The organism is Burkholderia sp. MSMB1498 (assembly GCF_001526245.1).
In the GTDB taxonomy this organism is placed as follows: Bacteria; Pseudomonadota; Gammaproteobacteria; order Burkholderiales; family Burkholderiaceae; genus Burkholderia; species Burkholderia savannae.
The window spans coordinates 170,688-228,358 of record NZ_LOYJ01000066.1; the positions used below are offsets into that span (position 1 = coordinate 170,688).

The 57,671-nt window shown below is 68.8% G+C and carries 51 protein-coding genes (2 of these 51 cut by a window edge); 41 read left to right on the forward strand and 10 right to left on the reverse strand.

Translation table 11 applies throughout. From position 1 onward, the window contains the following. The 3 genes from dusA to WS91_RS13035 form a co-directional block, all read right to left on the reverse strand. On the reverse strand, positions 1-562 hold the 5' portion of the coding sequence (dusA, locus tag WS91_RS13025) for a tRNA dihydrouridine(20/20a) synthase DusA (protein WP_059670377.1). Its footprint begins 458 nt before the window's first position; the window shows 562 of its 1,020 coding nt (coding positions 1-562); its start codon is at positions 560-562; its stop codon lies off the left edge, out of view. 622 nt (positions 563-1,184) lie between these two features. Further along, a complete protein-coding gene (locus WS91_RS13030; protein WP_038743131.1) occupies positions 1,185-2,492 on the reverse strand; it encodes a dicarboxylate/amino acid:cation symporter in 1,308 nt (435 codons plus the stop codon). A gap of 746 nt (positions 2,493-3,238) precedes the next feature. Then, on the reverse strand, positions 3,239-3,715 hold the full coding sequence (locus WS91_RS13035) for a winged helix-turn-helix transcriptional regulator (protein ID WP_038743129.1): 477 nt from the start codon (positions 3,713-3,715) through the stop codon (positions 3,239-3,241). A 187-nt stretch (positions 3,716-3,902) separates the two neighbouring features. On the opposite strand from WS91_RS13035, the gene WS91_RS13040 reads away from it, so the two are divergent. The 4 genes from WS91_RS13040 to WS91_RS13055 all read left to right on the forward strand — a co-directional run bounded on the left by WS91_RS13040 (position 3,903) and on the right by WS91_RS13055 (position 7,772). After that, positions 3,903-4,340 (forward strand): PaaI family thioesterase, encoded by a 438-nt coding sequence (locus WS91_RS13040; protein ID WP_038743331.1) that lies wholly within the window; start codon positions 3,903-3,905, stop codon positions 4,338-4,340. 265 nt (positions 4,341-4,605) lie between these two features. Continuing rightward, a complete protein-coding gene (locus WS91_RS13045) occupies positions 4,606-5,658 on the forward strand; it encodes an NADP(H)-dependent aldo-keto reductase (RefSeq protein ID WP_059670378.1) in 1,053 nt (350 codons plus the stop codon). Between the two features lie 301 nt (positions 5,659-5,959). After that, positions 5,960-7,021, forward strand: coding sequence for a permease (locus WS91_RS13050; RefSeq protein ID WP_059575151.1), 1,062 nt, complete (start codon positions 5,960-5,962; stop codon positions 7,019-7,021). 328 nt (positions 7,022-7,349) lie between these two features. Further along, on the forward strand, positions 7,350-7,772 hold the full coding sequence (locus tag WS91_RS13055; RefSeq protein WP_059670379.1) for a hypothetical protein: 423 nt from the start codon (positions 7,350-7,352) through the stop codon (positions 7,770-7,772). Positions 7,773-7,909: 137 nt separating this feature from the next. Here WS91_RS13055 and WS91_RS13060 read toward each other — a convergent pair whose 3' ends face one another. Further along, positions 7,910-8,746, reverse strand: coding sequence for an ABC transporter permease (locus WS91_RS13060; protein ID WP_038743124.1), 837 nt, complete (start codon positions 8,744-8,746; stop codon positions 7,910-7,912). Positions 8,747-8,751: 5 nt separating this feature from the next. Then, positions 8,752-9,666: a nodulation factor ABC transporter ATP-binding protein NodI gene (nodI, locus tag WS91_RS13065; RefSeq protein WP_038743123.1), complete on the reverse strand. Its 915-nt coding sequence runs from the start codon at positions 9,664-9,666 to the stop codon at positions 8,752-8,754. A 231-nt stretch (positions 9,667-9,897) separates the two neighbouring features. On the opposite strand from nodI, the gene WS91_RS13070 reads away from it, so the two are divergent. Beyond that, the gene (locus WS91_RS13070) at positions 9,898-10,392 is read left to right on the forward strand and encodes a universal stress protein (RefSeq protein ID WP_038743122.1); all 495 of its coding nucleotides are present in this window, start codon (positions 9,898-9,900) and stop codon (positions 10,390-10,392) included. 301 nt (positions 10,393-10,693) lie between these two features. Here WS91_RS13070 and WS91_RS13075 read toward each other — a convergent pair whose 3' ends face one another. From WS91_RS13075 to lexA, 3 genes are all read right to left on the reverse strand, one after another. Continuing rightward, positions 10,694-11,434, reverse strand: a complete 741-nt coding sequence (locus WS91_RS13075) for a DUF2939 domain-containing protein (RefSeq protein ID WP_059670380.1) — start codon at positions 11,432-11,434, stop codon at positions 10,694-10,696. 35 nt (positions 11,435-11,469) lie between these two features. Further along, on the reverse strand, positions 11,470-11,793 hold the full coding sequence (locus tag WS91_RS13080; RefSeq protein WP_059575095.1) for a hypothetical protein: 324 nt from the start codon (positions 11,791-11,793) through the stop codon (positions 11,470-11,472). A 64-nt stretch (positions 11,794-11,857) separates the two neighbouring features. Continuing rightward, positions 11,858-12,505, reverse strand: coding sequence for a transcriptional repressor LexA (gene lexA, locus WS91_RS13085; RefSeq protein WP_038743119.1), 648 nt, complete (start codon positions 12,503-12,505; stop codon positions 11,858-11,860). Positions 12,506-12,508: 3 nt separating this feature from the next. On the opposite strand from lexA, the gene WS91_RS33085 reads away from it, so the two are divergent. The 34 genes from WS91_RS33085 to WS91_RS13250 all read left to right on the forward strand — a co-directional run bounded on the left by WS91_RS33085 (position 12,509) and on the right by WS91_RS13250 (position 51,771). Further along, a complete protein-coding gene (locus WS91_RS33085) occupies positions 12,509-12,682 on the forward strand; it encodes a sodium:proton symporter (RefSeq protein WP_082717394.1) in 174 nt (57 codons plus the stop codon). Positions 12,683-12,774: 92 nt separating this feature from the next. Next, positions 12,775-13,812: a sulfate ABC transporter substrate-binding protein gene (locus tag WS91_RS13090; protein WP_059575093.1), complete on the forward strand. Its 1,038-nt coding sequence runs from the start codon at positions 12,775-12,777 to the stop codon at positions 13,810-13,812. A gap of 132 nt (positions 13,813-13,944) precedes the next feature. Beyond that, positions 13,945-14,838: a sulfate ABC transporter permease subunit CysT gene (cysT, locus tag WS91_RS13095; protein ID WP_038743117.1), complete on the forward strand. Its 894-nt coding sequence runs from the start codon at positions 13,945-13,947 to the stop codon at positions 14,836-14,838. Continuing rightward, complete coding sequence (gene cysW / locus WS91_RS13100) at positions 14,835-15,815, forward strand: sulfate ABC transporter permease subunit CysW (protein WP_038743116.1); 981 nt, start codon at positions 14,835-14,837, stop codon at positions 15,813-15,815. The genes cysT and cysW overlap by 4 nt, the downstream gene beginning before the upstream one ends. Before the next feature lie 13 nt (positions 15,816-15,828). Further along, the gene (locus tag WS91_RS13105; protein ID WP_038743115.1) at positions 15,829-16,884 is read left to right on the forward strand and encodes a sulfate/molybdate ABC transporter ATP-binding protein; all 1,056 of its coding nucleotides are present in this window, start codon (positions 15,829-15,831) and stop codon (positions 16,882-16,884) included. 70 nt (positions 16,885-16,954) lie between these two features. Beyond that, positions 16,955-17,881 carry a CysB family HTH-type transcriptional regulator gene (locus tag WS91_RS13110; RefSeq protein ID WP_038743114.1) on the forward strand — a complete coding sequence of 309 codons (927 nt, stop codon included), beginning with the start codon at positions 16,955-16,957 and terminating at the stop codon, positions 17,879-17,881. Positions 17,882-18,674: 793 nt separating this feature from the next. Beyond that, a complete protein-coding gene (locus WS91_RS13115) occupies positions 18,675-19,637 on the forward strand; it encodes a sugar ABC transporter substrate-binding protein (protein ID WP_059670381.1) in 963 nt (320 codons plus the stop codon). 139 nt (positions 19,638-19,776) lie between these two features. Next, positions 19,777-21,348, forward strand: coding sequence for a sugar ABC transporter ATP-binding protein (locus WS91_RS13120; protein WP_038743112.1), 1,572 nt, complete (start codon positions 19,777-19,779; stop codon positions 21,346-21,348). 82 nt (positions 21,349-21,430) lie between these two features. Beyond that, a complete protein-coding gene (locus WS91_RS13125; RefSeq protein ID WP_038743111.1) occupies positions 21,431-22,444 on the forward strand; it encodes an ABC transporter permease in 1,014 nt (337 codons plus the stop codon). A gap of 28 nt (positions 22,445-22,472) precedes the next feature. Next, positions 22,473-23,504, forward strand: coding sequence for a LacI family DNA-binding transcriptional regulator (locus tag WS91_RS13130; protein ID WP_038743110.1), 1,032 nt, complete (start codon positions 22,473-22,475; stop codon positions 23,502-23,504). Then, the gene (gene rbsK, locus WS91_RS13135; RefSeq protein WP_059670382.1) at positions 23,501-24,463 is read left to right on the forward strand and encodes a ribokinase; all 963 of its coding nucleotides are present in this window, start codon (positions 23,501-23,503) and stop codon (positions 24,461-24,463) included. The genes WS91_RS13130 and rbsK overlap by 4 nt, the downstream gene beginning before the upstream one ends. A gap of 214 nt (positions 24,464-24,677) precedes the next feature. Continuing rightward, positions 24,678-26,528: a methyl-accepting chemotaxis protein gene (locus WS91_RS13140; RefSeq protein WP_059575084.1), complete on the forward strand. Its 1,851-nt coding sequence runs from the start codon at positions 24,678-24,680 to the stop codon at positions 26,526-26,528. Positions 26,529-27,400: 872 nt separating this feature from the next. Beyond that, a complete protein-coding gene (locus WS91_RS13145; RefSeq protein ID WP_038743107.1) occupies positions 27,401-29,323 on the forward strand; it encodes a PrkA family serine protein kinase in 1,923 nt (640 codons plus the stop codon). A 123-nt stretch (positions 29,324-29,446) separates the two neighbouring features. After that, positions 29,447-30,712 carry a YeaH/YhbH family protein gene (locus tag WS91_RS13150; protein ID WP_038743106.1) on the forward strand — a complete coding sequence of 422 codons (1,266 nt, stop codon included), beginning with the start codon at positions 29,447-29,449 and terminating at the stop codon, positions 30,710-30,712. After that, on the forward strand, positions 30,712-32,391 hold the full coding sequence (locus tag WS91_RS13155) for a SpoVR family protein (protein WP_038743105.1): 1,680 nt from the start codon (positions 30,712-30,714) through the stop codon (positions 32,389-32,391). Before WS91_RS13150 ends, WS91_RS13155 begins: the two co-directional genes overlap by 1 nt. A 324-nt stretch (positions 32,392-32,715) precedes the next feature. Then, positions 32,716-34,020: an MFS family transporter gene (locus WS91_RS13160; protein WP_038743104.1), complete on the forward strand. Its 1,305-nt coding sequence runs from the start codon at positions 32,716-32,718 to the stop codon at positions 34,018-34,020. Between the two features lie 272 nt (positions 34,021-34,292). Beyond that, on the forward strand, positions 34,293-35,324 hold the full coding sequence (locus WS91_RS13165; protein WP_059670383.1) for an ABC transporter substrate-binding protein: 1,032 nt from the start codon (positions 34,293-34,295) through the stop codon (positions 35,322-35,324). Positions 35,325-35,635: 311 nt separating this feature from the next. After that, entirely contained in the window at positions 35,636-36,469 is an 834-nt protein-coding gene (locus WS91_RS13170; protein ID WP_038743102.1) for an ABC transporter ATP-binding protein, read from the forward strand. Beyond that, positions 36,466-37,407 carry an ABC transporter permease gene (locus WS91_RS13175; protein WP_059670384.1) on the forward strand — a complete coding sequence of 314 codons (942 nt, stop codon included), beginning with the start codon at positions 36,466-36,468 and terminating at the stop codon, positions 37,405-37,407. Before WS91_RS13170 ends, WS91_RS13175 begins: the two co-directional genes overlap by 4 nt. 481 nt (positions 37,408-37,888) lie before the next feature. Then, on the forward strand, positions 37,889-38,080 hold the full coding sequence (locus WS91_RS13180; RefSeq protein WP_038743100.1) for a Flp family type IVb pilin: 192 nt from the start codon (positions 37,889-37,891) through the stop codon (positions 38,078-38,080). A gap of 64 nt (positions 38,081-38,144) precedes the next feature. Next, positions 38,145-38,624, forward strand: coding sequence for a prepilin peptidase (locus tag WS91_RS13185; protein ID WP_038743099.1), 480 nt, complete (start codon positions 38,145-38,147; stop codon positions 38,622-38,624). A 12-nt stretch (positions 38,625-38,636) separates the two neighbouring features. Beyond that, a complete protein-coding gene (cpaB, locus tag WS91_RS13190) occupies positions 38,637-39,677 on the forward strand; it encodes a Flp pilus assembly protein CpaB (protein ID WP_059670424.1) in 1,041 nt (346 codons plus the stop codon). Positions 39,678-39,708: 31 nt separating this feature from the next. Then, positions 39,709-41,166: a type II and III secretion system protein family protein gene (locus WS91_RS13195; protein ID WP_059670385.1), complete on the forward strand. Its 1,458-nt coding sequence runs from the start codon at positions 39,709-39,711 to the stop codon at positions 41,164-41,166. A gap of 32 nt (positions 41,167-41,198) precedes the next feature. Further along, positions 41,199-41,645 carry a CpaD family pilus assembly lipoprotein gene (locus WS91_RS13200; protein ID WP_059575074.1) on the forward strand — a complete coding sequence of 149 codons (447 nt, stop codon included), beginning with the start codon at positions 41,199-41,201 and terminating at the stop codon, positions 41,643-41,645. A gap of 10 nt (positions 41,646-41,655) precedes the next feature. Further along, positions 41,656-42,891 (forward strand): AAA family ATPase, encoded by a 1,236-nt coding sequence (locus WS91_RS13205; protein ID WP_038743095.1) that lies wholly within the window; start codon positions 41,656-41,658, stop codon positions 42,889-42,891. Further along, a complete protein-coding gene (locus WS91_RS13210) occupies positions 42,891-44,474 on the forward strand; it encodes a CpaF family protein (protein ID WP_059670425.1) in 1,584 nt (527 codons plus the stop codon). The genes WS91_RS13205 and WS91_RS13210 overlap by 1 nt, the downstream gene beginning before the upstream one ends. Beyond that, on the forward strand, positions 44,471-45,457 hold the full coding sequence (locus tag WS91_RS13215) for a type II secretion system F family protein (protein WP_038743094.1): 987 nt from the start codon (positions 44,471-44,473) through the stop codon (positions 45,455-45,457). The genes WS91_RS13210 and WS91_RS13215 overlap by 4 nt, the downstream gene beginning before the upstream one ends. Next, positions 45,454-46,401, forward strand: coding sequence for a type II secretion system F family protein (locus tag WS91_RS13220; RefSeq protein WP_038743093.1), 948 nt, complete (start codon positions 45,454-45,456; stop codon positions 46,399-46,401). Before WS91_RS13215 ends, WS91_RS13220 begins: the two co-directional genes overlap by 4 nt. After that, positions 46,398-47,501, forward strand: coding sequence for a tetratricopeptide repeat protein (locus WS91_RS13225; RefSeq protein ID WP_059670386.1), 1,104 nt, complete (start codon positions 46,398-46,400; stop codon positions 47,499-47,501). Before WS91_RS13220 ends, WS91_RS13225 begins: the two co-directional genes overlap by 4 nt. Then, on the forward strand, positions 47,498-47,926 hold the full coding sequence (locus WS91_RS13230; protein WP_038743091.1) for a TadE/TadG family type IV pilus assembly protein: 429 nt from the start codon (positions 47,498-47,500) through the stop codon (positions 47,924-47,926). Before WS91_RS13225 ends, WS91_RS13230 begins: the two co-directional genes overlap by 4 nt. Beyond that, positions 47,919-48,947, forward strand: a complete 1,029-nt coding sequence (locus tag WS91_RS13235; protein ID WP_038743090.1) for a pilus assembly protein TadG-related protein — start codon at positions 47,919-47,921, stop codon at positions 48,945-48,947. Before WS91_RS13230 ends, WS91_RS13235 begins: the two co-directional genes overlap by 8 nt. Positions 48,948-49,233: 286 nt before the next feature. Beyond that, a complete protein-coding gene (locus tag WS91_RS13240; RefSeq protein ID WP_038743089.1) occupies positions 49,234-50,049 on the forward strand; it encodes an ABC transporter substrate-binding protein in 816 nt (271 codons plus the stop codon). A 250-nt stretch (positions 50,050-50,299) separates the two neighbouring features. Further along, entirely contained in the window at positions 50,300-51,025 is a 726-nt protein-coding gene (locus WS91_RS13245; protein ID WP_059575147.1) for an amino acid ABC transporter permease, read from the forward strand. 2 nt (positions 51,026-51,027) lie between these two features. Next, on the forward strand, positions 51,028-51,771 hold the full coding sequence (locus WS91_RS13250; RefSeq protein ID WP_038743088.1) for an amino acid ABC transporter permease: 744 nt from the start codon (positions 51,028-51,030) through the stop codon (positions 51,769-51,771). A gap of 358 nt (positions 51,772-52,129) precedes the next feature. Here WS91_RS13250 and WS91_RS13255 read toward each other — a convergent pair whose 3' ends face one another. Together WS91_RS13255 and WS91_RS13260 are read right to left on the reverse strand one after the other, a co-directional pair. Continuing rightward, on the reverse strand, positions 52,130-53,488 hold the full coding sequence (locus WS91_RS13255) for a M23 family metallopeptidase (RefSeq protein ID WP_059575066.1): 1,359 nt from the start codon (positions 53,486-53,488) through the stop codon (positions 52,130-52,132). A 320-nt stretch (positions 53,489-53,808) separates the two neighbouring features. Then, on the reverse strand, positions 53,809-54,468 hold the full coding sequence (locus tag WS91_RS13260) for a TetR family transcriptional regulator (RefSeq protein ID WP_038743086.1): 660 nt from the start codon (positions 54,466-54,468) through the stop codon (positions 53,809-53,811). Positions 54,469-54,617: 149 nt separating this feature from the next. Here WS91_RS13260 and WS91_RS13265 point away from each other — a divergent pair, with 149 nt between their 5' ends. Continuing rightward, on the forward strand, positions 54,618-55,817 hold the full coding sequence (locus WS91_RS13265) for a MexX/AxyX family multidrug efflux RND transporter periplasmic adaptor subunit (RefSeq protein ID WP_038743085.1): 1,200 nt from the start codon (positions 54,618-54,620) through the stop codon (positions 55,815-55,817). Positions 55,818-55,833: 16 nt separating this feature from the next. After that, positions 55,834-57,671 carry the 5' portion of a multidrug efflux RND transporter permease subunit gene (locus tag WS91_RS13270; protein ID WP_059670387.1) on the forward strand. It continues 1,294 nt past the right edge of the window, so only the first 1,838 of its 3,132 coding nucleotides appear in the window; it begins with the start codon at positions 55,834-55,836; the stop codon falls past the right edge of the window.

Consider the following 57,671-nt stretch of genomic DNA (forward strand, 5'->3'; position numbering starts at 1 on the left):
GAATCTCGCGGTTTTCCTTCGGCGACAAGCCCTTCAGGATCGCGTTGCGCGCGTGCACGACGAATACGCCGCAGCCGGCCGCGGCAACCGTGCCGACGAAGTCGCGCACGAACGCATAGTCGTCGATTGCGTCGACGCCGATCCGGTGCTTGACCGTCACGGGGATCGACACTGCATCGCGCATCGCCTTCACGCAATCCGCGACGAGTTGCGGCTCGTTCATCAGGCACGCGCCGAATGCGCCGCGCTGCACGCGCTCGGACGGGCAGCCGCAATTCAGGTTGATTTCGTCGTAGCCCCAGCGTTCGCCGAGCTTCGCGGAATGCGCGAGGTCGGCGGGCTCGCTGCCGCCCAGTTGCAGCGCGACGGGCGCTTCGTCGGGCGTGAATGCGAGATGGCGCGCGACGTCGCCGTGGATCAGCGCGCCCGTCGTCACCATTTCCGTGTAGAGCCACGTGTGGCGCGAGATCGTTCGGTGAAACGAACGGCAATGGCGATCGGTCCAGTCCATCATCGGGGCGACGGACACCCGGCGTGGGCTGAGGGCAGGCGAGGCGGACATAGGCGGGACGGAAATGGCGCGGCGGCGCGTGAACAACCCGGTATTTTACTTCAATGCGGCCGACGAGCTGGCGTGCCGTGTGGCGCGTCCTCCATCCGCGGCTAATGTGCCGGCGGAGCGCGCATGTGGGTGCGCATATGAACGCCGCTTGCGGCGAGACGAGTCTTCACTCGTTCCTCGCGCACGTCTGGCTTTTCGTTTCCGGAGCAATTCGCAAGACGCTGCGATGCGTGGCTCGGCGGACGCGCTGCTCGCCCGCGATGCCGCGGCAAGCCGGCGCGCTGCGAGCAAGGGCGGCTGTCCGCATTGGACGTCGGCGCGACGAGACGGCAAAGGGCCGCTATGCGTCGTCGCCGAATGAGATGCGGAAGTGTGCCGATGCTGCGTTTGCCGCATTCGGCTACGTGGGCGGGGGCAACGGTTCCTGCGCCTGCGCCGATCGCGATCCCGTGGATCTGAAGCCGTGACGCGCGTTTTCAGGGCGGCCAACGGTGATCGGCGCGAACCTGGCGAGCTTGCGGCGGTGCCGCCGCATTGGCTCGCCGGGCCGCCGCCCGGGAGCGTCGCATTGCACGGACGGCCGGCCTGGCGACGCCGGGCCGGCCCGCGCAAGCGGCCACCGCTATACGCGCTCCGTGATTCGCGGCGGCTCGCTCGACGCCATGCCGCCATCCGAGCCGGAGTCGGCGTCGTCGCGCGGGTCGCCGAGCTGGCCTTCCCACTTCGCGACCACGGCGGCCGCGATCGAATTGCCGACCGCGTTGGTCGCGGAGCGGCCCATGTCGAGGAACATGTCGACGCCCATGATCAGCAGCAGCCCCGCTTCGGGCAGGTGGAACTGGTTGAGCGTCGCCGCGATCACGACGAGCGACGCGCGCGGCACGCCCGCCATGCCCTTCGACGTCAGCATCAGCAGAAGCAGCATCGTGATCTGCGTGCCGAGCGGCAGATGGACGCCGTACACCTGCGCGATGAACAGCACCGCGAACGTGCAGTACATCATCGAGCCGTCGAGGTTGAACGAATAGCCGATCGGCAGCACGAAGCTCGAGATCTTGCGGTTCACGCCGAAGCGGTCGAGCGCGTCGAGCAGTTTCGGATACGCGGCTTCCGAGCTCGCGGTCGCGAACGACAGCAGGAACGGCTCGCGGATCAGGCGGATCAGCGTGAACGTGCGCTTGCCGAGGAACACGATGCCCGCGAGCGTGAGCACGCCCCACAACAGCGCGAGCGCGATGTAGAAGCTGCCCATGAACTTCGCGAACGTGAGCAGGATGCCGAGTCCTTCCGTCGTGATCGTCGACGCGAGCGCTGCGAACACCGCGACGGGCGCAAACCACATCACCGCGCCCGTGACCTTCAGCATGACCTGCGCGAGATCCTCGATCACGCCGGTCAGGCGCTTGCCGGTGTCGCCGAGCGCGGACAGCGCGGTGCCGAAGAAGATCGAGAACACGACGATCTGCAGGATCTCGTTGTTCGCCATCGCCTCGGCGATCGATTTCGGCACCAGGTGGATCACGAAATCCTTCAGCGTGAACGAGTTCGTTTTCAGGTTGACGGCGGCATCGGTGGCGGGCAGCGGCAGGCTCAGATGGCTGCCGGGCTGCAGGATCGTCGCGGCCATGAGGCCGAGCAGCAGCGACGTGAACGACGCGATGACGAACCAGCCCAGCGCCTTCACGCCGACCCGGCCGACCGCTCCCGTGTCGCCCATGTGCGCGATGCCGACCGTCAGCGTCGCGAACACGAGCGGTGCGATGATCATCTTGATGAGACGCAGGAACACGTCGGACAGCAGCGAGACGTAACCGGCGATTTCCTTCGCGATCAGCGGGTCCGGAAACGCGCTATGGCAGCCATAGCCGACGGCGATGCCGAGGATCATCGCAATCACGATGTACGAGGTGATGTTGCGTCTATTCTTCATGAGGAATCCAAATTGCACGGCGGATGTTGCAAATGACGGCGCCGCCGCCGGCGTGCAATCAGTGGACTTGGAATCTGAGCTGTTCGCGCGCCTTCCGGTACGGCACGCACCAGGCAATTCTTGCGGGACGCGCTCGGCAGGAAGCGGTCGCTGTGTGCAAGAGGCGATATGTTACCTCAATCGCCCGGATTGCTTTCAAAAGCGAAAGAGTTTGCTCGGGGTTTCGCTTGTCGCGCGGGCGGCGCGGCTGCTTCGACGGGCGCGCGGTGCGGCGCGGCGGCGGCGATGCAGGGGGCTTGTTTGGGCGGTTGGCGGTCGCGGTTGGGCCGAAACGCGGCTTGGACGAAGCGGCATCGGTGGCAAATGCTCGTTTGCGTGTGCGCGGCGACGTTTCCATGCGTGTCGCGTCCCGTCGTTTCGGTGCGCAGGGCGTGCCTGAAATCGTGGCCGGCGTGTGCGTGCGCGCTCCGTGACGAACCGGTTCGCTCGGCGGGCTGTGGTGCGGCTACTGGATACGGCAGGAAGGCCTGCAATTGACGCACATCGCGCGCGTCGTCTGGTCGATCGCCGCCTATCTGCTGTTCCAGTTTGCGCGGTCCCGGGCAGGCGCGCTTCGCGCACGTTCCGCGTCGCGAAGCGTGCGCATGCGCGTCGAGCGCATCGCACGCGCTCGCTTTCGCTCACGCAAGCGACAGGCGACAGGCGACATCATCGTCGACGCAGCGGCGTCCGTCCGCCGCCCGCCGTCACTCGACTTCGTCCGTTTGCCGCGCGATCCAGCCCGGCCCCGGCAGCGGCTCGACTTCCCGCGGATCGATCGGCTCGCCGCATTCGGAGCACACCATCACCGGCTGCATCACGTGCCCGCATTTGCGGTGCCGCAGCACGACGGGGGGGCCGTTGCCGTCGTCCTTCCAGCGGTCTCCCCACGCGGTGAGCGCGAGCAGCACCGGATAGAGATCGAGGCCTTTCTGCGACAGCCGATATTCGAAGCGCGGCGGCCTGTCCTGATATGCGCACTTCGCGAAGATGCCTTCGTCGACGAGCCGTGCGAGCCGCTCGGCGAGCACGTGGCGCGTGAGTCCCAACTGCGTCTGGAACGCCTCGAAGCGGCGATGGCCGAGAAACGCGTTGCGCAGGATCAGCATCGTCCAGCGGTCGCCGAGCACGGCAAGCGTGCGCGCGACCGAACACGGCATCGAGCCGACGTCGTCCCATTTCATGATCGGATTCCGTATAGGCAGGGAAAGTGCGTTCGATTATAGAACGCACGCTCGAACCGGCGGCGCCTTCGTGTGTTGACAGCGGTTGAGCGTCTGCGAATAATGGGCGCCATTATAAGTTCTTTTTCGGAACGTTATGGTGCGCGATACGCGCGCCGCGTTCCGCATCCCAGCGAGGAGTGTGTCGATGAATCCGCTTTCCATGTCCGGTCTTGAACTGTTGCGCGCCGCAGCGGCGGGCGATTTGCCCGCCGCGTCGATCGCCGAGACGATCCCGATGCGGCCCGAGAGCATCGAGCTCGGCTACGTGAAAATGACCGCGCGCGCCGACGGCCGACATCTGAACCCGCTCGGCGGCGTGCACGGCGGCTTCGCCGCGACGGTGCTCGATTCGGTCACGGGGTGCGCGGTGCATACGATGCTCGATCCGGGCGTCGGTTACGGCACCGTCGATCTGCACGTGAAAATGCTGCGCCCGGTGCCGCGCGACGTCGATCTCATCGCCGAAGGGCGCGTGATCCATCTGTCCAAGAGTCTTGGCGTCGCCGAAGGGACGCTGAAGACGCCGGACGACAAGGTGGTCGCGCATGCGTCGGCGACGTGCTTCATTCAGCGGCCGGCGTGAGCGGTGCGCCGGCGCGCGGCTCGCGGCGCGCGATGCGTTGCGTGAGGTGCCGGCGCTAGTGCCGGTGTCGGTGTCGGTGTCGGTGTCGGTGTCGGCCGAGCGTCGGTCGCCGGGCGGCCGCGCGGGAGGGCCGAGCGCATGCGCGTCGCCGACGCGTCGACGCCGTAAGCGCAGCCTCGGCGTCGCTTCGCCGCGCGCGTCCTGAAGCAATCGCGCCGATGTGTTAGCTTCGAATTTTTGCACGCGAAGCGACAGGAACCTCAGCATGGAATACCGCACACTCGGCGATTCGGACGTCAAAGTCAGCTTGATCGGTCTCGGCACGATGACCTGGGGCGAGCAGAACACCGAAAGCGACGCGCACGCGCAGCTCGACTATGCGATCGACCAGGGCGTCACGTTGATCGACACCGCCGAGATGTATCCGGTGCCGCCGATGGCGCAGACGCAGGGGCGCACCGAGGCGTATCTCGGCACGTGGCTCGCGAAGCGGCCGACGCTGCGCGACAAGCTGACGATCGCGACGAAGATCGCCGGCCCCGCGCGCCAGCCGCACAACCCGACGCACATTCGCGGCGCGGGCAACCAGTTCGACCGCAAGAACCTGACCGAGGCGCTCGACGGCAGCCTCAAGCGCCTGCGCACCGACTATGTCGACCTGTACCAGCTGCACTGGCCGGACCGCAGCACGACGACGTTCGGCCGCCCCGCGTATCCGTGGATCGACGATTCGTACACGGTGCCGATCGAGGAGACGCTGGCCGTCCTCGGCGACTTCGTGAAGGCGGGGAAGGTGCGCCATGTCGGCGTGTCGAACGAAACGCCGTGGGGCGTCGCGCGGTTCCTGCGCGCGGCCGAGAAGCTCGGCCTGCCGCGCATCGTCAGCATCCAGAATCCGTACAGCCTGCTGAACCGCACGTTCGAGAACGGCTTGTCGGAATTCAGCCATCGCGAGCGCATCGGGCTGCTCGCGTATTCGCCGCTCGCGTTCGGCTGGCTGTCGGGCAAATACGAAGAGGGCGCGCGTCCCGCCGGCGCGCGCATCACGCTGTTCGAGCGCTTTCAGCGCTACAGCAAGCCGCACGCGGTGCAGGCGACGTCGCGTTACGTCGCGCTCGCCAAGCGGCACGGGCTGTCGCCCGCGCAGTTCGCGCTCGCGTTCGTCAACAGCCGGCCGTTCGTGACGAGCAATCTGATCGGCGCGACATCGCTCGAGCAATTGCGCGAAAACATCGCGAGCGCAGACGTGAAGCTCTCGCCCGACATCCTCGCCGAAATCGACGCGCTCCACGAGCAGCAGCCGAACCCCGCGCCGTGACGGCCTTCGGGCGGCGGCCCGCAGGCGCGCGTCGCGTGCCGCCGCCCGGCCTCGTGCTGCCGGGCGACGCACGCCGCAGCAGCGAATGCCCCAATCGGAGAATCGCGCGGCACGTGCGATAATCGCCGCTTTCCGTCGGCTGTCCGGCTCGCCCGACCCGGACATGAAATTCCGCATTCGAAATCGAGGCGCCGATGAGCCGCCGTCCGCCGCGCCGTGGCGCGATGCGGCGTTCGTCCGTTTCCGGCATTTCGCAACGATGCGCAACGACGCACAACCACACGCATTCACGGCGACCAGCATGAACAGTTCCCGTTCCTACACCCCGCACCCGGCGCTCGGCCTCGCGACGTTCGTCGTGCTGGCGGTCGCGGGCCTTTTTTACGTCAAGTGGTTTCCTTACTATCACAAGGCGTTCGTCGCGGCCGAGCATCATTCGATCGGCCAGTCGATCCTGATGGGAACCGCGGCGCACGCGCCCGAGCCGTCGCTGCAGGCGGCGCTCGACTACGCGTGGGCGTACGGCAAGGCGATCTGGCAGGCGATGGTGCTCGGCCTGCTGCTCGGCTCGGCGGTGCAGGCGCTGCTGCCCGCGCACTGGGTCGCGCGCGCGCTCGGCGGGACGGGCTTCGGCAGCGTCGCGGCGGGCGGCCTGCTCGCGCTGCCGGGCATGATGTGCACGTGCTGTGCGGCGCCCGTCGTCGCGGGCCTGCGCGAGCGCGACGCGTCGCCGGGCGGCGCGGTCGCGTTCTGGCTCGGCAACACGGTGCTCAATCCGGCCGCGCTCGTGTTCATGGGTTTCGTGCTCGGCTGGCACTGGAGCGCGCTGCGGCTCGTGCTCGGCGTCGCGATGGTGTTCGGCGTCGGCTATCTGATCAACCGCCTCGCGGGCGCGAAGACGCAGGATATCGACGATACGCTGCGCGCGAAGCTCGTCGCGGAGCAGGCAGCGGCCGGCAACGCGTTCGTGCGCTGGATGAAGATCTTCGCGCGGATGACCGTGCGCCTCGTTCCCGAATATCTGCTGCTCGTCCTGCTGCTCGGCGCGGCGCGCGCATGGTTGTTCCCGCACATCGGGCCGGACATCGGCAACGGGATCGGCTGGATCGTCGCGTTCGCGGTGGCGGGCATGCTGTTCGTGATTCCGACTGCGGGCGAGGTGCCGATCATTCAGGCGATGTTGTCGCTCGGCATGGGCGTCGGTCCGGCGGGGGCGCTGCTGATGACGCTGCCGCCCGTCAGCGTGCCGTCGCTCGCGATGCTCGCGCGCTCGTTCAAGCCGACGACGCTTACGCTCGTGGCGGCGCTCGTCGTTGCGTTCGGGGTGGTCGGCGGGCTGGCGGCGGTCGCGCTCGGATTCTGAGCGCGACGCGGACGGCGACTGTCGCGGCGGCGGTCGGGCTGTTCGCTCGGCGGGCGCTCAGGCGGTGCGTCCTCCGTTGCGGGCGCGTCTGCGGGCAAGCCGGGCGAAATGCTGGATCGGCTTCGGGAGGCGGGCCGCGGGCGATCGCCGATCACGCGCCGGCGAGCCGCAGTCGACATGTGCCGCGCGGCGCACGCCGTTGCGGATGCGGCGGGCAGGGCACCGCACGCGCGCCGATCGCCCTCGTGTCGCGCACATAAGCAATCGGGCCGGTTTCGGAATCGAGGCCGGCCGTCATTTTCAGAAGCAGAAGCAATCAGGAAAACGCATGACGAAACACAAGGTACATCCCCGCCTCGAACAGGCGCTCACGCGCGGCGATCTCGCGATTCGCCAGGCCAACTCCGCGCGCGCGACCGCCGTGCTGAACGCGCTGGGCAAGATGATCGTCGAGGCGTCGGCGACGATCGGCGTCGAGGCGAGCATCGACATTCCGCAGGGCGAGCGCGTCTACGATCCGCTCAACGGCGTGTGGCCGCAAAAGATGCTCGTTTCGTTCGACGGCCCGGTCGAGGACGCCGATCCGGAAGAACTGCGCACCGTGTATCTGCTCGCCGACGACCCGACCACCATGTTTCGCGTCGAATGGCACCGCGCGGACGGCACGCTCGGCCGCCAGGAAGGCGGGCCGCTCGCGACCGTCGCGTTCCTGACCGACGTCGAGATGCCTTGGGGCGACGACGAAGAGTGAGCGTCGCGCTCGAGCCCGCGCGGCCGGCAACCGGGCGACGCGGCGCGTGAGCGCCGCGCGCTCCGAAAGGCCGCATGCCCGGCGCTCGGTTGGGCATGCGCGCCGGCGCTGCGAGCCGACCGGGCGGCCCGGCCCCGTCAGCGCATCATTCGCCGCCTGAACAGGCGCGCGCAGACGAAGAATCCGCCCACCGCGTACGCGACGAGTATCGCGACATGGAGCGCGATGTCGGTCGCCGGGCGGCCGAGCATCGCCGGACGGATCAGGTCGACCGCGTTCGCGAGCGGCAGCGCATGCGCGACGTGCCGCGCGAATTCGGGCAACTGCGCGAGCGGGAAGAACACGCCGGACAACAGCAGCATCGGCGTCAGCACGAGCGTCTGGTAGAACATGAAGAAGTCGTACGACGGCGCGAGCGCGGTGACGATCATCGCGAGGCTCGCGAACGCGAGGCCGGCGAGCGCGATCACCGGTAGCGCGGCCAGCATCGACGGAAACTTCGCATAGCCGAGAATGCCCGCGACGAGCATGATCGCCGCGCCCGACAGCATCGCCTTGCTCGCCGCCCAAACGATCTCGCCGAGCACGATGTCGCCGAGCGACAGCGGCGTGTGCATGATCGCCTCCCAGGTGCGCTGCACGTGCATCCGCGAAAAGCCCGAGTACATCGACTCGAAGCTCGCCGAAATCATCACGCTCGAGCCGACCGTTCCGGCCGCGAGAAACGCGATGTACGACACGCCCTCGACGTGCCCGACCATCAGCCCGAGCCCGAAGCCGAGACCGAACAGATAGATCATCGGATCGGCGAGGTTGCCGAACATCGACGCGATCGCGAGCTTCTGCCAGACGAGATAGTTGCGCCGCCAGACGGCGATCCAGTTGGTGGCGTTCGCGGGCAGCGCGAGCGCGAATGCGGATGCGCGCTCGCGGGGGGCGACGGCCGGCGACGGCGAGTAGTGGCGAGTGTCCATTTGTCTCAATCCTGCATCTCGCGGCCGGTCAGCCGCAGGAATACGTCTTCGAGATTCGCGGGGCGGTGCAGATAGCGCAGGCCCGTGCGGCCCTTCAGGCGCGCGTGGATCGGCTCCGGATCGTTGACGTAGCAAAAGAGCGTTTCTCCGCTGATCTCGGCGCGCTCGGCGAACGGCGCGAGCTCGTCGCGAAGCCGTGCGGGATCGGCGCCGTAGATCTCGATCACGTCGCAGCCGATTTCCGTTTCGATCAGCGTGCGTGGCGCGCCTTCCGCGATCTTGCGGCCTTCCTCGATCACGCACAGGCGGTGGCACAGACGCTCGGCCTCTTCCATGAAGTGCGTGGTGAGCAGAATCGTCTTGCCGCGCGCGAGGAGCGAGCGCAGCCGCTCCCACATCAGATGTCGGGCTTGCGGATCGAGGCCCGTCGTCGGCTCGTCGAGCACGAGCACGTCCGGGTTGTTGACGAGCGCGCGCGCGAGCGTGAGCCGGCGCTTCATTCCGCCCGACAGCTCGCCCACCTTCGCGTTCGCCTTGTTTTCGAGCTTCGCGAATTCGAGCAGCGACGGCACGAGCGCGCGGGACTCGTGCGCGGTGAGACCGAAATAGCGGGCGAATACGAGCAGATTCTCGCGAACGGTGAAATCGGGATCGAGGTTGTCGAATTGCGGCACCACGCCGACGCGACGCCGTGCATGCCGCGCGCGGGACGGCACGGGCTCGCCGCACAGGCGGATCGAGCCTGCGTCCGGATGCGTGATGCCGAGCAGCATCTTGAGCGTCGTGGTCTTGCCGGCCCCGTTCGGGCCGAGCAGGCCGAAGCATTCGCCGGGCTGCACATGAAACGACAAGCCGTTGACGACGAGCTTGTCGTCGTAGCGTTTCTCGACTTCCTGAAAATCGATTGGTGCGACGGACATGGGCAAGTGAATATCTATTTTGGAGTCGTGCGACACGAACGGGCCATTCTAGTGCATCGATCGCATTGCTTCAGCGCGCTTGCCTCATCCCGGCGCACGCGGCGCTGGCTCCTGCATTGCATCATCGCGCGTTCGCGGTGCAACGCGAATCAGCGTTTTCCAGCGCTTGCATCTGGAATTGCGGTGCAGCATGATGAATTCACGCGCTGGTCGCGCACTAGGGAGACCAAAATGGCTAGTTATAAAAAAATATTGTTGTGCTACGACGGTACGCTCGAGGGCCGCAAGGCACTGCGATGCGGTGCCGATCTGGCGCTCGAGCTGAAGGCCGAGACGCACTTGCTGTCGGTCGTCGACATGCGTTCGAGCATTGCGCAAAGCGCCGGTCTGCTGACCGACGTCGCGTGCAGCCGCTTCGAAGAAACCGCACGGGAGATCCTGCAAGAAGGCGTCGACTGGCTGACCGAGCGCGGCGTGCAGGCACAGGGGCATTTCGCATTCGGCTACCCGATCGACGAAATCGCGAATCTCGCGACGAAGCTGAACGTCGATCTCGTCGTGGTCGGCCATCGCTGCCGCAGCGGCTTGTCGCGGTGGTGGATGGGCTCCGGCAGCACGCAACTGCTCGATCGCGTGTCGTGCAGCATTTTGGTCGCGTGTTCGTCGCCCGCCGAGCAGAAGGCGGAAAGCGCGAGGGAAGCGGCCGCGGCGACGACCGGGCACTGACGCATTCCGGCGTCGGGGCGGTGACATGCCAATCGGCCGCGCGCGGCCGAGGCTGGTGTTCGCTGCTTCGGCCGTTGCCGGTGTCCGGCATCGGTTGAGCGTGTAGAAGGACAGAACCGGTTCCAGTGCGTCTGGGAGCGCACGCGGCATTCAGGTGAGCGGACTTCCGGCTCCCCGCTGCAAGGCGCTCCCACCGGATGGTCGGCGAACTGTACATGGTTTACGCGTATACGCGATGTACGCGGCATGTGTCTTGGCCTACTTGCTTGGTGAAGCGGGCGGTCGACGCGCGGATTCACATTCAATCGTCGTGCAAATCGACCGCTGACAATTTCCACCCGAAGACTCCGCTGCGGCGAAATATCGCCGCATAGCGCGTGCTACCGTCGTCGCGACGATACGTGACGACGAATTCGTCGAAGCTCCGGTAGTGCGCGCTCGTCTGCGGCGATGCGTCAGGATGCGCACCTGCGGCGGCGGGCACGCTTGCCGCAGACGACGGCCCAGCTTGCGCTGCGGCGCTGCTTGCCGCGGGCGTCGGGCCGCTCGAAGCGATGGCGGAGTTGCCGGCGCTGCTTGCCGGGGCAACCGCGCCGGGTGCCGACGACGTGGGCAGGCTTGCCGTTTGATCACCCGGTTGATTCAATTCGGGCGGCCGCTGTCCCGGCTGCGCGCGCGGTGGCAAGCCGCTCAACAGCGCTGCGACGCCGTCGGGCGTTGCATAGGCGTCGACGAGCGGGCCGACGAGCGCCGAGCCGATCAACGCGCCAATGATCGCGAGCGGATTGTCGCGCTTTTGCGCGTCGATGCGCCGCATCAATTCGTCGGTGAGCTGCTGCTTCAGGCTGATCCGCAGCGCGGGGAAATCGACGTGCGCGCTGATCGCCTGTGCGTCGCGCGAGTCGATCGCCTGCTTGATTTGCCTGAGCGCGAGATACGGCGACGCATACGCATACACGGCGACGGCGGCAGCGACGACGACCGCGATGACGATCGACACCGGCTTCAGAAAACGCTTTTGCGGGCGCACGGCAGGATTCAAGCGGCCTCCACGGCGAAACGGACGGACCCGGAAGATCAGAGACCTTGCTGAGTCAACGAACGTTCCTCGGCAATGCACCGGTCGATCATTCGGCAGATCGCGTCGACCGTCCCCACCATGATGAATCGCGACGGCCCGTGATAGACGCGCACCGGCGCGCGTCGCGCGGGCTCCGCGTGATGGAGCGAACCGTTCAGCGACACGCGCGCGAATGCCGGCAAAGCGGACAACGGCAGCTGCGTGTCGGCATCGCCGGGCGGCTGCGCGGCGGCGGCGAGCGGCGCACATGGCGTGCGTCCGCGCAGATGGCGCAGGCGGCCGAATTGGCGGAAGGGCAGCAGGCGGGCGAGGCGTTCCATAGGGTTCTCCTGATCCAGTCGAATGGCGGATAGACGGGCGGGGCCGCGGCTGGCCGAAAGGCGCTTAGAATTCGCCCGGGCGGATCAGCCCGACGGCGACGCCTTCCAGCGCGAATTCCGCGCTGCCGGCCTTCACGAAGATGTTCTCGTAATCGGGATTCTCGGCGATCAGCTCGACGCCGCCCGGCCGGCGCTTCAGGCGCTTGACCGTGACGTCGTCGCCGAGTCGCGCGACGATGATCTGCCCGTCCTTCGCCTCGGTTCGCTTCTGCACGGCGAGCAGATCGCCGTCGAGGATGCCGGCGTCGCGCATCGACAGGCCGCGCACCTTCAGCAGGTAGTCCGGCTTGCTCGAGAAGAGCGCGGGATCGCACGCGTAACGTTGCGAAATGTGCTCCTGCGCGAGGATCGGGCTACCCGCCGCGACGCGGCCCACGAGCGGAAGCGACAGTTGCATCAGCGCCGCGTGCGGCAGCGTCAGCTGGTGCGGCGCGTCTTCGAGGCCGAGCAGGCGGATGCCGCGCGACGCGCCCGCCGCCAGTTCGATCACGCCCTTGCGCGCGAGCGCCCGCAAGTGCTCCTCGGCCGCGTTCGGCGAGCTGAAGCCCAGCTCGGCGGCGATTTCCGCGCGCGTGGGCGGAAACCCCGAGCGCTCGATCGCGCGACGGATCAAGTCGAACACTTGCTGCTGACGGGCGGTGAGTTTGATCATGGCATGACTGTATGGATAGACAGTGAGCTGTATTTTTATACAGTGCCCGAGGAAATTCAAGCGTTACTTGAAGTTCGGCGCTATCGCGGCGGTTCCGCCGCGATCCGGCTGCGTCGCAGCGGCGCTTCGGTCGCGATAGCCGTCGATCGGGCGGTCGTTACCACTTTTGAGTATTAAAAAATGAGGAACGATTATTTTTAATGATGAAACCTGTTCGTTAGACTGGCCCGACATCGCAATCCATGACCCACACATTTGGAGAACAACGGATGGTCAAGCGCAATACGGGGCTGGCGGGCGGCGCGCGCCGTCTCATCGCATCACTCGCGCTCGGCGCGGCGGCGGCGCTTGGCGCGCTCACGCCGGCGCTCGCGGACACGACGTTCCTGAACGTCTCCTACGATCCGACGCGCGAGCTCTACCAGGACGTCAATCAGGCGTTCGGCAAGGCGTGGAAGGCGAAGACGGGCGAGACGGTGAACTTCAAGCAGTCGCACGGCGGCTCGGGCGCGCAGGCGCGCTCGGTGCTCGACGGGCTGCAGGCGGACGTCGTGACGCTCGCGCTTGCGTACGACATCGACGCGCTCGCGAACAAGGGCATCGTCGACAAGGACTGGCAGAAGCGCCTGCCGGACAACGCGTCGCCGTACACGTCGACGATCGTGTTCCTCGTGAGGAAGGGCAATCCGAAGGGCATCAAGGACTGGGACGATCTCGTGAAGCCGGGCGTGTCGATCGTCACGCCGAACCCGAAGACGTCGGGCGGCGCGCGCTGGAACTATCTCGCCGCGTGGGCGTACGCGCAGCACAAGCCGGGCGGCAACGCGCAGACGGCGAAGGACTTCATCACGAAGCTCTACAAGAACGCGGGCGTGCTCGATTCGGGCGCGCGCGGCGCGACGACGAGCTTCGTGCAGCGCGGCATCGGCGACGTGCTGATCGCATGGGAGAACGAGGCGTTCCTGTCGATCAAGGAGTTCGGCGCCGACAAGTTCGAGATCGTCGTGCCGTCGGCGAGCATTCTGGCGGAGCCGCCCGTCGCGGTGGTCGACAAGGTCGTCGACAAGAAGGGCACGCGCAAGCTCGCCGAGGCTTACCTGAACTTCCTGTACAGCAAGGAAGGGCAGGAGATCGCCGCGCGCAATTACTACCGGCCGCGCTCGAAGGACGTGCCGGCGGCGCTCACGAAGCAGTTCCCCAAGCTGAAGCTGTACACGGTCGACGATACGTTCGGCGGCTGGACCAATGCGCAAAAGACGCATTTCGCCGACGGCGGCGTGTTCGATTCGATCTACAAGCCGCAATGAGCGAAGGCGGGCGCGCGCCGTGACGGGCGCGCGCCCGCCGCAACACAACGATACCGGGCCGACGGACGCGCGTGCAACGCGCGTCCGTCGAGCCGTTGAACCCATGTGCATCACCCTGGAAGAGCATTCCGCATGACGACGTTCACCTTCCGCAAGCCGAGCGCGCTGCCCGGATTCGGCGTGACGCTCGGCATCACGCTGGCTTACCTGAGCCTCGTGGTGCTGATCCCGCTCGCCGCCACCTTTCTGAAGACGGCCACGCTCACGTGGGATCAGTTCGTCGCCGCGACGACGTCGCCGCGCGTCGTCGCGTCCTATCGGCTCACGTTCTCGGCCGCGCTCGGCGGCGCGCTCGTCAACGCGGTGTTCGGCTTTCTCGTCGCGTGGGTGCTCGTGCGCTACTCGTTCCCGTTCAAGCGGCTCGTCGACGCGATCGTCGACCTGCCGTTCGCGCTGCCGACGTCGGTCGCGGGCATCTCGCTCGCGGCCGTCTACGCGCAGAACGGCTGGATCGGCAGCTATCTCGCGCCACTCGGCATCAAGATCGCGTTCACGCCGTTCGGCGTGCTCGTCGCGCTGACGTTCATCGGCCTGCCGTTCGTCGTGCGCACCGTGCAGCCGGTGCTCGAGGATTTCGAGCGCGAGCAGGAAGAGGCGGCCGCGTGCCTCGGCGCGTCGCGCTGGCTCACGTTCCGCCGCGTCGTGCTGCCCGCCGTCACGCCCGCGCTGCTGACGGGCTTCGCGCTCGCGTTCGCGCGCGCGCTCGGCGAATACGGCTCGGTGATCTTCATCGCCGGCAACGTGCCGATGAAGTCGGAAATCACGTCGCTGCTGATCATCACGAAGCTCGAGCAGTACGACTACGCGGGCGCGACGGCGCTCGCGGTCGTGATGCTCGTCGTGTCGTTCGTGATGCTGCTTTTCATCAACACGCTGCAGTGGTACTTGCAGCGCCGCACGAGCCGCGGCGCAAGCGGCCCGGCGCCCGCCGCGCAGGCGGTGACGGCACTCGGAGGCGCGCAATGAGCCAAGACGCCGCTCAGTCCCGCGCAGTCGCGGCGCCCGCCGATGCGAGCCGCGGGCCGCGCCGCGCCGCCGACGCGGGCGTGCGCGCACGCCGCCTCGATCCCGTCAGCGAGCCGCGCGCGGTGCGCTGGCTGCTCACGGGCGCGGCGCTCGCGTTCCTCGCGCTCTTTCTCGTCGTGCCGCTCGCGGCGGTGTTCGTCGAGGCGCTGCGCAAGGGCTTCGATTTCTACGTCGAATCGCTCGCCGACCCGGATGCGTGGTCGGCGATCAAGCTCACGCTGACCGTGGCCGCGATCGCGGTGCCGCTCAATCTCGTGTTCGGCGTGTGTGCGTCGTGGGCGATCGCGAAGTTCGAGTTCAAGGGCCGCGCGCTCCTCACGACGCTCATCGACCTGCCGTTCTCGGTGTCGCCCGTGATCTCGGGCCTCGTCTACGTGCTGCTGTTCGGCGCGCAGGGCTGGCTCGGGCCGTGGCTGCAGGCGCACGATGTGCAGATCATCTTTGCCGTGCCGGGCATCGTGCTCGCGACGATCTTCGTCACGTTCCCGTTCGTCGCGCGCGAGCTGATTCCGCTCATGCAGGCGCAGGGCAGCGACGAGGAGGAAGCGGCGCGCGTGCTCGGCGCATCCGGCTGGCAGATCTTCCGGCGCGTGACGCTGCCGAACGTGAAGTGGGGCCTGCTGTACGGCGTGATCCTCTGCAACGCGCGCGCGATGGGCGAGTTCGGCGCGGTGTCGGTCGTCTCCGGCCACATCCGCGGCCAGACCGACACGATGCCGCTGCACGTCGAGATTCTCTACAACGAGTACAACTTCGCAGCCGCGTTCGCGGTGGCGTCGGTGCTCGCGCTGCTCGCGCTCGTCACGCTCGCGCTCAAGCTGTTCGCCGAGCGGCGGCTGTCCGCCGACCTCGCGCAGGGGCGCGACGGCGCGCCCGCCGCGCACCCGAGCGCCGCCGTCACTTCGTCGATTTCGTAAAGAGGCAAACCAGATGGGCATCACCGTTCGTAATCTGCACAAGCGCTTCGGCGATTTCACCGCGCTCGACGACGTCACGCTCGATTTTCCGGCGGGCGAGCTTGTCGCGCTCCTCGGGCCGTCCGGCTGCGGCAAGACGACGCTGTTGCGCGTGATCGCGGGCCTCGAGCACGCGGATGCGGGGCAGGTCGTGCTGCAGGGGCTCGACGTCGCGTCGGTCGGCGCGCGCGAGCGGCAGGTCGGCTTCGTGTTCCAGCATTACGCGCTCTTCAGGCACATGACGGTGTTCGAGAACGTCGCGTTCGGGCTGCGCGTGAAGCCGCGGCGCGAGCGGCCGGGCGAAGCCGCGATCCGCGCCAAGGTGCATGAATTGTTGTCGCTCGTGCAGCTCGACTGGCTCGCGCAGCGCTATCCGTCCGAGCTCTCGGGCGGCCAGCGGCAGCGGATCGCGCTCGCGCGCGCGCTCGCCGTCGAGCCGAAGGTGCTGCTGCTCGACGAGCCGTTCGGCGCGCTCGACGCGAAAGTGCGCAAGGAGCTGCGCGGCTGGCTGCGCCGGCTGCACGACGATTTGCACATCTCGACGATCTTCGTCACGCATGATCAGGAAGAGGCGCTCGAAGTGGCCGACCGGATCGTCGTGCTCGATCACGGCCGCGTCGAGCAGGTCGGCAGCCCGCAGGACGTCTACGATCATCCGCAAAGCGCGTTCGTCTACGAGTTCCTCGGCGCGGCGAACCGGCTCGACGGCACCGTGAGCGGCAAGGGCTTCGTCGCGCACGGCGCGGCGGATGCGATCGCCGTCGACGCCGATTTCGCGGGCCCCGCGCGCGCGTACGTGCGGCCGCACGACCTCGAGCTCGTCGCGCCCGATGCGCGCGCGAACGGCATCGCGGCCGACGTGCGGCGCGTCGTGCCGCTCGGCGGCTCGGTGCGCATCGAGCTCGCCGCGCGCGCGGGCGGCGTGCTCGAGGCCGAGCTCGATCGCAACGCGTGGCGCGCGCTGTCGCTCGACGTCGGTGACGCGCTTACCGCCGTGCCGCGCGCGGTGCGCGTGTTCCCGGCGCGCTGACGGCGCGCGGCGGGCGACTCGCGCATGCGGATTTCACAGACCAACAAAGACAACGCCTGAGAGGCTACCCATGAACTTTCAACAATTGCGCTTCGTGCGCGAAGCGGTGCGTCAGAACATGAACCTGACGGAAGTCGCGAATGTGCTCTACACGTCGCAGTCGGGCGTGTCGAAACAGATCAAGGATCTGGAGGACGAGCTTGGCGTCGACATCTTCATTCGTCGCGGCAAGCGCCTGACGGGCCTCACGGAGCCCGGCAAGGCCGTTCATCAGCTGATCGAGCGGATGCTGCTCGACGCGGAGAACCTGCGCCGAGTCGCGCGCCAGTTCGCGGACCAGGACAGCGGCCACCTCGTCGTCGCGACGACGCACACGCAGGCGCGCTACGCGCTGCCGAAGGTGATCCGCCAGTTCACCGAGGTCTATCCGAAGGTGCATCTCGCGCTGCGCCAGGGCAGCCCGCAGCAGATCGCGCAGATGATCCTGAACGGCGAGGCGGATCTCGGCATCTCGACCGAGGCGCTCGACCGCTATCCGGACATCGTCACGTTCCCGTGCTATTCGTGGCATCACGTCGTCGTCGTGCCGAAGGGGCATCCGCTCGTCGGCCGCGAGAACGTGACGCTCGACGATATCGCCGAATACCCGATCATCACGTACGACCAGGACTTCACCGGCCGCTCGCATATCGACCAGGCGTTTGCGAACGCGGGCGCGGTGCCGGACGTCGTGCTCACGGCCATCGACGCCGACGTGATCAAGACCTACGTCGAGCTCGGGATGGGGATCGGCGTCGTCGCCGCGATGGCGTACGACGCGCAGCGCGACACCGGGCTCGTCGCGCTCGACACGCAGCACTTGTTCGAGGCGAGCACGACGCGCGTCGGCCTGCGCCGCGGCGCGTTCCTGCGCGCCTATGCGTACCGGCTGATCGAGATGTTCGCGCCGCATCTGTCCGAAGGCGAGATCGCCGGGCAGTTGCGCGAAGCGGCCTGAGTGTGCGTCGGGTGCGCGCGACGGCTCGCGCGCGGCTGCGGTGACGGAGCCGCGCGGCGCGGTTCCGCACGACCCGGCCCGGCCGTCGTGCGAAGCCGCCGCGCGCCGGCGCGCGGTCGCCGGGCCGACTCCAGCTCGCCGCCCGATCGCCGCGTAACGGTTGGGTTGCGTGCGTTCGCTGCGGCGCGTTCGGCGCGCGTCGTTCCTTCGTCGTGCGCCGACAGCACACGCGGCCTGCGCGCGAAATGCGCAGAACGCATCGCCGCGGCCGGCTGGCCGGCCTTCGACCATTCGACCATTCGACCATTCGACCATTCGACCATTCGACCATTCGACCATTCGACCATTCGACCATTCGACCATTCGGCCGCACGCGAGACGGCGGCGCGCTCGCCGCCCCGCGCACGCGGCACGTTTCGATTGTGCCGATCCGGCGTCGCGCTTCCGTTCTGCGCCGCGCCCGCATTTTCGCTGGCCTCCCGCGCACCGCGCCGCGCCGTATCGCGCCGTCGGTCGTTTTTCCGGCCGTTTTCTCCGAACAAACCCTTAATTGCCCGAATCGGCGTTGCGTAACGCGCAGAAAAAGCTGACGATAGGCGCTCCCGATATCAAGAAAAAGGACCGGGATGCGCAGTTTGCGCGGCCGACCATACGCAGGCAGTCACTTCCGTCGTATCCCCTTCGTGGCGCAGATCGTTGAAACGTCGTGTCGGGCCGGTTCGCGCAAACGTTTGCTCGTCGTCAAAACGACACTCGGTCCGCCCGGGACAACAACCACTGCCAGGAGAGTCGCATGGATGTCAGCCTCCGCCGCCGCGTGCTAGCCGCCGCGGCCGTTTGCGTCGCCGTCGCCGCCGCCGGACCGTTCTCGGCCGCCCGGGCGCAGACCGCGCACAAGCCGAAGGTCGCCCTCGTGATGAAGTCGCTCGCCAACGAGTTCTTTCTCACGATGGAGAACGGCGCGAAGGAATACCAGAAACACAACGCGAGCCAGTTCGATCTCGTCACGAACGGCATCAAGGACGAAACCGACACCGCGAGCCAGATCCGCATCGTCGAGCAGATGATCGTGTCGAAGGTCGACGCGATCGTGCTCGCGCCCGCCGATTCGAAGGCGCTCGTGCCCGTCGTCAAGAAGGCCGTCGACGCGGGCATCATCGTCGTCAACATCGACAACCGGCTCGATCCGGACGTGCTCAAGTCGAAGAGCCTGAACGTGCCGTTCGTCGGCCCGGACAACCGCAAGGGCGCGCGGATGGTCGGCGACTACCTCGCGAAGCGGCTGAAGGCGGGCGACCAGGTCGGCATCGTCGAGGGCGTGCCGACGACGACCAACGCGCAGCAGCGCACCGCTGGCTTCCAGGACGCGATTAAGGCGGCGGGCGCGAAGGTCGTGTCGGTCCAGTCGGGCGAATGGGAGATCGACAAGGGCAATGCGGTCGCCTCCGCGATGCTCAACGAATACCCGAACCTGAAGGCGCTCCTCTGCGGCAACGACAACATGGCGATCGGCGCCGTGTCCGCGGTGCGCGCGGCGGGTCGCCAGGGCAAGGTGTACGTGGTCGGCTACGACAACATCAACGCGATCAAGCCGATGCTCCGGGGCGGCCGCGTGCTCGCGACCGCCGACCAGTACGCGGCGAAGCAGGCCGTGTTCGGCATCGATACTGCGTTGAAGGCGCTCGCCGAGCACCGCAAGCAGGCCGACATGACGGGCATCGTCGCGACCCCGGTCGATCTCGTGACGAAGCCTTGACCCGGCGCGGCGGCTTCGGCTCGCCGCTCAAGATCGCCGCGGCGCGGCCGTTATCCGGTCAGAGCGTGACCCCGGCCGCCTCGCGTCCCCGTCCGCGCGGCTGCGCGGATCGCGACAACCGTATTTCATCAGGATCGCGATGGATTCGACCGACCCAGATTCGATGCCCGACGCGCCGACGCTCGTCGTGACGGGCATCGGCAAGACCTATGCCGAGCCCGTGCTCGCCGACGTGTCGCTCGCGCTGCACGCGGGCGAGGCGCTCGCGCTGACGGGCGAGAACGGCGCGGGCAAGAGCACGCTGTCGAAGATCGTGGCCGGGCTCGTCGCGCCGACGGCGGGCGCGATGCGGCTCGCGGGCGCGGCGTACGCGCCGCTGAGCCGCGCGCACGCGGAGGCGCTCGGCGTACGGATGGTGATGCAGGAGCTCAACCTCGTTCCGACGCTCACCGTCGCCGAAAACCTGTTTCTCGATCGCCTGCCGCACCGGTTCGGCGTGATCGACCGCCGGCGGCTCGCCGACGACGCGCGCGCGGCGATGGCGCGCGTCGGGCTCGACGCGCTCGACCCTAACACGCCCGTCGGCGCGCTCGGCATCGGCCATCAGCAACTGGTCGAGATCGCGCGAAGCCTCGCGGGCGAGTGCCGCGTGCTGATCCTCGACGAGCCGACCGCGATGCTGACCGCGCGCGAAGTCGAGCTGCTGTTCGACCAGATCGCGCGGCTGAAGGCGGACGGCGTCGCGCTCGTCTACATCTCGCACCGGCTCGAGGAGCTCGCGCGGGTCGCGGAGCGGGTCGCCGTGCTGCGCGACGGCCGGCTCGTGCACGTCGATCGGATCGACGCGCAGCCGACCGAGCGGCTCGTCGCGCTGATGGCCGGGCGCGAGATCGCCGAGCAGGCGGTGCATGGCGCGCGCACGCCGGGCGCGCCGTGCTTGAAGGTCGAGCGCCTGTCGCGCGGCGACGCGGTGCGCGAGGTGTCGTTCGACGTGCGCGCGGGCGAGATCTTCGGCATTTCCGGGCTGATCGGCGCCGGGCGCACCGAGCTGCTGCGGCTCATCTACGGCGCGGACGAGGCGGACGGCGGCACCGTGTCGGTAGGCGATCCGCCGCGGCCTGCCGCGATCGGCTCGCCCGCGGACGCGGTCCGGCACGGCATCGCGCTCGTCAGCGAGGACCGCAAGGGCGAGGGGCTGCTGCTGCCGCAGTCGATCGCGGCGAATCTGTCGCTCGGGCAGCTCGCGCGCGTCGCGCGCGGCGGCATCGTCGACGGTGCGCGCGAGACGGCGCTCGCCGCGCGGCAAATCGACGCACTGCGGATTCGCGCGCGCGGCCCCGCGCAGCCGGTGTCGGAGCTGTCGGGCGGCAATCAGCAGAAAGTCGCGATCGGCCGCTGGCTCGGCCGCGACATGAGCGTGCTGCTGTTCGACGAACCGACCCGCGGGATCGACGTCGGCGCGAAGTTCGACATCTACGCGCTGCTCGACGCGCTCGCGCGCGAAGGCCGCGCGATCGTCGTCGTGTCGAGCGACCTGCGCGAGCTGATGCTGATCTGCGACCGGATCGGCGTGATGTCGGCGGGGCGGATGGACGCCGTGTTCGAGCGCGGCGCGTGGACGCAGGACGCGCTCCTCGCCGCCGCGTTCGCCGGCTACGCGCGCCGCGACGCGGCGCTGCACGCGCCCGGCGACGCGCGAACCGCCACGTAGCGCGCTTGGCGCGACCGATCCGGCCCGCGGCCGACACCGCACGCCTCAATTCATCGAAGCAGCAACACACAGGACATTCACGATGAACGACCGATCCATCGACCGAAACGCCGGCGCCCGGCCCGGGCAGGCGGGCGGCGTCGCGGCGAAGCCGGCCGGCGTGCGGCTCGGCCTGTCGAACTACATCGGGCTCGCGCTCGCGCTTCTCGCGCTGATCGCGCTCTTCTCGATGCTGAGCTCGCACTTCCTCACGTACGACACCTTCAGCACGATCGCAAATCAGATTCCCGACCTCGTCGTGCTGTCGGTCGGCATGACCTTCGTGCTCGTCATCGCGGGCATCGATCTGTCGGTCGGCTCCGTGCTCGCGCTCGCGGCGTCGGTCGTGAGCGTGGCCGCGCTGCGCTGGCAGTGGCCGCCGCTCTTCGCCGCGCTCGCCGGCGTCGCGGCGGCGGCCGCGACGGGCACGCTGACGGGCGCCGTCACGGTCGGCTGGCGGATTCCGTCGTTCATCGTGTCGCTCGGCGTGCTCGAGGCGGCGCGCGGCGTCGCATACCAGTTGACCAACTCGCGCACCGCCTACATCGGCGACGCGTTCGACTTCCTGTCGAACCCGATCGCGCTCGGCATCTCACCCGCGTTCCTGATCGCGGTCGCGGTGATGGCCGTCGCGCAATTCGTGCTCGCGCGCACTGTGTTCGGCCGCTATCTCGTCGGCATCGGCACGAACGAGGAAGCAGTGCGACTGGCCGGGGTTAACCCGCGCCCGTATAAAATCATCGTTTTCGCGCTGATGGGCGCGCTCGCCGGGCTCGCCGCGCTGTTTCAGATCTCCCGGCTCGAAGCCGCCGATCCGAACGCGGGCGCGGGCCTCGAGCTGCAGGTGATCGCGGCCGTCGTGATCGGCGGCACGAGCCTCATGGGCGGTCGCGGCTCGGTCGTCAGCACGTTCTTCGGCGTGTTGATCATCTCCGTGCTCGCGGCCGGTCTCGCGCAGATTGGCGCGAACGAGCCCACCAAACGCATCATCACGGGCGCCGTGATCGTCGTGGCCGTCGTGCTCGACACGTATCGCAGCCGGCGCGCGCGGGGATAGCAAGAACAACGAACCAGAGAGAAAGGGAATGGCGACGATCAAGGATGTGGCGGCCATCGCCGGCGTGTCGTTCACGACGGTATCGCACGTGGTCAACAATTCGCGGCCCGTGTCGGCCGACGTGCGGGCCAAGGTCGAGCGGGCGATCCGCGAGCTGAACTACGTGCCGTCGGCCGTGGCGCGCTCGCTGAAGGCGCGCTCGACGGCCACCATCGGCCTCGTGGTGCCGAACAGCACGAACCCGTACTTCGCCGAGCTCGCGCGCGGCATCGAGGACCAGTGCGCGCTGTCCGGCTACTGCGTGTTCCTGTGCAACTCGGACGACGATCCCGAGAAGCAGCGCAACTACCTGCGCGTGCTGCAGGAAAAGCGCATCGACGGGCTCATCATCGCGTCGGCGGGCGACGACGCGGTGCTCGCGCACACGCTCGCCGACACGCGCGAGCCGCTCGTCGTGGTCGATCGGAACATCGAGGGGCTCGCGGCCGATCTCGTGCAGATCGACCACGAGCGCGGCGCGTATCTCGCGACGCGGCATCTGCTCGAGCTCGGCCACGCGAAGATCGGCTGCATCACGGGCGCCGTGTCGACCGCGGTGAGCGCGATGCGCGTGCACGGCTTCATTCGCGCGATGGCCGAGCGCGGCATCGACATCGTGCCGGGCGCGATCGCCGAGAGCGACTTCTCCTGCATCGGCGGCTATCACGCGGCCGTGCGCCTCTTCGACACCGTGCGCCCGAGCGCGATCTTCGCGGGCAACGACCTGATGGGGCTCGGCGCGCTGCGCGCGGCGGCCGAGCGCGGCATTCGCGTGCCGGCCGATTGCTCGATCATCGGCTTCGACGACATCGAGCTGTCGCGCTATACGTATCCGGCGCTGTCGACGGTCGGCCAGTCGGTGCGCGCGCTGGGCGAAATGGCCGCGCAGACGCTGATCGAGCGGATCAGCGGCGGCGCGTCGGGCGCGCCGAAGCGCCGGCGCGTCGTGTCGCCGCGCCTCGTGCTGCGCGAATCGACGACCGTCTACGTGGAGCCGGCCGACGCCGGGTATCGCGGATGACGACCGAAATCGAACGGACCGCGCCCGCGAGCGGCGGCAAGGTGATGGTCGTCGGCAGCCTCAACATGGATCTCGTCGTGCGCTCGCCGCGGCTGCCGCGGCCGGGCGAGACGCTCGCCGGCCGCTCGTTCGCGCAGGCGGCGGGCGGCAAGGGCGGCAACCAGGCGGTCGCGGCCGCGCGGCTCGGCGCGCGGGTCGCGATGCTCGGCCGCGTCGGCGCGGACGAGCACGGCGCCGCGTTGCGCGCGGGGCTCGTCGCCGAAGGCATCGATTGCGGCGCGCTGTCGGCCAGCGAGACGGCGACGACGGGCGTTGCGCTCATCGTCGTCGACGACGCGAGCCAGAACGCGATCGTGATCGTCGCGGGCAGCAACGGCGAAGTGACGCCCGAGTCGATCGCCGGGCACGAAGCCGCGCTCGCCGCGGCCGATGTGCTGATCTGCCAGCTCGAGACGCCCGCGGATGCGGTCCGCGCGGCGCTTGCCGCGGGCCGCCGGCTCGGCAAGACGGTCGTGCTGAATCCGGCGCCCGTCGTCGGGCCGCTGCCCGCGGACTGGCTGCCGCTCGTCGATTATCTGATTCCGAACGAAGTCGAGGCCGCCGCGCTGACCGGGCTGCCGGTGCGCGATCCGGCGGGCGCCGAGGCGGCGGCGCGCGCGCTCGCGGCGGCGGGCGCGCGCAACGTGATCGTCACGCTCGGCGCACAGGGCGCGCTCGCGCTGACGGCGGACGGCGCGGCGCGCCACTATCCGGCGCCGCGCGTGGCGCCCGTCGACACGACGGCGGCGGGCGACACGTTCATCGGCGGCTTCGCCGCCCGGCTCGCCGCGGGCGACGCGCCGCACGACGCGATCCGCTTCGCGCAGCGCGCGGCGGCGCTGTCGGTCACGCGCGCTGGCGCGCAGCCGTCGATTCCGACGCTCGCCGAGCTCGACGCATTCGCGCCGGACTCGGCGTGACACGCGCCGCGCGACACCGGTCTTCGTCAGCAAAAAGAAAGAAAATATAGGGCCGATGCACGTGGAGAACAGGATTTTCCTCGGATCAATCGTCACACGGATCAAGTCTTCCTGTCGAAAGCCGTAAACAGGCGAGACGAAGCAAACGTTTCGTCGTCGCGGGCCGCAGAGCGGGCGGCTTGCGTCGTCTTCACGATGCGTCACAGGAAGAACCATGCTGCTGAAGAACATCACGATCAGGTCGCGCCTCGCCGTCACGATGACGCTCCTTTCCCTCCTGCTGTGCGTCGTCGGCGCGCTCGGCCTGTTCGGGATGAGCCGGGCCAACGACGCGAACGAGCAAACCTCGTCGAACCAGTTGCCGAGCGCGATCGACGTCGCGAGCGCCGAGCTGTTCGCCGCCCGCGAGCGCCTCGTGCTCGACCGCGCGGCGCTTCTCGCCGGCACGCCGGACGCCGCGCAGGCGATCGAGCGCGCGCGCGGCATGCGCGGGATCTCCGATTCGTGGTGGAAGAAGTACCTCGACCTGCCGCGCAACGCGCAAGAGGAGCGCCTCGCGCAGGACGTCGCGTCCAAGCGGCAGATCCTGCAGCGCGAGCTCGACGGGTTCGCCGGGGTCATCAACGCGAACGATCGCGACAAGATTCTCGAGTCCGCAAAGCGGATGCAGGTGGTGTTCAACGACTTCGCGCTCGCGAGCGAGGCGTTGCGCGCATTCCAGATCAAGCAGGCGAGCATCAATTTCAACGACGCGCAAAGCGTATATTCGACGAGCCGAATCGCGAGCATCGCCGCGCTCGCGCTCGGCCTTGCGATCTCGGTCTATTGCTTCCTGAGCCTGCGCGCGGCGATCGCGCGGCCGCTCGCCGACGCGCTCGGCCATTTCGACGCGATCGCGGCGGGCGAGCTGCGCCGCCCGATCGTCGCCGCGCGGCGCGACGAGATGGGGCTGCTGCTCGAAGGGCTCGCGAAGATGCAGGCGAGCGTCGCGGACACCGTGCGCTCGGTGCGCGGCGGCAGCGAATCGATCGCGACGGCGGCGCGGCAGATCGCGGCGGGCAACATCGACCTGTCTTCGCGCACCGAGCAGCAGGCGGCGGCGCTCGAGGAGACGGCGTCGAGCATGGAGGAGCTCACGGGCACGGTGCGGCGCAACGCGGACAACGCGCGACAGGCGAGCACGCTCGCCGCGAGCGCGTCGGAGATCGCGAACAAGGGCAATGCCGTCGTGGGCCAGGTGGTCGGCACGATGGGCGACATCAACCAGAGTTCCGCGAAGATCGCCGACATCATCACGATCATCGAGGGCATCGCGTTCCAGACCAACATCCTTGCGCTGAACGCGGCCGTCGAGGCGGCGCGCGCGGGCGAGGAAGGGCGCGGCTTCGCGGTCGTCGCGGGCGAGGTGCGCAGCCTCGCGCAGCGCTCGTCGGCGGCCGCCAAGGAGATCAAGGAGCTGATCGACACGTCGGTCGAGCGCGTGCGCACGGGCTCGACGCTCGTCGACGAGGCGGGGCGCACGATGAGCGAGGTGATCGGCGCGGTGCGGCGCGTGACCGACATCATGGGCGAGATCGCGGCGGCGTCGGAGGAGCAGAGCACCGGGATCGATCAGGTGTCGCGCGCGGTGTCACAGATGGACGAGGTCACGCAGCAGAACGCGGCGCTCGTCGAGGAGGCCGCGGCCGCCGCGCAATCGCTCGACGAGCAGGCGGCGCGGCTGCGCGCGACCGTTTCGGTGTTTCGCGTCGACGACGGCGATGCGCGCGACGCCGCCTCGCAGGCGCGGCCCGCGGCCGGCGCGGCACGCCGGGCGGCGGCGGGCGCGGTTGCGCCGGCGCAGGGCGGCGCGCATTCGGGCGCGACTGCCGGCGCGCCGTCTGTCGCGCCGCCCGTTGTGTTGCCGGTCGCGCCGAGTCAGGCGGCGCCCAAGCCCGCGCCGCCCGCGAAGCCCGCGCATGCGGCCGCGGCCGCGGCCGCCAAGCCGAAGCCGGTGCCCGTGCCGCGCGCGGCGCCGGCCGCCGCGGCGGCCGTGGCGAGCGGCGACGATTGGGAGACGTTCTGACATCGGATGGAGATCGTATCGGACAACGATCTATCCCCAATTAGACTGAACGACAGCGCTTGCCGCCAGCGGGCGTTTTTGCATCGCAAACAGCCGCTCACACGTTCGTCGCGCGGTGGCCGGCGCGCGCTTTCCGATGCGTGGGCGCTCGGCGCGCGACGAGCGCGGCATCGCCATCTCGAAAATCGCCGCGAGCGCGCGTCGCGCGTACGGGCGCGCCCTGGGCGGGCACGTCATGGAACAGGCGCGTGCTGGGCACGCACGTCTTGGACAGACGGGCATGTCCTAGACAGGCACGTCCTGAATATGGACAGATCCCGAACGGAAACATCCCCTGCGGCCGCATTGCCGTTGCCTCCGCCGCGAACGTGCCCGCTCGGGCGACGTACATGTAACCGACACGCACTCGTCGCGCGCGCTCGGCAGCCGTCTCAGCCGGCGCGCCGCGCGTTTCCGCCGCGCGTGCGCCGCAAGCAATCGCCCTCATCGCCGTCAGGGGCATCGCGCCGTTGCGCGCAACGCAAAAAAATTGTAACGGCGCGTTTGCGATGTCGTCGCAGACGACGCGTCGCGCGTATATGGAAAGAAGCGGGAAGGTGGTTCGGCGAGTGCGGGAACGTCAACGGAGGAGACGATCCGCTGCCTGAATGGAGAGCGCCGATGCAGCGTTGGCGCGAAGCGGGAGAACCATTCTAGAGCAGCAGAAAGTGCTTTCCAAGCAGCGTTTTCCGCAATGCAGAGAACTGCAACGGGGCCGTTGAAGTAGTTCGTGAAAAAAAAAGTAAATGGGTTTAGGATGAAATCGAACGGTCCTGCTTCGACACGATCTATACGAAGGCAAGATCGTCTTCAGACTCAGGCGAGGAGGTAGCATGGATATTTATAGCAGCTTCGCGAACCGCTTCGAAAAAACGCGAGAAGAAGAGTTCTCGCTAGAGGAGTATCTCGCGCTCTGCAAGAACGATCCATCGGCGTACGCCACGGCCGGCGAACGCATGCTGGCGGCCATCGGGGAGCCGGAACAGATCGACACTCGCAACGATCCGCGCCTGTCGCGGATTTTCGCGAACAAGGTCATCAAGGTGTACCCTGCGTTCCGCGAGTTTTACGGGATGGAAGAGGTGATCGAGCAGGTGGTCGCCTATTTCCGCCACGCGGCGCAGGGGCTCGAGGAGAAGAAGCAGATCCTCTACCTGCTCGGACCGGTGGGCGGCGGCAAGTCGTCGATCGCCGAGCGCCTGAAGCAACTGATGGAGCGCGTGCCGTTCTACGCGCTCAAGGGCTCGCCCGTCAACGAATCGCCGCTCGGCCTGTTCGACTACGACGAAGACGGTCCGATCCTCGAAGAGCAATACGGCATACCGCGCCGCTATCTGAAGAGCATCCTGAGTCCGTGGGCGGTCAAGCGCCTGCACGAGTACAACGGCGACATCCGGCGCTTCCGCGTCGTGCGCCGCTATCCTTCGATCCTGCGGCAGATCGGCATCGCGAAGACCGAGCCCGGCGACGAGAACAATCAGGACATCTCGTCGCTCGTCGGCAAGGTCGACATCCGCAAGCTCGAGCAATACGCGCAGGACGATGCCGACGCGTACAGCTATTCGGGCGGCCTGTGCCTCGCGAACCAGGGCCTTCTCGAGTTCGTCGAAATGTTCAAGGCGCCGATCAAGGTGCTGCATCCGCTCCTAACCGCCACGCAGGAAGGCAACTTCAAGGGCACCGAAGGATTCGGCGCGATCCCGTTCGACGGCATCATCCTCGCGCATTCGAACGAATCCGAATGGAAGGCGTTCCGCAACAACCGCAACAACGAGGCGTTGCTCGACCGGATCTTCGTCGTCAAGGTGCCGTACTGCCTGCGCGTGTCCGAGGAAATCAAGATCTACGAGAAGCTGATCCGCAACTCGTCGCTCGCCGAGGCCGTGTGTGCGCCCGGCACGCTGAAGATGATGGCGCAGCTCTCGGTGCTCACGCGTTTGCACGAGCCGGAGAATTCGAGTCTCTTTTCGAAGATGCAGGTGTACGACGGCGAGAATCTGAAGGACACCGATCCGAAGGCGAAGTCGTATCAGGAGTATCGCGACTACGCGGGCGTCGACGAAGGGATGACGGGCGTGTCCACGCGCTTCGCGTTCAAGATCCTGTCGCGCGTGTTCAACTTCGATTCGACCGAAGTCGCGGCGAACCCGGTGCACCTGATGTACGTGCTCGAACAGCAAATCGAGCGCGAGCAGTTCCCGCCTGAAACCGAGCAGAAGTATCTGTCGTTCGTGAAGGATCTGCTCGCGTCGCGCTACGCGGAGTTCATCGGCAAGGAGATCCAGACCGCGTATCTCGAGTCGTATTCGGAATACGGCCAGAACATCTTCGACCGCTACGTCACGTACGCGGATTTCTGGATACAGGATCAGGAGTTCCGCGATCACGACACGGGCGAGAGCTTCGACCGCGCGGCGCTCAACGCCGAGCTCGAGAAGATCGAGAAGCCGGCGGGCATCAGCAATCCGAAGGATTTCCGCAACGAGATCGTGAACTTCGTGTTGCGCGCGCGCGCCGCGAACGGGGGCAAGAACCCGGCGTGGGTCAGCTACGAGAAGCTGCGCGTCGTGATCGAAAAGAAGATGTTCTCGAACACGGAGGAATTGTTGCCGGTCATTTCGTTCAACGCGAAGGGCTCGGCGGAGGAGCAGCGCAAGCACGAAGACTTTGTGAACCGGATGGTCGCGAAGGGCTATACGCCGAAGCAGGTTCGGCTCCTGTGCGACTGGTATCTGCGCGTGCGCAAGTCGTCATGACGCGCGCAACGCGACGCCCGCGCGGCCGCGCACGGGCACCTTGAGAGACGTCGCCCGCATTGCGGCAAGTCCGCGTGCGCGGCGTGCGTCCCGGCGTATCGACATTCGAGCGGGAGACTGGGTGTGCTTCATCAAATCATCGACCGCAGGCTGGCCGGCAAGAACAAGAGCATTGCCAATCGCGAGCGCTTCCTGCGCCGTGTCAAGAACTACATTCGTCGTGCAGTGTCCGACGCGGTGCGCGATCGCAGCATCAAGGACATCCAGAGCACGCAGAGCATCACGATTCCCCGCAAGGACATCGCGGAGCCGACGTTCCGGCACGGGCCGGGCGGCCGGCGCGAGCTCGTGCACCCGGGCAACGCCGATTACGTGCGCGGCGACAAGATCCCGCGTCCGCCGGGCGGCGCCGGAGGCGGCGGCAGCCAGGCGAGCAACGAGGGCGAAGGTCAGGACGACTTCGTGTTCGAGCTGTCCCGCGAGGAATTCATGCAGTACTTCTTCGACGATCTCGAACTGCCGCGCCTCGTCAAGACCCACCTGCTGACCGTACCGAGCTGGAAGAACGTCCGCGCGGGCTGGGCGGCGGAGGGCACGCCGAACAACATCGACGTCGTGCGCTCGCTGCGAAGCGCGCTCGGCCGGCGCATCGCGCTCGGCTCGCCGCTCGTCAACGAACTGCGCGAGCTCGAGGAAAAGCTCGCCGCGCTGAAGGAAGAATCGGGCGACCATCGCGTCGAGATCGCGCAGCTCGAGGAGGAGATCCATCACCTGAAGGGCCGCATCTGGCGCATTCCGTTCATCGATCCGTTCGATCTGCGCTACGTGAACCGCGTGAAGATGCCGCAGCCGTCGAGCCAGGCGGTGATGTTTTGCCTGATGGACGTGTCGGGCTCGATGGACGAGCAGCGCAAGGATCTCGCGAAGCGCTTCTTCATCCTGCTGTACCTGTTCCTCAAGCGCAACTACGAGCGCATCGAAGTGGTGTTCATCCGCCATCACACGCGCGCGGAGGAAGTCGACGAGGACACGTTCTTCCATTCGACCGAAAGCGGCGGCACGGTCGTGTCGAGCGCGCTCGAGCTGATGCGCAAGGTGATGGACGAGCGCTATTCGCCGACCGAGTGGAACATCTACGGCGCGCAGGCGTCGGACGGCGACAACTGGACCGACGATTCGCCGAAGTGTCGCAAGATCCTCGACGAGGACATCCTGTCGAAGGTGCGTTATTTCGCGTACATCCAGGTGACGCCCGAAGAGCAGAACCTCTGGCTCGAATACGCGCAACTGGCGCTGTCGCAACCGCATCTCGCGATGAAGAAAGTGGAATCGGCTGCCGACATTTATCCGGTGTTCCGTGAACTCTTTGAAAAGCACGTGGAATCCTGATGACGACTCGCCACCTGCATAACGAAGCGCGCGGCTACGAGCCGCGCCGCAAGAGCGACGAAGCGTCGGAACCCGCCGCGAACGAGCGCGGCGCATCGCCCGACGCGGCGGCGCAGCACCCAGAAGCGCCCGCAAGCGGGCTCAAGGAAGCGCGTATGAACGTTGCCGACCGCAAACCGCTGCCGTGTCCGTCCGACTGGACCTTCGAGCTGATCGAGGAGTACGACACCCACATCTCGCAGGTCGCGGAGCAGTACGAGCTCGACATCTACCCGATCCAGCTCGAGCTGATCAGCGCCGAGCAGATGATGGACGCGTACGCGTCGGTCGGCATGCCCGTCAACTACCGTCACTGGTCGTTCGGCAAGCACTTCCTGTCGACCGAGAAGAGCTACCGGCGAGGGCAGATGGGGCTCGCGTACGAGATCGTCATCAATTCGAACCCGTGCATCGCGTATCTGATGGAAGAGAACACGATGACGATGCAGGCGCTCGTCATCGCGCACGCGGCGTACGGGCACAACTCGTTCTTCAAGGGCAACTACCTGTTCCGCTTGTGGACCGACGCGCACGCGATCATCGATTACCTCGTCTACGCGAAGAACTACGTCGCCGAATGCGAGGAGCGCTACGGGCTCGATCGCGTCGAGGAACTGCTCGACTCGTGCCACGCGCTGATGAACTACGGCGTCGACCGCTACAAGCGTCCGCAGAAGCCGTCGCTCGCGAAGGAATCCGAACTGCGGCGCGAGCGCGAGGCGTACCTGCAGTCGCAGGTCAACGAGCTGTGGCGCACGCTGCCCTCGAGAAAGCTCGAGCTCGCCGAGGAGCAGGAGGAACGCTATCCGCCCGAGCCGCAGGAAAACCTGCTGTACTTCGCGGAGAAGAACGCGCCGTTCCTCGAGCCGTGGGAGCGCGAGGTGATCCGGATCGTGCGCAAGATCGGCCAGTACTTCTATCCGCAGCGGCAGACGCAGGTGATGAACGAAGGCTGGGCGACGTTCTGGCATTACACGCTGCTCAACACGATGTACAACCAGGGCAAGCTCGCGGACGGCTTCATGATGGAGTTCCTCCATTCGCACAGCAACGTGATCTACCAGCCGCCCGTGATGAAGCCGTACTACAGCGGGATCAATCCGTACGCGCTCGGCTTCTCGATGATGAGCGACATCCGCCGGATCTGCGAGGCGCCGACCGAGGAGGACTACAAGTGGTTTCCCGAGCTCGCGGGCAGCCCGTGGCTGCCCGCGCTTCACTATGCGATGCGCAACTTCAAGGACGAGAGCTTCATCGCGCAATATCTGTCGCCGCATCTGATTCGCGAGATGCGTCTGTTCTCGGTGCTCGACGACGACATGCGCGATGCGCTCGAAGTGTCGGCGATCCATGACGACTCCGGTTATCAGTACGTGCGGCAGGCGCTGTCGCGGCAGTACGACATCCATCATCGGGAGCCGAACATCCAGGTGTGGTCGGTCAATACGCGCGGCGACCGCAGCCTCACGCTGCGCCATTTCATGACCGACAACCGTCACCTGTCCAACGACAGCGAGGAGGTGCTCAAGCACATGGCGCGGCTCTGGCAGTTCGACGTGTTCCTCGAGAGCGTCGACGAGACGGGGACGGTACGCAAGCGCTACGAGTGCCCCTACACGGCGCCGGAAATCCGGATCTGACGGCGCGGCGCGCCCGTCGCGCGCCGCGCGGCGATATCGGTGGATATCGGCGATATCGTCGGCGTGGCCCTCGCTCCGGCCGCCGCTTGCGCGGCGCCACCTTGCACGAAACGCGAGCCGCCCGGCTCGCGTTTTCGTTGAATGGCCGGCCGAGCGGAAATTATTTTTTGACATCGGGGCGATCCCGGGCAGCCAGATAGATTACATTTCGCTAAAATCGCCGCCACGCCGAGGTGGAACCGGTATCACCGCGTGCGTCGAACAAGAAGGCGGCAGATCGTCACCGCCAGGCCATCCAGAGAACTTCAAGGAAAAGACCCATCCATGAATGACCAGACCGCCGTCGCCGCCGTCACGCGGCAAGACGTCCGGCGTCGCGTGCTCGCGATCGTCGGCGCATCGTCGGGCAACCTCGTCGAGTGGTTCGACTTCTACATCTACTCGTTCTGCGCGCTGTATTTCGCGCCGGCGTTCTTTCCGAACGGCAACACGACGACGCAGCTGCTCAACACGGCGGGCGTGTTCGCAGCGGGCTTCCTGATGCGTCCGATCGGCGGCTGGCTGTTCGGCCGGATCGCGGACAAGCACGGCCGCCGCGCAGCGATGATGATCTCGGTGCTGATGATGTGCGGCGGCTCGCTCGTGATCGCGGTGCTGCCGACGTATGCGCAGATCGGCGCGCTCGCGCCGTTCCTGCTGCTCGTCGCGCGGCTGTTCCAGGGCCTGTCGGTCGGCGGCGAATACGGCACGAGCGCGACCTACATGAGCGAGGTGGCGCTCAAGGGCCGCCGCGGCTTCTTCGCGTCGTTCCAGTACGTGACGCTGATCGGCGGCCAGCTCTGCGCGCTCCTCGTGCTCGTGATCCTGCAGCAGACGCTCTCGGCCGCCGAACTGAAGGCGTGGGGCTGGCGCATTCCGTTCGTCGTCGGCGCGGCGGCCGCGCTGATCTCGCTGTACCTGCGCAAGTCGCTCGACGAGACGTCGACGAGCGAGTCGCGCAAGGCGAAGGACGCCGGCACGATTCGCGGCGTGTGGCAGCACAAGGGCGCGTTCCTGACGGTGGTCGGCTTCACGGCCGGCGGCTCGCTGATCTTCTACACGTTCACGACGTACATGCAGAAGTACCTCGTCAACACTGCAGGCATGCATGCGAAGACCGCGAGCAACGTGATGACGGCCGCGCTCTTCGTCTACATGCTGATGCAGCCGGTGTTCGGCGCGCTGTCGGACAAGATCGGCCGCCGGAAGTCGATGATCCTGTTCGGCACGGGCGCCGTGATCGGCACCGTGCCGCTGATGCATGCGTTGGGCGGCGTGACGAGCCCGTTCGCGGCGTTCGGCCTCATCGTCGTCGCGCTCGCGATCGTCAGCTTCTACACGTCGATCAGCGGCCTCATCAAGGCCGAGATGTTCCCGCCCGAAGTGCGCGCGATGGGCGTCGGGCTGTCGTACGCGGTCGCCAACGCGATCTTCGGCGGCTCGGCCGAGTATGTCGCGCTGTGGTTCAAGTCGGTCGGCAGCGAATCGAGCTTCTACTGGTACGTGACCGTGCTCTGCGCGATCTCGCTCTTCGTGTCGTGGCGCATGCGCGATCCGAGCAGGGAAGGGTATCTGCGCAACGAGCCCTGATCGCGGGCCGCCGCGCGGCGGGCGAAGGCCGGTTCGGCGCTCGCCGCGCGAAGCGATGTCGAATGCGCGCGACGCCTGCGGGCAGCCTGCGTCGCGCGCGGGAAAGACGGCGTTTCGCGTCATCGCGAAGCGCCGTTTTTTTTTGCGCGTGTCGTGCCGTTCGCGCGCGCGCCGTTATCGTCGCAGCCGATAAGCGTAGCGGATTTGCTTCGTTGACCCGGGCGCACGGGCGCCCCTAGATTCGCTGTCTCGACGGAATTCATGGAGTCGTCATGACACGCGCATCGTTCTTCGGGCGGCGCCCGCTCGCGGCCGTGCTGGCCGCCGCGCTCGCCGCCGCATCGTTTCTCGCCGCGCCCGCGGCCCGCGCCGAGGGGCGCATCCGAATCGCCGAGCAGTTCGGCATCGTCTATCTGCTGCTGAACGTCGCGCGCGACCAGCATCTGATCGAGCAGGCGGGGCGCGCCGAAGGCGTCGCGATCGACGTCGACTGGGTGAAGCTCTCGGGCGGAGCAGCGATCAACGATGCGCTGTTGTCCGGCTCGATCGACATCGCGGGCGCGGGCGTCGGGCCGCTACTGACGATCTGGGACCGCACACACGGCCGGCAGAACGTGAAGGGCGTCGCGTCGCTCGGCAACCTGCCGTACTACCTCGTCAGCAACAATCCGCGCGTGAAGACGATCGCCGATTTCACCGAGCGTGACCGCATTGCCGTGCCCGCGGTGACGGTGTCGGTGCAGTCGCGCGTGCTGCAGTTCGCGGCCGCGCAGCGCTGGGGCGATCGCGCGTACGATCGGCTCGACCGGCTGACGCAGGCGGTCCCGCATCCGGATGCGGCGGCCGCGATCATCGCGGGCGGCACCGAGATCACCGCGCATTTCGGCAATTCGCCGTTCCAGGAGCTGGAGCTCGCGGGCAATCCGAACGCGCACGTCGTGCTGAGCTCGTATGACGTGCTCGGCGGCCCGAGTTCGTCGACGGTGCTGTACACGACCGAGAAATTCCGCCGCGACAATCCGAAGACCTACCGCGCGTTCGTCGCGGCGCTCTCGCAGGCGGCGCGCTACGTGCAGGCGCATCCGGACGGCGCGGTCGACGCGTATCTGCGCGTGAACGGCTCGAAGGCGGACCGTGCGCTGCTGCTGAAGATCGTCAACGATCCGCAGGTGCAGTTCAGGATCGCCCCGCAAAATACGTTCGCGCTCGCGCGGTTCATGCATCGCGTCGGTGCGATCCGCAACGAGCCGAAGACCTGGCGCGATTATTTCTTCGACGATCCCGCGACCGCGCAGGGCAGTTGACGCGCGAGCCGTTCGCGCCGGGCCGGGCGGCTCGCAGGTCCTGCGCGAGACGGCGGGGATGCGAGACGGTGAGATGGCGAGGCCGGGCGGCAAGACGACGGGCGGCCCGCCCGGCCCGCGCGCGGCGTCGCGCCAACGTCAATGCGGCGCGCGCGATATCGATATCGAAAATGCTTCGTTGTGGAGAGCGCCCACGGGCCTTAATCTGAACTCGTAGTTCGTGTGACACCTCCTTGACTGGGATTCTCGCCCGCTTTCACAGCGGGCATTTTTTTGCATCGTCCCGGCGGGAACTCGATGGAGTGCGACGCGTGGCGGCAGAACCGTCAACCCTGTTTTCAAATCCGGCCGACGCGGCGCGCGGGCAGGCGACGAGCGGCAAGCTGCTCGCCGTCGATCGCGTGACGCTCGAATATCGCAGCCGCGAGCGCGCCGTGCGCGCGACGCAGCAGGTCAGCTTCGATGTCTACGGCGCGGATCGCTTCGTGCTGCTGGGGCCGTCCGGATGCGGCAAGTCGACGTTGCTGAAGGCGATCGCGGGCTTCGTCGCCCCCGCCGAAGGCACGATCACGCTCGCCGGCGAACCGGTGCGCGGGCCGGGCGCCGATCGGATCGTCGTGTTCCAGGAATTCGATCAACTGCCGCCGTGGAAGACGGTGCTCGAGAACGTGGCGTTTGCGCTGCGCGCCGCGAAGAAGCTGCCGCGCGGCGAGGCCGCCGAGCGCGCGCGTGCGGCGCTCGACAAGGTGGGCCTCGCCGCGTTCGCCGACGCCTATCCGCACACGCTGTCGGGCGGGATGAAGCAGCGTGTCGCAATCGCGCGCGCGCTCGCGATGCAGCCGCGCGTGCTGTTGATGGACGAGCCGTTCGCCGCGCTGGACGCGCTCACGCGCCGGCGCATGCAGCACGAACTGCTGCGGCTGTGGGACGACGCGCGCTTCACGCTGCTGTTCGTCACGCATTCGATCGAGGAGGCGCTCGTGATCGGCAATCGTATCCTGTTGCTGTCGCCGCATCCGGGGCGCGTGCGCGCGGAGCTCAACAGCCATCGTTTCGACGAGCGCAGCGTCGCATGTGCGGACTTTCAGCAAATGGCCGGCCGGATTCATCGGCTATTGTTCGACGAGCAGGGCGCGCCGGCATGAGCGCGAGTACGAATGCGCGAATCGAGCCGCCCGTGCGCGACGAGTACGAGGTTGCGCTCGCGCCGGTTGCCTGCGCGGCGGGCGCTCGAGCCGGCGATGCGTCAGCCGCGGGCGAAAACGGTGGAGTCGCCGCGCCGCTCGTGCGGCGTTCGACGATTGCGCGTCTGCGTGAGTCCGGATGGCTGCGCAAGGCGCTGATCGCGCTCGTGCTGATCGCCGGATGGGAAATCGCCGCGCGCGCGATCGACAACGATCTGCTGCTGCCGACCTTCACCGCGACCGCGCTCGCCTTTGCTCAGGGCATCGCGAACGGCGAGTTGCCGGCGAAGATCGCGGCGTCGCTGTCGGTGCTGTTGCGCGGCTACGCGCTCGGCGTCGCGAGCGCGTTCTTGCTGAGCGCGCTCGCGGCGACGACGCGCGTCGGCCGTGATCTTCTGACGATGCTGACCGCGATGTTCAATCCGCTGCCGTCGATCGCGTTGTTGCCGCTCGCACTGCTGTGGTTCGGCCTCGGCACGGGCAGCCTGCTGTTCGTGCTCGTGCATGCGGTGCTTTGGCCGCTCGCGCTGAACACGTTCGCGGGATTTCAGGCGGTGCCCGCGACGCTCAGGATGGTCGGCCGCAACTACGGGCTGACGGGCGTGCGCCACGTGGTCGCGATCCTGATTCCGGCCGCGCTGCCGTCGATTCTCGCGGGGCTGCGGGTCGGCTGGGCGTTCGCGTGGCGCACGCTGATCGCGGCCGAGCTCGTGTTCGGCGCGAGCGCGGGCGGCGGCGGGCTCGGCTGGTACATCTTCCAGAACCGCAACGAGCTCTATACCGATCGCGTGTTCGCCGGGCTCGCCGCGGTGATCGTGATCGGGCTCGTCGTCGAGCATGGCGTGTTCGATGCACTCGAGCGCGCGACCGTCAGGCGCTGGGGCGTTCACGCGCAGTAGCGCGTCATCGCGAAAGCGGCGCAAGCGGCGGACGTGACCGGGGCGGACGAAAGACTGCGCGTTTGTCCGCGCTGCGCGTGCGTGTGCAGCTCATCGCGCTATCTTGCCACCGCGCCACCGCGCCACCGCGCTATCGCGCTATCGCGCTATCGGCCAAGTCCCGTCGTTCATTCCGGATCGATGCCGCCGCCATGCGGCCGGCCTCGTCCCGTCGTTCGTTTCGTATGCCGAATCGTCCGCAGCCCTTCATTCGCGGCTCGCTCCGCATTTCTTCATTCGATTGAGCAGCGTCGGAAGCTGACGTTTGCATTTCGCATTGCCTTCGAAGCTTGCATCGGATTCCAAAGTAAATTGTGCGAATGAGGGTTTGCCCCACTGCGGAACGTTTGCGTTGTGCCCGTTATGCAACGTGGAAAGTGTCTCTTTCCGGCGCCGTACCCACGGTGCACAGATCCCACCGCCGTTCTTTCAGGAGACTCTCATGCTGCGTTTCATCCAATCGCTCTTGCGCGACGAGCGCGGGGTCAGCGCACTCGAATATTCGGTGCTGGCCGGCATCGTGGTTGTGGCAGTCGCTGCGGCAGGCGCCATTTTCGGCGGCGGTTCCGGTCTGCCGGAACTGTTTCAGAACATGATCACCAAGGTGACGAGCGTACAGACCAACGGCCATTGAGACGAACGGCCGGCGCCGCCGCTGCGGCGCAGCCGGCCGACTTTCCCCGATTACACGAACGCCGATGATTCTCCCGCTCAAGCTCGTCGCCAGTTGGACGCTCGCGTCGCTCGCGCTCGCCGATCTGCGCACGCGGCGGCTCGCCACGTGCGCGGTCGCGCTCGTCGGCGCGCTGTATTGCGCGCAAGCGCTCGCGGGCGTGCCGGGCGACGGCGGCTTCGCCGCGCATGCGGCGCTCGGCGCGCTCGCTTTCGTGCTGGGCGCATCGATGTTCCGCCTCGGCTGGATCGCCGGAGGCGACGTCAAGCTGGCGGCCGCGGTGTTTCTTTGGGCGGGCCCCGCTTACGCATGGCCGGTCGCGTTCGCGATCGGCACGGGCGGTCTCGCCGTCGGCGCGGTGTGCGTCGCGGCTGCGCGCGCGCCGCATCGGCTCGCGTGGTTCGCGCCGGCGCGCGGCGTTCCGTACGGCGTCGCGCTCGCGGCGGGCGGTCTTGTCGCCGTGTGGGCGCCCGCCGCATGCCGGCTGCCCGCATGCGCCGGATGACAGGTGGCCGACATGTCCCATTTCCTCAAGCTCGCCGGCCTGCTTCTCGTCGCCGTGGTCGGCGCGTTCCTGTTTCGCGCGTTGTATGTCGCGGCGTCCCGGCCGCGCCCGGCCGCGCCGCCGCAACAGGTGCGCGTGCGCGTTGCGGCCGCCGATCTCCCGGCCGGCCTGCTGCTGCGCGACGCCGATCTCGGCTGGAAGACGATGGCCCGCGGCGAGGCGCCCGCCGGCGCGCTGATCGACGGCGATGCGCGCGGCAACGGCGCGAGCGCGGCCGCCGATGCGAGCGCGGCGGCGGCGGGCGATCTGAAGGGCGATCTGCTGCGCCATCCGGCGCGCGCGGGTGCGCCACTCGGCCCCGCCGACGTGATTTCGCCGAGCGCGCCCGGGTTTCTCGCGGCCGCGCTCAAGCCCGGCATGCGTGCGATCTCGGTCGCGATCGACGACGTGTCGGGCAATGCGGGCCTCATTCAACCGGGCGACTACGTCGACGTGCTGCTCACGCAGCAGCTCGCCGCGCCGGGCGGCGCGAGCGTCGCCCCGGAGCGCGCGGTCGAGTCGGAGACGATCGTCGCGCGCGTGCGCGTGCTCGCGGTGGGCTCCGCGTTCCAGCGTCCGAAGGACGACGCCGCGCAGCCGAACACGCGTGCGCGCACGGTGACGTTCGAGGTGAGCTCGCACGATGCGCAGGTGGTCGCGGTCGGCGCGCATCTGGGGGCGCTGTCGCTCGCGTTGCGCAGCTTCGCGACGGCCGATCGCGGCGCGGGCGCCGCGCCGTCGCCCGAGCCGCCCGCGCCGCCCGTGTGGGCGGGCGACGTGTCGCGCGCGCTGCGCGCCGAGCCGCCCACCGCGACGCCCGCGCTGCCGCGCCGCATCGGCGCCGCGCATGCGGGGGGCGAGCGGCAGGTGCTCGTCTATCGCGGCTCGAAGCAGGGCGACGCGGCGAACGCCGGCGCGGGCGCGCCGCTGCCGAGCGGCACACCGCCGATCCCGACGCTGCCGCCGCTGCCGGGCGCGGCGAGCCCGTCGGGCGGCGCGCGTCCGGCGGCATGAAAGTGTCGATCGATCAGGAGGGCGAATCGAAATGATGAGTGTGATCGACGCGATCGGCGTGCGGCAAACGGCTTTGGCGGCGCCGCACGCGCTGCGTGCGCGAACGCGCACGCACGCGCGACGACGCAATACGGCCGCCGCGCTGTTATGGCTCCCCGCGGCGCTCTGCGCGAGCGCCGCGCTTCGGCCCGCGCGCGCGGCCGAGCCCGCGCGCGTGCTCGCCGTGCCCGCGGGCGGCGGCGAGATGGTGAAGCTGCCGGAGCCCGCGGTTGCGGTGTTCGTCGCGGACCCGGACGTCGCCGACGTGCACGTGCCGACGTCGCAGGCCGTGTTCGTGCTCGGCAAGAAGGCCGGCACGACGACGCTCTTCGCGCTCGGCGCGAACAACCGGACGATCCTGCGCGAGACCGTCGTCGTCGACGTCGACACGCCGTCGCTGCAGCGCATCCTCGACGCGCGCTTCCCGCAACTGCATCTGACGCTCGCGGGCGCGCCGGGCTCGCTGATGGTGAGCGGCCGCGTGCCGAGCGCATCCGACGCGGACGCCGTGATGGAGACGCTCAAGCCTTATCTGCGCCAGCAGGAATCGCTCGTGAACCGGCTGGCGCTCGAGAGGCCGATTCAGGTGCATCTGCGCGTGCGGATCACCGAGGTCGACCGCAACGTCACGCAGCGGCTCGGCATCAACTGGAGCGCGCTCGGCTCGAGCGGCAATTTCGTCGGCGGGCTGTTCAACGGCCGCACGCTGTTCGACACGACGTCGAAGGCGTTCGATCTGTCGCCGTCGGGCGCGTTCTCGGTGCTGGGCGGCTTTCACACGTCGCGCTACTCGATCGACGGCGTGCTCGACGCGCTCGACCAGGAGGGCCTCATCACGATGCTCGCCGAGCCGAACCTGACCGCGATCTCCGGCCAGACCGCGAGCTTTCTCGCGGGCGGCGAGTTCCCGGTTCCGGTCGCGCAGGACACGACGGGCGCGATCACGATCCAGTTCAAGCCCTACGGCGTGTCGCTCGACTTCACGCCGACCGTGCTCGCCGACAACCGGATCAGCCTCAAGGTGCGCCCGGAAGTGAGCGAAATCGATCCGACCAACAGCGTGACGACGGGCAGCGTCAAGGTGCCGGCGCTCACGGTGCGGCGCGTCGACACGACGGTCGAGCTGTCGAGCGGGCAGAGCTTCGCGATCGGCGGGCTGCTGCAGAGCAAGAGCAGCGACGTGCTCGCCGAGCTGCCGGGGCTCTCGCGGCTGCCGGTGCTCGGCAAGCTGTTCTCGTCGCGCAATTATCTGAACGACAAGACGGAAGTGGTCGTGATCGTTACGCCGTACATCGTGCAGCCCGCGAATCCGGGCGAGCTGCGCGACGCGCTCGACGACGTCACGCGGCCGAGCAGCGATATCGAGTTCGTGCTGCAACGCTCGCTCGGCATCGATCCGCTCGGCGGCGACGCGCCGCGGCTCGCGGGACCGGCGGGATTCGTCTACTGACGCCGCAAGACAGCGTTTCACGGAGGCATTCGATGGCGATTCGATCGGAACCCAAGCCGCGCCGCCGCGCGCACGGCGCACACGGCGCGCACCGCGCTCGCCGAGCGGCGGCGGCGTGCGCGGCGGCGGCGCTCGCGGCGCTCGCCGGCTGCATGTCCGGCCATCCGCCGTACGGGATGCCGGACGCGTCGGCGATCGGCTACGACGCGCGCACCGGGCTCGCGCGCGCGCCCGACTGCGCGGCGCTCGAGCAGCGCTCGCAGATGATCGACGCGGGCGGCGCGCGGCCCGGCGTGAGCTTCGGCTGCGCGACCTACGGCAACCTCGCGGCGATGCTCGCGCGCCCCGCCGATCTCGTCGCGCCGCTGCCTTACGCGGGCGCGGACGCGGCGCTCGGCGCGAGCGCGGTGCGCCGCTACGACGAAGGCCGGACGACGCCGCTCAACGCGACGTCGACGACCACCGCCGTCACGCATTGACGGAGGCGAGATGGGCGCATTCGACCTGATGAGCGGCGCGTCGCGCGCGAAAGACCTGCGCGCGGCGGCGAGCGGCGCGCGCCTGATCGCGATCGTCGCCGACCCGGCAAGCGACGAAGTGATCCGCAATCTGATCGTCGATCAGGCGATGGCGGGCGCGCACGTCGCGCGCGGTTCGATCGACGACGCGATCGCGCTGATGCGCGATCTCGCGCACGGGCCGCAGCACCTGATCGTCGACGTGTCGGGCGCGGCGATGCCGCTGTCCGATCTCGCGCGGCTCGCCGATGTCTGCGATCCGTCGGTGAACGTGATCGTGGTCGGCGAGCACAACGACGTCGGCCTGTTCCGCAACATGCTGCGCGTCGGCGTGCGCGACTATCTCGTCAAGCCGCTGACCGTCGAGCTCGTGCATCGCGCGCTGAGCGCGGCCGATCCGGGCGCGGCCGCGCGCACGGGCAAGGCGATCGGCTTCGTCGGCGCGCGCGGCGGCGTCGGCGTGACGAGCATCGCGGTCTCGCTCGCGCGCCATCTCGCGGAGCGCACGCGCCGGCGCGTCGCGTACGTCGATCTCGACTGCCACGGCGGCGCGGCGTGCTCGATGTTCGGCGTCGTCAGCAACCAGGGGCTCGTCGAGCTGCTGCAGAATCCGCAGCGGCTCGATGCGCAACTGATCAACCAGGCGATGGTCGCGCAGAGCGACCGGCTGTTCGTGCTGTCGGCCGAGCTGCCGTACGACAGCGAGCCGCCGCTGCGCGCGGGCGCGATCGCGGGGCTCGTCGGCGCGCTCAGGCATCAGTTCCATTACGTGCTGCTCGACCTGCCGGAACGCGCGGGGCGGCTCGTCGACGACGCGCTCGCCGCGTGCGCGAACGTCTACATCGTCGCCGACCGCTCGGTGCATGCGGCGCGCGAGGCGGCCCGGCTGTTGCGCCATGCGGAGGCCCGCGACGGCGGCGCGCACGCGTCGCTGATTCTCAACAACGCGCAGCAACCGGTGCGCGGTCGCGTCGAGGCGGCCGATTTCGCGCGCGCGGTCGGGCGCGCGTCGATGCTCGAGCTGCCGTACGAGCCGCAGACGCTCGCCGTCGCGGAGAACCTCGGCGCGGCGCTCGACGCGGCGCGCGGCGGTGCGTTCGCGGCCGGCATCGTCGCGCTCGCGCAAGGGCTGACGGGCGCGGATGCGGCGCCCGCCGAACGCCGGCCGTGGTACGCGCGGCTCGCCGGCGCGCGCGGGAGGCGGTGATGTTCGGCCGGCGCGTTTCGTCTTCGTTCGTTCCCGGCGCGGGCCGCGACGCGCGCGAGTTCGCGGACGCCGCCGCGCCCGGCGCCTGTGCCGACGCGACGACGGCCGACGCCGGCGGCCAGTCGCGTGCACAAGACGAGGCCCGCGCGCCGCGCGTGAATTCGCCCGCCGACGCGCGGCAGGGAAGCGGCGCGCCGCCCGCGGCCCCGCCTGCGCCGCGTGACGATCGCGGCAATGCCGGCAATGTCGACCATCGCGACGATCACGACGATCGCGACGATCGCGACGATCGCGACGGTCACGCGCAAGACCGCCACGAGGCGCTGATCCGCTCGGAGACGTTCAAGACGATCCGCGCGGTCGTGTTCTCGTCGATGAACATGTCGGCCGCGCTGATGATGTCGCGCGCGGAGGTGCGCGAAGGCATCGAGCAGACGGCCGCCGACGTGATCGCGCGCGAGCGCCTCACCGTGACGCTCGCCGAGCAGGCGCTCATCGTCGACGAGATCCTCAACGACATGTTCGGCGTCGGCCCGATCGAGCCGCTCCTCGCGGACGAGCGCGTGACCGACATTCTCGTGAACGGGCCCGATCAGGTGTACGTCGAGCGCGCGGGCAAGCTCGAGCTCACGCCGCTCAAGTTTCGCGACAACGCACACGTGATCAACGTCGCGCAGCGCATCGCCGCGGCGGTCGGGCGGCGCGTCGACGAGAGCAGCCCGATGGTCGACGCGCGGCTCGCGGACGGCAGCCGCGTGAACGTCGTGCTGCCGCCGATCGCGATTCGCGGCGCGTCGATCTCGATCCGCAAGTTCGCGAAGCGCAACATCACGCTCGCGCGGATGGCGCAGCAGGGCAACCTGTCGCAGCCGATGGTCGAGGTGCTGAAGATCGCGAGCGCGTGCCGCCTCAACATCGTGATCTCGGGCGGCACGGGCTCGGGCAAGACGACGCTGCTCAACGCGCTGTCGCACTTCATCGATTCGCACGAGCGCATCGTGACGATCGAGGACGCGGCCGAGCTGCAGTTGCAGCAGCCGCACGTGGTGAGCCTCGAGACCCGCCCGGAAAACAGCGAGGGGCTGGGCGGCGTGTCGCAGCGCGATCTCGTGCGCAACGCGCTGCGCATGCGCCCCGACCGGATCATCCTCGGCGAGACGCGCGGCCCCGAGGCGTTCGACGTGCTGCAGGCGATGAACACGGGCCACGACGGCTCGATGACGACGATCCACGCGAACACGCCGCGCGACGCGATCACGCGCCTCGAAAGCATGGTGATGATGGCCAACGGCAACCTGCCGCTCATGTCGATCCGCCGCCAGATCGCGAGCGCGGTGCACATGATCCTGCAGATCGAGCGGATGCGCGATGGCGTGCGGCGCGTCACGCGCGTGACCGAGATCGCCGGGATGGAGGGCGACGTCGTGATCACGCAGGATCTGTTCGCGTTCCGCTACGACGCGAGCGCGTTCCAGGAGCAGGTGCACGGCATGTTCGAATCGTCGTCGCTGCGTCCGGCGTTCGCGCAGCGCGCCGCGTATTACGGGCTCGAGGGCGCGCTGCTCGGCGCGTTGCAGCCGTGAGCGCGGCGGACGTCGTCGCCGTCGGCGCGTTCTTCGCGATCGTCGTCGCGGGCTTCATCGCGCGCGCGCTGCGCGATCTCGCGCGCCGGCGGCCCGCCGCGCGCGTGCGCTCGCGCGTCGACGCGCTGCGCGATCCGCGCGCAGCGGCGCGGCCCGCGCAGGCGGCGCGCGTCGGCTTGCAGCTGTTCACCCGCACCCACGGCGACGGCGATGACGGCGTGTTGCGCGCGTGGCTGCGCGCGCGCGGCGAGCGCGTGCGCACCGCGGCGGGCAGCGGCGGCATGCGCGCGATCGCGATCGCGGCCGCGCTCGCGGCGCTCGCCGGCTTCATCGGCGCGTCGCTCGCGGGCGCCGCGCCGTGGCTGCGCGTCGCGATCGCGGCGTCGCTCGCGGCCGGCGCGGCGCGCGCCGTCTACCGAATCCTGATCGCGCGCTTCAAGCAGCGTTTCCTCGCGGTGTTTCCGGACACGCTCGATCTCATCATCCGCGCGGTGCGCGCGGGCATTCCGGTCGCGCAGGCGATCGGCACCGCGGGCCGCGAAAGCGAGGAGCCCGTGCGCGCGACGTTCCGCGCGATGGGCGATGCGCTGCACGTCGGCGCGGATCTGAAGGATGTGCTCGAGCGGCAGGCCGAGCGCCTGCAGCTCGCCGACTTTTCGTTCTTCGGCGTGTGCCTCGTGCTGCAGCGCGAGACGGGCGGCAACCTGACGGAGACGCTCGAGAACCTGTCCGGCATCATCCGCACGCGCCGCGACATCCGGATGAAGACGCGCGCGCTGACGGCGGAAGGGCGCATCGCGAGCAAGATCATCGCGGCCGTGCCGTTCGCGATCGCCGCGTTCCTGTTCGTCGTCAATCGGCCGTACGTCGCATTGCTGTTCGACACGCGCGCGGGGCACAAGATGCTGATCCTCGCCGCCGTGCTGCTCACGATCGGTCTCGCGATGATTCGCAAGATCGCCAACCTGGATACGTCGCGATGAACCCCGCCGCGCTGTCGATCGCCGTCCTCGTTGCGCTCGCCGCCGCCGCGGCGCTGCTCGCGTGGCTGCTCGCGCGCGACGTCGCGATGCGCAGGCGCGTCGCGCAGCGCGCGCGCTCGAGCGCCGCGCGCGCGTCGGCCGTCTACGCGAGCGCCGGCGACGGCGCGCGCAGCGTGCCGCGGCGCGTCGCGCAACGGGTCGCGTCGCTCGGCGAGCGCGTGCCCGTCGTCGATGCGACGCAGCGGATGAAGCTCGCCGCGCGGCTCGCGAACGCGGGGTTTCGCGAACGCCGCGCGGTGTCGGTGATGGCGGGGCTCAAGCTCGTCGTCGGCGCGAGCGCGGGGCTCGCCGCGCTCGTCGTCGGCGCGCACGTGCCGCGCGTCGGCGACTACTTCGTGCTGCGCGCGCTGATGATGGCGGGCGCGTTCGTGATCGGCATGATGCTGCCCGAGCATGCGCTCGGCTTCGCGGTTGCGCGCCGCCAGAAGACGATCGCCGCGTATCTGCCCGACGCGCTCGATCTGCTCGTGATCTGCACGAACGCGGGCAACAGCCTCGCGGTCGCGGTGCGGCGCGTCGCATCCGAGCTGAAGGCGATCTGCCCGCCGCTCGCCGACGAATTCTCGGTTTGCGCGGACGAGCTGCAGATCGGCGGCGACGCGGCGTTCGCGCTCAACGCGATGGCCGCGCGGATCGGCCTGCCGTCGATGCGCGCGCTCGTGACGACGCTCGTGCAGTCGCAGCAGTACGGCACGCCGATCACGCAGTCGCTGCGGATGCTGTCGCGCACGGAGCGCGCGATGCAGATGATCGCGCTCGAGGAAAAGGCGGCGAAGCTCGCGCCGAAGATGACGCTGCCGATGATGCTGTTCGTGATGCCGACCGTCGCATTGATCGCGGCGGGGCCGGCGGTGATTCGACTGATAGCGGTGTTCCACAAATGAACGAGCGACATTTCGACGACGCATGCGATCGCGTATGCACGGCGCCGCGCATCGGGCGCGGACGGCACGGAAAGCGTGGGGAGCTTGAGGGGCCTGAGGGGACTAAGGGGCGCGGCGCGCACGTGGGGCGCGCGGGCCGCATCCGCCGCGCGATGCCGCTCGTGCTCTTTTGCGCGGCGCTGCTCGCGGGCTGCGCGAGCCATGGCGCGTTACAGCCGCGGCCGCTGATGTCGCAGCGCGGCACGCTCGGCGACAGCGATCTGACGGTCGCCGAGAGCGCGCTCGCGGCCGGCAACACGGAGCTCGCGGCGACGCTCTTCGAGCGCGCGCTGAAGGCCGACCCGCGTTCGCTGCCCGCGCAGGTCGGGCTCGGCGACGCGATGTACCAGACGGGCGACTTCGCGCGCGCCGGCGTGCTGTACGCGGGTGCCGCCGCGGCCGCGCCGGACGATCCGCGCGCGCAGCTCGGCTTGGCGCGCGTCGCGCTGCGCGAGCGCCGTCTCGACGACGCGCTCGCGCGCTACGCGAAGCTCCACGGCGCGCATCCGGAGAACATCGCGGCAGCCGCCGGCCTCGGCACGGTGCTGGATCTGCAGGGGCGGCACGACGACGCGCAGCGCGTCTATCGCGCGACGCTCGCGCGCCATCCGGACGCGCAGGCGCTCAGGACCGATCTCGGCCTGTCGCTCGTGCTCGCGAATCGCGCGCGCGAAGGCGCGAACGTGCTGCTCGACGTCGCGGGGCTGCCGAACGCGCCCGCGCAGGCGCGCGAGGATCTCGCACTCGCGTACGGGATGCTCGGCAACGACGCGGCCGCGAAGCGCATTCTCGTTCACGATTTGCCGGCGGCGTCGGCGGAGGACAACTTGCGCTTCTATCGCAACGTGCGCGAGCGGCGCGCGGCAGCCGCGACGACCGGGGCTACGGGGGCTACGGGGGCTACAGGGGCAGGCACAGACGCGGCGGCGACAGCGGCGACCGGCGAAGCCGGCGCGACCGCCGCTGCGCGGGCGACCGGCGGCGCCCGCGCAAACGGCGCGGCTGCCGACGCAGTCGCCGACGCCGGGCGCGCGTCCGTTCGCGCGGAGGCCGTCAAATGACACGCGTGGCCCGCCTCGCGCACGACGAGCGCGGCGTGGTGTCGCTCGAATTCGTGCTGGCGTTTCCGTTCATGATGCTCGTGCTGTTCGGCATCGTCGACACGAGCCTGCTTCTCTGCGACAAGGCGGTGATCACCAACGCGAGCCGCGAGGCCGCGCGCGCGGGCGTCGTCGTGCGCGTGCCGCAGCTGGCCGCGGCCGACATCGAGAACGTCGCGCTGTCGTACGCGCAAGGCAGTCTCGTGAGCGGCGGCACGGTCGGCGCGCCCGTCGTCGCCGTCGACCAGTCGGCCGGCACGTCGCCCGGCAGCCCGCTGAAAGTGACCGTGAGCTACACGTATCAGGGCCTCGTGCTCGGCTCGGCGCTGAGCTCGCTGACGGGCCCGATCACGCTGACGGCCGTGACGGTGATGAACTATGAATGAGCGTCGCGCCGCCGCGCGCCGCCGCGAGCGCGGTTCCGTCGTGCTGTGGTTCCTGCTGTTCCTGCCGGTGCTGCTGCTCTTCGGCGCGTTCGCGATCGACTTGCCGCGCGTCGCCGCCGCGCGCAACGAACTGCAGAACGCGGCGGACGCGGCCGCGCTCGCCGGCGCCGCGTCGCTCTCGTCGAGCCCGGGCGCGCCCGCATGGGCCGCCGCCGCGAGCGCGGCGAGCGCGGCGCTGCCGCTGAACGCCGCCGACGGCGCGACGCTGTCGGTCGGCGTCGTGCAGACGGGCTACTGGAACCTGACGGGCACGCCCGCCGGCCTCGAGCCCACGACGCTCGTGCCCGGCGCGTACGACGCGCCGGCCGTGCAGACGACCGTCACGCGCGCGGCGGACCAGAACGGCGGGCCGCTCGCGCTGCTGATGGGTGGCTTCCTCGGCCTCGTCGGCACGCCCGCCGCGGCGACGGCGGTCGCGGTCGCCGCAGCGCCGTCGACGGTCGGCGCGGGCGGACTCTTTCCGATGGTCATCGACCGGTGCGTGCTCGATCAGTACTGGAACGCGCAGACGGGCGCGCCGAGCGTCGATCCGACGACGGGCGCGCCGTACGAGTTCCAGGTCGGCAACGGCCAGACATACGGCGGCACCTGCTATGCCGGGCAGTGGACGTCGTTTCTCGTCAACGCGAACGACGTGCCGACCGTTCGCGCACTGATGGCGAACGGCAATCCGACGCCGCTTTCGATCGGCGACGCCATCTGGATCGAGCCCGGCGTGAAGACCGCGCTCTATTACGACGTGCCGGTCGGCGCGACGGTCGTCGTGCCGGTGGCCACGCAGATCAGCAGCAAGACTTACGTGCCCGTCGTCGCGTTCGCCGCGTTCCACATCGACGCGTCGGACGGCGCGAACATCAAGGCGGTGACCGGCCACTTCGTCGGCGGCTACCGGATTCCGGCGAGCGCGGGCGGCGTCGGGCCCGCGTACGGCGCGTACGTCGCGCCGCGTCTCGCGTATTGAGCGCGGCGCGGGCCGGCCCGCGGATTGGTGCGCGGGTGGGCGCGCGGATTGGCGTGATCGAGCGGCCACGCCTGTCGCCGCGCCGCGCGGGCCCGGCGCGAACGCGCCGCCTCGGATGTCGCGTGCGCATGCGATAGCACGAAAACTGCTGAGTTCAGCAGCATTTCTTGGTTCGAAAATGGTGCATGCACTGATACGGTGACGAACTCGCAGCGCGTCGCGCTGCGTCGCTCATCCGGCCGGACGCGTCGCGCCGGCACCTTCCTAGAACAAGAGAAACGCGCCAATGAAACTCAAGCCACTCGCTACCTGGCTCATCGGTTTGTCGCTCGTCGCCGCGCATGCGGCCGCGCACGCGGACCGTCTCGACGACATCAAGAAAGCCGGCGTGCTGCGCGTCGCGACGTTCGACAGCAACCCGCCGTTCGGCTTCGTCGATCCGAAGACGAACCGGATCGTCGGCCTCGACGTCGACTACGCGCAGGCGCTCGCCGACAAGCTCGGCGTCAAGCTGAAACTGCAGCCGACCAATCCCGCGAATCGCATTCCGTTCCTGACGTCGGGCAAGGTCGATCTCGTGCTCGCGAACTTCACGATCACCGACGAGCGCGCGAAGCAGGTCGACTTCAGCATTCCGTATTTCGCGTCGGGCCAGCAGTTCCTCGCGAAGAAGGGCGCGCTGAAATCGGCCGACCAGTTGAGCAGCCTGCGCATCGGCGCGGACAAGGGCACGACGAACGAAGTCACGCTGCGCGAGAAGTATCCGAAGGCGACGATCGTCGCGTACGACGACACGCCGTTCGCGTTCGCCGCGCTGCGCGCGGGCAACGTGCAGGCGATCACGCAGGACGGCCCGAAGCTGATCGGCCTGCTCGCGAACGTGCCGGACAAGCAGAACTACGAGATTCCGGCGTTTACGATCTCGAACGACTACATGGGCGTCGGCGTGCCGAAGGGCGAGACGCGGCTCGTCGCGTTCGTCAACGGCGCGCTGAAGGACCTCGAGGCGAACGGTCGCGCGGGCCGGATCTACGACGCATGGTTCGGGCCGGGCACGAAGACGCCGCTCACGCGGATCTTCAAGATCGGCGACAAGAGCTGAGCGCGCGCGCGAAACGCGCGGCGATGCGAGAGCGTCGGGCGCGCGATCCGCGCCCGACGCTCTCGCGCGCGAAGCCGGGCGTGCGCAAGACGCGCGCATCCGGCGTCGCGCGGAGCCCGGCGCGGGCCGCATGCAAACCGCACGCGGCCCGCAATCGAATCGTGCATGATCCGTGCGCGATCGCGCGCGGCCGGCGCCTCACCCGACACGCAACATGCGGCCGCCTCGCCGGCGGCCCGAAGCAGACAAGATGGACGCCTGGCTCGCTCCGAAGTATCTGATGTGGTTGTGGCAGGGCTTCCTGCTGACGCTCGGCCTGTCGCTCGCGGCGGCGGTCACGGCGACGTTCGCGGGCTTCGCGCTCGCGATCGCGCGGCATGCGAGGCGCGCGTGGCCGCGGCGCGCGGCGGCCGCTTACGTCGTCGCGTTTCGCAACACGCCGCTCGTCGTGCAATTGCTGTTCTGGTATTTCGGCGTCGCGTCGCTGCTGCCGGAGCCGCTGATGGCCTGGCTGAACGCGCGCCACGCGATCGCGGCGGGCGGCGTGGAGCTGCGTTGGCCGTCGTTCGAATTCGTCGCCGGCTGGGTCGGCCTCAGTTGCTACACGAGCGCGTTCGTCGCCGAGGAGTTTCATGCCGGGCTGCGCGGCGTGCCCGCCGGGCAGTATCACGCGGCGAGCGCGCTCGGCCTTTCGCCGCTGCAGACGTTGCGCTTCGTCGTGCTGCCGCAGGCGGTGCGAATCGCGCTGCCGCCGCTCTTCGGGCAATACATGAACCTCATCAAGAACTCGTCGCTGACGATGGCGATCGGCGTCGCCGAGCTGTCATACGCGTCGCGGCAGGTCGAGACCGAGACCTTCCGGACGTTCGCCGCGTTCGGCGTGTCGACCGTGCTGTACGTCGCGGCGATCGCGGCCGTCGAAGCGTTCGCGCAGTGGATGGTCCGGCGTCGCGATCGCACGTTCGCGGGGCGCTGACGATGGATCTGTCGATACTCGCGAACAATCTGCCGTACCTGCTCGTCGGCGCGTTTCCGGACGGCCCGCTCGGCGGCGCGGCGCTGTCGCTCGCGCTCGCGCTCGCATCGGCGCTCGCGTCGGCCGTGCTCGGCGTCGCGGGGGGCGTCGCGCTCGCGCTCGCGACGGGCGCGCTGCGCGGCGTGCTCGTCGTCGTGATCGGCTTTTTCCGCGCGATTCCGGTGCTGATGCTGATTTTCTGGACGTACTTCCTGCTGCCCGTGTTGCTGCACGCCGACGTGCCGGGGCTCGCGGCCGTCGTGTGCGCGCTGTCGCTCGTCGGCGGCGCGTATCTCGCGCACTCGGTGCACGCGGGCATTCGCGCGGCGGGCGACGGGCAGTGGCAGGCGGGGCTGTCGCTCGGGCTCACGCGCTGGCAAACGGTGCGCCACGTGCTGCTGCCGCAGGCGGCGCAAATCATGACGCCGTCGTTCGTCAACCAGTGGGTGTCGCTCGTGAAGGACACGTCGCTCGCCTACATCGTCGGCGTGCCGGAGCTGTCGTTCGTCGCGACGCAGGTCAACAACCGGCTGATGGTGTATCCCGCGCAGATCTTCCTGTTCGTCGGCGTCATCTATCTGATTCTCTGCACCGCGCTCGACGTCGCGGCGACGTGGCTGCTCGCGCGCAACCGGCGCGCTTCGCCGCGCGGCGGCGAAGCGCCGCATGCGGGCGCCGCGCAGCCGGCATCGAGCGGGCCGAGGTAGCGTCGCGGCTTCGCCGCAGCTCGACGAAAGGCGCGGGAGGGCAGGGGCGCGTCGTCTTGGCGAGCGGCGCGATGGAGCTCGACGCATGCACGCATGCATCCATTCGACCCATTCGACCCATTCGACGCATTCGACGCGCGCGGCGTGTCCGGCGTAGGCGCCGCCAGCGACGCATCGAGCTCGATGCGTCGACATCGACGGCGCGTGCGACGCCCACGACTCCGGTCACGGCGACGCATGCGCCTGGCGACGAGCTTTTCGCGGCGGCCGCGAGGCGTAGCCGAATGCGTCGCGTCGCGCCGCGCGAATCGAGATCCCGCGTGCCGGCGCACGCGGGGCTTTGCACGCTACCGCATCGTCACGACGACGCGTAGTGCGTGTTGAAGATCGCGCGCAGCGTCGACGAATCGGTCGCGAACTCGGCCCACAGCGGCGCGTCGATCTGCGCGAAGCCGAGCGGCCGCGCGTCGCTCGACGCGAGCCGGAAGCGCGCCTCGCTCGCGACGCGGCGGAACGCGTCGAGCTGCATCGCCGACAGCGTGTTCTGCGCGTCGGCGAGCGCGACGAGCGGATCGACCGGCTGATCGTCGACGCGCACCTCGAAGTGCAGATGCGGGCCCGTCGCCGCGCCCGTCGCGCCGACCGCGCCGATTCGCTGGCCCTGCGCGACCGTCATCCCGGCCTCGAGCCCCGGCGCGAACGCCGACAGGTGCGCGTAGTAGGTCGACGTGCGATCCGGATGATCGATCACGACGTACTTGCCGTAGCCGCCCGGATCGTAGCCGACGAACGACACGACGCCCGCCGACGCGGCGTTCACGCGCGTACCGGCCGGCGCGGCGAGATCGACGCCCGTGTGCATCTGCAGGATGTGCGACAACGGATGGATGCGCTCGCCGAAGTACGAGCTGATGCGCGTGCTGACGACGGGTATCGTGAGCGCGGGCGCGTCGAGCGGCGCGCCGTCGAACGCGTAGTACGCGCCGCTCGCCGCGCCGGGCGCCTTGAACCAGACCGCGCCGAAGCGGCGGCCCGCGACGCGCAGCTCGAGCGCCGTCACGCGCGGCTTGGCCGATGCGGCGTCGAACGCGATCCGGTAGCGGTCGCCCGGCTGCGCGTTCGCGTGCGACTGCACGCGGTCGGCGATCAGGTCGCCGATCTGTATCCGCACTTCGGGCGGGATGTCGATCCGATTGAGGGTATCGGCGAGCGACTGCTCGATCGGCCCGGCGCGCACGCCGCTGTCGATCGGCGCGAGCACCGAATCGGCGAGCGAGAACGCGCGGCTGCCGTAGCCGAGCAGCTCGTTGCGGTGCTCGGCGAGCGGCGCGAAGAGGCCGGGCGGCGCTTGGCCGGGCATCGGGGCGGCGGCCGACGCAGCGGTTTGCGCGGCGAGCGTTCGCAGCGGCGCGTCGGGCGGGCTTTGCTCGCCGATCACGCGTTCGAGCTCGCCCGTGACGAAGCGCTGCGCGCTCGGAAACGGCGCGTCGGCGAACACGCGCTGCGGCGCGCGCGCGGCGTTCGCGGTCGACGAATCGGGCGGCTTCGACACGGCGGGCAACGCCGCGAGACCGAACGCGATCAGCGCGCCGAGCGCGCCCGCCGTGGGCAGCTTGCGTCTGAGCGATCGGGCAGAGGCGGCTTGCGCCGGCGATCCGGCGACGGACGCGGGATCGTCGGAAGAAACGAAAACGGTATGCGCGATTGGCTTGGCCAAGGGGGTCCACATCCTTGAAAAAGGCAGTTCGAACGAAAGGGTGTGGGCGGCGGCTGCGGCGAGGCACGCGTCGGGGCGGGCCGGCAGCGCCAGGGCGTTCAACGCAGCGGGGCGCGATCACGACCGGACCGCGCCCCGCTGCGCGCCGTTCGGCCCAACGACGCGGACCATGTCCGCTCCGAACGGCGATTCGAATTCCGAGGGTTCAAACCCATATGAAGAATCGACACCAGCTAGAGTGACCGCCGCGCGCGCGCAATTGTTCCGCAGTCTTGACGACTTTATAAAGGGGCCCGACTGTCGATGCGCGGCGTGCACGCTCAGCGCGCGGCCGTGCGCGCCATGCAATCTTCGGCGACGCGCAGCGCGGGCGACACGCGCAGCGCGTCGACGCCCGCGTCGAGCATCGCTTCGGCATCGTCCCAGCGGTCGCCGCGCAGCCGCGTCGTCCAGATCATCGAGCCGAAGATGCCTTCGAGCAGCGACAGCAAATAGACGCCCGCGAGATGCACGTCGAGCGACGCGTCGAGTTCGCCCGCGCCGACCGCGCGGCGCAGCAGCGCCTTCGTGATCCGCAGCGCCTGCAATTCGTAGAGCGCGCGCCGGCGCAGCAGCGGCGCATTTTCCTCGCTCTGCTCGCACTTCATGTAGAGGATCTCGAGCACGCGCTGCATCGAGCCCGGCTCGCCGCATTGATGCAGGTAGTGCGACGCGGCGAAGCGCAGCGTCGCGAGCGCGGGCCGCTCGTCGGACAGCTCGAAGCCCTCGACCGCGCGCGAGAACGCGCGGTCGCACATCGCGACGCACACCTCGGTCTTGCCTTTGAAGTGCCCGTAGACGGCGCCGCGCGACATCCCGGCCGCCTCCGCGATGTCGGCCATCGCGGTCTGGCCGACGCCTTTCTCGAGCAGCACGAGCTCGGCGGCGTCGAGGATTCGGTTCTTCGTGTTCAACGATTCTTCGCGCGTCTTGCGGGCCATGTGGGTCGATTCTCCCTTTCTTTCGATTGTTTGTCGCTTTATTACGACATTCTATCAAGCGACACTATTTAATCAGTCGTGACTGATTATAATCGATCGCCCTGACCGGCCCCGATTTGTCCCGGGCCGAGCGAATCGCGAGGAAAACAATGACATACGAATGGGCACGCACGCGTCGCAGGTGGGCGGCGCTCGCCGCCGCGGCGTTCATCGCGGCCGGCTGCGGCAAGCGCGAAAGCGGCGACGAGGCGGCCGCGCCGCGCGAGGCGAGCGTCGTCACGGTGAAGAAGACGTCGGTGCCGCTCACGGTCGAATTGCCGGGCCGGCTCGACGCATACCGGCAGGCGGAGGTGCGCGCGCGCGTCGCGGGCATCGTGACCGCGCGCACGTATGAAGAAGGGCAGGAAGTGAAGCGCGGCGCGGTGCTCTTCAAGATCGATCCCGCGCCGTTCAAGGCGGCGCGCGACGCGGCCGCGGGCGCGCTCGACAAGGCGCAGGCCGCGCATCTCGCGGCGCTCGACAAGCGCCGCCGCTACGACGAGCTCGTGCGCGACCGCGCGGTGAGCGAGCGCGACCACACCGAGGCGCTCGCCGACGAGCGGCAGGCGAAGGCCGCCGTCGCGTCGGCGCGCGCGGAGCTCGCGCGCGCGCAGCTCGAGCTCGACTACGCGACCGTCACGTCGCCGATCGACGGCCGCGCGCGCCGCGCGCTCGTCACGGAAGGCGCGCTCGTCGGCCAGGATCAGGCGACGCCGCTCACGACCGTCGAGCAGCTCGATCCGATCTACGTGAACTTCTCGCAGCCGGCCGCCGACGTGGAATCGCTGCGGCGCGCGGTGAGGAGCGGGCGCGCGGCGGGCATCGCGCAGCGCGACGTCGAGGTGACGCTCGTGCGCCCGGACGGCAGCGCGTATGCGCGCAAGGGCAAGCTGCTGTTCGCGGATCTCGCGGTCGATCCGTCCACCGACACGGTGGCGATGCGCGCGCTCTTCCCGAATCCGGAGCGCGAGCTGCTGCCGGGCGCGTACGTGCGGATCACGCTCGATCGCGCGATCGCGCGCGACGCGATCCTCGTGCCGCGCGACGCGCTCCTGCGCGCGGCCGACAGCGCGACCGTCAAGGTGGTCGGCGACAACGGAAAGATACGCGACGTGACGGTCGAGGCCGAGCAGATGAAAGGCCGCGACTGGATCGTCACGCGCGGGCTCGCGGGCGGCGAGCGCGTCGTCGTCGACGACGCCGCGCAATTCGAAGCAGGCGCGACCGTGAAGGCGGTCGAGCGCGGCGCGCCCGCGCAACCGGCGTCGCAGCCGGCCGCGGCGGGCGCGCCCGCGAAGCGCCAAACCTGACAAGCACGACACGATCATGGCTCGTTTCTTCATCGATCGCCCGGTGTTCGCCTGGGTGATCTCGCTATTCATCATGATGGGCGGCGTCTTCGCGATCCGCGCGCTGCCCGTCGCGCAGTATCCGGACATCGCGCCGCCCGTCGTCAGCATTTACGCGACATATCCGGGCGCGTCCGCGCAGGTCGTCGAGGAATCGGTCACGGCCGTGATCGAGCGCGAGATGAACGGCGTGCCCGGCCTGCTGTATACGTCGGCGACGAGCAGCGCCGGCCAGGCGTCGCTGTACCTCACGTTCAAGCAGGGCGTGAGCGCCGATCTCGCGGCCGTCGACGTGCAGAACCGCCTGAAGACCGTCGAGGCGCGGCTGCCCGAGCCCGTGCGGCGCGACGGCATCTCGGTCGAGAAGGCGGCCGACAACATCCAGCTCGTGGTGTCGCTCACGTCGGAGGACGGGCGGCTGTCGGCGGTGCAGCTCGGCGAATACGCGTCGGCGAACGTCGTGCAGGCGCTGCGGCGCGTCGAGGGCGTCGGCAAGGTGCAGTTCTGGGGCGCCGAATACGCGATGCGGATCTGGCCGGACCCGGTCAAGATGGCGGCGCTGAACCTGACGGCGTCGGACATCGCGGCCGCCGTGCGCGCGCACAACGCGCGCGTGACGATCGGCGACATCGGCCGCAGCGCGGTGCCCGACAGCGCGCCGATCGCGGCGACTGTGCTCGCCGACGCGCCGCTCGCGACGCCCGACGCGTTCGGCGCGATCGCGCTGCGCGCGCGCGCCGACGGCTCGACGCTCTTCCTGCGCGACGTCGCGCGCGTCGAGTTCGGCGGCAACGACTACAACTATCCGTCGTTCGTGAACGGCAAGACGGCGACCGGCATGGGCATCAAGCTCGCGCCGGGCTCGAACGCGGTCGCGACCGAAAAGCGTATCCGCGCGACGATGGACGAGCTGTCGACGTTCTTCCCGCCGGGCGTCAAGTATCAGATTCCGTACGAGACGTCGTCGTTCGTGCGCGTGTCGATGAGCAAGGTCGTGACGACGCTCGTCGAGGCGGGCGTGCTCGTGTTCGCGGTGATGTTCCTCTTCATGCAGAACCTGCGCGCGACGCTGATTCCGACGCTCGTCGTGCCCGTCGCGCTTCTCGGCACGTTCGGCGCGATGCTCGCCGCGGGCTTCTCGATCAACGTGCTGACGATGTTCGGGATGGTGCTCGCGATCGGCATCCTCGTCGACGACGCGATCGTCGTCGTCGAGAACGTCGAGCGGCTGATGGTCGAGGAAAAGCTGCCGCCGTACGAGGCGACCGTGAAGGCGATGAAGCAGATCAGCGGCGCGATCGTCGGGATCACCGTCGTGCTGACGTCGGTGTTCGTGCCGATGGCGTTCTTCGGCGGCGCGGTCGGCAACATCTACCGGCAGTTCGCGCTCGCGCTGGCGGTGTCGATCGGCTTCTCGGCGTTTCTCGCGCTGTCGCTCACGCCGGCGCTCTGCGCGACGCTGCTCAAGCCGGTGGCCGGCGACCATCACGACAAGGGCGGCTTCTTCGGCTGGTTCAACCGCTTCGTCGCGCGCTCGACCGGCCGCTACACGCGGCGCGTCGGGCAGGTGCTCGAGCGCCCGCTGCGCTGGCTCGTCGTCTATGGCGCGCTGACGGCGCTCGCGGCGCTGCTGATCACGAAGCTGCCGACCGCGTTCCTGCCGGACGAGGACCAGGGCAATTTCATGGTGATGGTGGTGCGCCCGCAGGGCACGCCGCTCGCGGAGACGATGCAGAGCGTGCGGCGCGTCGAGGAATACGTGCGCGGCGAGGAGCCGAGCGCGTACACGTTCGCGCTCGGCGGCTTCAACCTGTA

Coding starts and splice junctions, on each gene's coding strand:
- WS91_RS13030 (WP_038743131.1), bottom strand. CDS start 2,492: ATGAAGAATAGACGCAACATCACCTCGTACATCGTGATTGCGATGATC.
- WS91_RS13035 (WP_038743129.1), bottom strand. CDS start 3,715: ATGAAATGGGACGACGTCGGCTCGATGCCGTGTTCGGTCGCGCGCACG.
- WS91_RS13040 (WP_038743331.1), top strand. CDS start 3,903: ATGAATCCGCTTTCCATGTCCGGTCTTGAACTGTTGCGCGCCGCAGCG.
- WS91_RS13045 (WP_059670378.1), top strand. CDS start 4,606: ATGGAATACCGCACACTCGGCGATTCGGACGTCAAAGTCAGCTTGATC.
- WS91_RS13050 (WP_059575151.1), top strand. CDS start 5,960: ATGAACAGTTCCCGTTCCTACACCCCGCACCCGGCGCTCGGCCTCGCG.
- WS91_RS13055 (WP_059670379.1), top strand. CDS start 7,350: ATGACGAAACACAAGGTACATCCCCGCCTCGAACAGGCGCTCACGCGC.
- WS91_RS13060 (WP_038743124.1), bottom strand. CDS start 8,746: ATGGACACTCGCCACTACTCGCCGTCGCCGGCCGTCGCCCCCCGCGAG.
- nodI (WP_038743123.1), bottom strand. CDS start 9,666: ATGTCCGTCGCACCAATCGATTTTCAGGAAGTCGAGAAACGCTACGAC.
- WS91_RS13070 (WP_038743122.1), top strand. CDS start 9,898: ATGGCTAGTTATAAAAAAATATTGTTGTGCTACGACGGTACGCTCGAG.
- WS91_RS13080 (WP_059575095.1), bottom strand. CDS start 11,793: ATGGAACGCCTCGCCCGCCTGCTGCCCTTCCGCCAATTCGGCCGCCTG.
- lexA (WP_038743119.1), bottom strand. CDS start 12,505: ATGATCAAACTCACCGCCCGTCAGCAGCAAGTGTTCGACTTGATCCGT.
- WS91_RS33085 (WP_082717394.1), top strand. CDS start 12,509: ATGACTGTATGGATAGACAGTGAGCTGTATTTTTATACAGTGCCCGAG.
- WS91_RS13090 (WP_059575093.1), top strand. CDS start 12,775: ATGGTCAAGCGCAATACGGGGCTGGCGGGCGGCGCGCGCCGTCTCATC.
- cysT (WP_038743117.1), top strand. CDS start 13,945: ATGACGACGTTCACCTTCCGCAAGCCGAGCGCGCTGCCCGGATTCGGC.
- cysW (WP_038743116.1), top strand. CDS start 14,835: ATGAGCCAAGACGCCGCTCAGTCCCGCGCAGTCGCGGCGCCCGCCGAT.
- WS91_RS13105 (WP_038743115.1), top strand. CDS start 15,829: ATGGGCATCACCGTTCGTAATCTGCACAAGCGCTTCGGCGATTTCACC.
- WS91_RS13110 (WP_038743114.1), top strand. CDS start 16,955: ATGAACTTTCAACAATTGCGCTTCGTGCGCGAAGCGGTGCGTCAGAAC.
- WS91_RS13115 (WP_059670381.1), top strand. CDS start 18,675: ATGGATGTCAGCCTCCGCCGCCGCGTGCTAGCCGCCGCGGCCGTTTGC.
- WS91_RS13120 (WP_038743112.1), top strand. CDS start 19,777: ATGGATTCGACCGACCCAGATTCGATGCCCGACGCGCCGACGCTCGTC.
- WS91_RS13125 (WP_038743111.1), top strand. CDS start 21,431: ATGAACGACCGATCCATCGACCGAAACGCCGGCGCCCGGCCCGGGCAG.
- WS91_RS13130 (WP_038743110.1), top strand. CDS start 22,473: ATGGCGACGATCAAGGATGTGGCGGCCATCGCCGGCGTGTCGTTCACG.
- rbsK (WP_059670382.1), top strand. CDS start 23,501: ATGACGACCGAAATCGAACGGACCGCGCCCGCGAGCGGCGGCAAGGTG.
- WS91_RS13140 (WP_059575084.1), top strand. CDS start 24,678: ATGCTGCTGAAGAACATCACGATCAGGTCGCGCCTCGCCGTCACGATG.
- WS91_RS13145 (WP_038743107.1), top strand. CDS start 27,401: ATGGATATTTATAGCAGCTTCGCGAACCGCTTCGAAAAAACGCGAGAA.
- WS91_RS13155 (WP_038743105.1), top strand. CDS start 30,712: ATGACGACTCGCCACCTGCATAACGAAGCGCGCGGCTACGAGCCGCGC.
- WS91_RS13160 (WP_038743104.1), top strand. CDS start 32,716: ATGAATGACCAGACCGCCGTCGCCGCCGTCACGCGGCAAGACGTCCGG.
- WS91_RS13165 (WP_059670383.1), top strand. CDS start 34,293: ATGACACGCGCATCGTTCTTCGGGCGGCGCCCGCTCGCGGCCGTGCTG.
- WS91_RS13175 (WP_059670384.1), top strand. CDS start 36,466: ATGAGCGCGAGTACGAATGCGCGAATCGAGCCGCCCGTGCGCGACGAG.
- WS91_RS13180 (WP_038743100.1), top strand. CDS start 37,889: ATGCTGCGTTTCATCCAATCGCTCTTGCGCGACGAGCGCGGGGTCAGC.
- WS91_RS13185 (WP_038743099.1), top strand. CDS start 38,145: ATGATTCTCCCGCTCAAGCTCGTCGCCAGTTGGACGCTCGCGTCGCTC.
- cpaB (WP_059670424.1), top strand. CDS start 38,637: ATGTCCCATTTCCTCAAGCTCGCCGGCCTGCTTCTCGTCGCCGTGGTC.
- WS91_RS13195 (WP_059670385.1), top strand. CDS start 39,709: ATGATGAGTGTGATCGACGCGATCGGCGTGCGGCAAACGGCTTTGGCG.
- WS91_RS13200 (WP_059575074.1), top strand. CDS start 41,199: ATGGCGATTCGATCGGAACCCAAGCCGCGCCGCCGCGCGCACGGCGCA.
- WS91_RS13205 (WP_038743095.1), top strand. CDS start 41,656: ATGGGCGCATTCGACCTGATGAGCGGCGCGTCGCGCGCGAAAGACCTG.
- WS91_RS13210 (WP_059670425.1), top strand. CDS start 42,891: ATGTTCGGCCGGCGCGTTTCGTCTTCGTTCGTTCCCGGCGCGGGCCGC.
- WS91_RS13220 (WP_038743093.1), top strand. CDS start 45,454: ATGAACCCCGCCGCGCTGTCGATCGCCGTCCTCGTTGCGCTCGCCGCC.
- WS91_RS13225 (WP_059670386.1), top strand. CDS start 46,398: ATGAACGAGCGACATTTCGACGACGCATGCGATCGCGTATGCACGGCG.
- WS91_RS13230 (WP_038743091.1), top strand. CDS start 47,498: ATGACACGCGTGGCCCGCCTCGCGCACGACGAGCGCGGCGTGGTGTCG.
- WS91_RS13235 (WP_038743090.1), top strand. CDS start 47,919: ATGAATGAGCGTCGCGCCGCCGCGCGCCGCCGCGAGCGCGGTTCCGTC.
- WS91_RS13240 (WP_038743089.1), top strand. CDS start 49,234: ATGAAACTCAAGCCACTCGCTACCTGGCTCATCGGTTTGTCGCTCGTC.
- WS91_RS13245 (WP_059575147.1), top strand. CDS start 50,300: ATGGACGCCTGGCTCGCTCCGAAGTATCTGATGTGGTTGTGGCAGGGC.
- WS91_RS13250 (WP_038743088.1), top strand. CDS start 51,028: ATGGATCTGTCGATACTCGCGAACAATCTGCCGTACCTGCTCGTCGGC.
- WS91_RS13260 (WP_038743086.1), bottom strand. CDS start 54,468: ATGGCCCGCAAGACGCGCGAAGAATCGTTGAACACGAAGAACCGAATC.
- WS91_RS13265 (WP_038743085.1), top strand. CDS start 54,618: ATGACATACGAATGGGCACGCACGCGTCGCAGGTGGGCGGCGCTCGCC.